Source organism: Arthrobacter sp. ISL-95, assembly GCF_018613695.1.
In the GTDB taxonomy this organism is placed as follows: domain Bacteria; phylum Actinomycetota; class Actinomycetes; order Actinomycetales; family Micrococcaceae; genus Arthrobacter.
Genome location: NZ_JAGGPR010000004.1, coordinates 1 through 57,671 on the forward strand (window position 1 = coordinate 1; position 57,671 = coordinate 57,671).

The window sequence follows — 57,671 nt, forward strand, 5'->3', positions numbered from 1 at the left end:
AGCTCCACCAAAGAGCCCAGGTCGGTGAGGTCCGCCGTCACCACGACATCACTCGGACCAATCGGCACTACCGGACGAACATCAGTGGACACCAACTCAACCTGCAACTCGACCAGCGCCGCCCGCAGAGCGGATCCGATCGTCCCAGCAGCACCTGTGATAACCCAGCGACTCCCCGCAACATCAACCATCCTCCAACCGTACTGCGCCCTCATCCTCACCCCGACCAAACGTCCCGCCAACTGCCCAAGCACTGGCAACGTCCCGTCCCACTTCCTTGGAAGTGGGACGCTGTTTCCTTCAGGTTCTATTGGTTGCCGATGCCACCGTTCCCTGCTAGGTTTCCCCTAATCGTTGGGGGAACAATGACTAACCGGGGCCGTCTCGTTCTAGGCGCTCTAATTCTCTGTGTCGGAACACTATCTATTCCTGCTTGCGCGCAACCAGGTGAACCAGCTTGTGAAGCGCCTACTCCGGCCCCTTCCGCATACTCTCAGTCAGCCGTCGACGTGCCCGCACTGTCGACTGCTTCGCCGAGCCCTTCACCTTCTGACACGTGCAACGACCACACACTAATAACTAGATAGAAACTGATATTGGAAACCCGGAACTCATTATTCCGGCATGCCCGTAAGCCGATCCTCCAACGGACGCATGGACCCGCTGTTAGTGGGCCTGCCCCGAAATTCCGCAGCAACGGCACTGGCCGTAAAGAAGCGGCCGGGGAATCCCTGGGTCCGCTACGCTCCGGTGTATGCCTTCCTCTTGGACCGTCCTGATCTCTGTGCACGCAATAGCCGCCAGCTATGCACTCATCTTCGGAGCCGTTAACCTTTTGCGGCGGACCAAAGGCGGCAGCCTTCATAAGGTTGTAGGCCGAATCTGGGTTGCTTCCATGTACATCGTGGTGCTGACCTCTTTCGGAATCCGAACCATAGATGGCGGGTTCAACTGGCTCCATGCACTCTCAGTTCTGACGTTTTGCACGCTGACGGCAGGACTATGGACTGTCCGAAAAGGGAACATCCGCGCCCACCGAAGCTTCATGACCGGTAGCTACTTCGGTCTGATCGGCGCCTTTGTGGGTGTGCTGGCAGTGCCCTCGCGTCGAATCCCCCAGCTCGCCATCCATGAGCTTCCCTTGCTGGGGCTACTAATTCTTGTTCTGCTGGGCACAGCAGCCCTGACGATTCTGGGCCTCACCCAGCTACGCCAAGAGCGAAGACCTCTCAGCGTCCGGTGAGGGATCCCTTACCGGGGACTCCGCGGGCGGTGATTCGGTCGAGCCGCGACACGCAAAAGCACTGCTACCGCAGGTGCTACGGGGCGACTAGAAGTTTGCGGACGTGGTCACGGAGATCTGCGAGAACTTGGTTGTCGGGATTGCTTCGCGCGAGGGCTGCCATGCCGCGGCAGGCAAGTCCAGCGTCGGTAAGTTCTCCGCTGACAAGAAAATCCATTAGTTCTGAAACAGGCAGAAGGCGCACATAGCCTGATTCAAATTCATCCCAGGTGGCTTCAAATTCTTCTGATGCGTTGGCCACGATGACAAGGTGTTTACGTCTCGACGAGTTCGCAGCCCACCACTCTGAGCCGGCGTAGAAGGCTGATTCTGAGTGATAGCCGGTTTCTTCTCGTAGCTCTCGAAGAGCGGCATCGACGGGCTGCTCGTTGCTATTGAGGTATCCTCCGGGGAGTTCGAGTAGTGCCTTCTCGGGTCCAACGCGGAACTGTTCGAAAAGGACGACATGACTTGCTGAAGGTGTGAACGCGAGGGTTGCTGCAGAATCACGGCCGGCAATCACGTCCCAGTCCGTCACGGTTCCATTTGGCTCTTCGTAGGTAACACGGTCGATCGTCACGAAACCCTTGTATGTGGTCGTCGTTCGGACCTTTTTCCACTTATCGGCAGCAGACACTGTGCTCCTTCTCTGGGTGGCTGGTGGTCCTCAGGTCAGCTAGAGTCTAGACACTCCGTGCTGACCTCGATCCAGGCTGCCCGTTAATGGATTCCCCACCGTACGCCGCGCGTCTAAGTTGCCTCGACGGTCTAGTTTGCTGGACCGGTGCGGCCTGTGTCTGCATGGCAGTTGGGCCTACTCATGGCGCCCTCAGTGGCGACGGTAGGGTGGCAGCTACCGGCTGCTGGGGAAGGCAGAAGTCATAGGGCGCGGTAAGGTCTTCGGGCAACCAACTGGAGGTCGGCTCTGGGAGTAAGGCCATGATTTCATCGCGGTTGAGGGGTTTATCTCCGTAGCTGTGAAACAGCGCCCCGTGCGCCTCCTCGACGTTGCCCGTCAGGTGAGGCCTGACGAGTCCCGAGTAGAGCGGACCGAAATGGCTCCACCAGACGGGGTGCGCAGGAAGGCCACGCCACATGCCTTGAGTCCATTGGTTCGAAGCCTCCTCCGTCTGCTTTACCTTTTCGGTCGTCACGTGGCTTCGCGTGATTTCGGCGCTTGCAAAGAAGGCCCCTAAGCGTTCTGCAAGTGCCAGGAAGAACGGTCTCAGCCTGGACACTGTGCCTGCATCCTCACTTCCATAGGATGACAGACTCAGAGAGATGGCTCCGACGTTCATCGGTGCCGAATCCACGTCATCGACCAGCTTTGAGAATCCGAGGTTCTGTACAAAGGCCGAGCCAGTAGCCCGCAGCCATGGCATCTTATTGGACTGCAGCGCCTCCAGAAATGAGGCGTCGTCGTCCGGGCGCTCCAAGGGCCTGCGCCCCAGGCTCCGTTGGTAATTCCCGGGCAGGGCCTGGGGAAGGTGCTCCCTACACACATCAAGGTACTTCTGTCCCAGCATGACTGGGTCCTCATCCTGAATGAAGTACCACTGCGCGGTGACAGATTTGATGAACTCCCCGGGGGACAGATGTTTGTAGTACTCCTCGTAAGCCGTGAGCGGGGGCGTCTTTGGCTCCGGCCACGTCCCGTCGGTCTGTGCATCTATGGCGACCCCGCTGACAGCCCTGGCCAGTTTCTTCGCGAAAGCCCAAGCATGGGGGATTTCCGTTGCAGGACCGCCGCCCTCGACGCTGATGTCGTACCGGTACTTGATGCCGGGGATGACAACGCTTGCTTGGCGTTCGTCAATGTCGTCCCCGCTGTCAGGATAAGGACCCTCGACAGTGAAGCTGTAATTTCGTTGAGTGCCACGATGGACCAGAAAGCCCCAAGCTTGTGCATCGGAGGGCCCGCTTTCAGCAGGGTCGAAGCTCAGCCCGCGAATGTTGTTGATGCGGGTTGCGAGGTCTTCCTGACTGAGCGCTTCTGAACCGTAAACAAAGAAATCGTAGGACACCGGCTCAGCCTAGCGTGCTGCACGTTGGAGGTCTGGCTGTCCCACATCCTTGGAAGTGGGACCTCATTGACAGGCACACTCCTCCATCGCGCATTTGATTGTCAGCCAAGGCTTCTCTGCTACCGTTCGATGCCGCGCGGGAGCCCGTAAGGGGATCCCTTACCGGGCATCTTGATGGAGCACTTGTACTGAATTCAGGGGCTATCCGTTGCGGACATCGCCGCTTCGATGACGGCCTGGAATTCAGGGCTGACGTGGATGGATAGGTTGCCGTCCTCAGCGAGCTGTGTCAATTGCTCGTAGCCTGTCCCGTTCCACCAATAGACATGAGGACTCACCGGACCAGGGGCATCGCCGTATCCCAAGGCCGTAAACCGGACCATGCCATCGAGCGCTGCAATTACGCTTTCGCCTTCGATGAAGTGCCACACCAGCTGATGGCGGTTTGGAACGCTCATCAGCCAACCAAGGTCCTTGCTTGGGTATTGTCCCGTGAGTTCGGCAGCAAGCCCGGGCAGCAGAATGGCCTTCCCCGCCGTGTACACGGAATCGCCTAGCAACGCTGTGAACGAGCCGTCACCCTGCGTTGGAACAGTATGGATCTGCTCGTCGTTGAGGGCACGAAGGTTCGCAATGCCCTGTGCGCGGAGGGTCTCCCAGCCGCCGAACGTGGTCGCATGATCCCGATTGAATACAGCCACTGTATCCGGAAGGTCGAGTGCCAGCATTTCGACAACACCTGGAGCGAACTGGCTGTGAGGATAGTGGTCGAGGTTTGGAATGCTTGCTTCGTCATAAAGACGCGCATACGTCCGGCGGGACACCTCATCCGGTGTGAACTCGTCAAAAGGGTCCGCCGCCTCGAAGCTCGCCAAAACCCGCTGAAGATGTAGGCGGATGATGTCGCGCCACTGAGACTCCGGTCCGTTGTGACACGACGCGGCAACATTCCAGAATCCATAGCCGCGTCCAGCAGCATCAGTGGCGTGGTCCGAGTGAATCTGCACCTCGTAACCCAGCTCGGCGAAGACTTCGCGCGCCATCGTCCGAAACTCTTGAGCTTCAGAGACTGTGAAGAAGGTCAGATCCTCATCGGCCACTTCTTGCCGGGAGGGTTTCTTTTTGAAGAGGCCCACAAAGTCTCGCTTTCGTCGTGGCAGATGGTGAGGTCATTCGTTGAGCTGGGACTCGTCCCCGGATTCTGGGAAGACTACTACAACAGAGAACCCGTTCTTCATTGGAATTCCAGCATTTCGCCGGTTGCCGAATGGAGCCACGCCGCAAAATTGGGAAAGGCTCTCCCTTTTGGGAGCCCCATCCCGGGCTGGCGAAGTCGTGCACTGGCCACCACCCCAGTCTCCAGGTCCCAGCAAGCTAGGTTGTCGCTGTCCTCATTGCGAGCGAACGGAACCAAGTGCCGTCAGGGTGACGATCTTTCAGGCCCTTTAGAGGATCCTTGAGCGGTCACTGGTTACTCTCACTGTATGGATACTCCGTATCAACCGAACGGGACGGGCCTCGATGCCTTGGACGAACTCAACCAGGTCGACTGGAACCGACTGGAACACGCCTACGGAAAAGGCGTCGTCCCCCTGGCTGCCGCCAACGTATCACTCGGCATCGCAGGCGACGTGGCGGGATCATTAGCTGCGCTCCGAGATGACCCTTTCTTCGCAATCGGTGACGGGCTCTATTCGAACATCTGCCATCAGGGCACGGTATATGAAGCAACGGCCCATGCGGTGCCCTTTATTGCTGCCGTTGCGGCCGGCAATGTTCCAGACGGGATCCGCGTACCGCTGCTGGCGCTCCTGGGTGACATCTCCATCGGAGGGAGCAACATAGCCCGCGACGCGTCGCACGCCGGCTCCTACGGAGACCAAGTTGACGTCCTCGTCACGGAATCGCTCGCCACTTCGATGACACGCCTGTCCACGGTCCGAACGCCTAGGCTTGTGGCGCTCATCCAAGCAATCCAGTCTCTTCTCGCTCATTCAACCGACGCGCGCCGCGACGCAGTCGAGTCCGCCATCGGCTCTGCACTTACGCCGCTCGCCAACTCCTAGAACCGGCGTCCGTTAGCCGATCGTTTACCGTGGCTACGAGACAATCTGTTCGTACTCCGCTTTCATCTTTGGTCCAAGGAGAAGAACAACGCCAGCTCCTGGCTCCGACGGCAAGGGGAGGTGTTCGATGAACGAGACCGCGATGACGTTATCAACGTCGTCCATTGCATCTCCGACGCCCGCGAAGTGAACCTCCAGCCACGACAAAAGTTGCAGAACCCGAAGCGGGTTAGAGTCCTGCTCCGCGAGTACCCACCGGCAAATATCGGCCATCAGCAAGTGCGGCAGAAGCTCCCCGTCGTTGTCCGCCAGATGCTCCTCATAGCTGGGTCGGAGATGCGGATGTTCTGTAATTAGCTTGAGCATGAGGTGCCGCGAATCTCGCTTGCTCATACTCGTTCATCACATCCCATCGGCTCACGGACAGAAGGAAACTTAAACCGTGCAAGGAACCGTATGATCCAGCTATGACGGCTACTGACCTTTCGTTCCTTGCCTGGGATCTTCAACGCGGAGCACGATGCGACCCAAACGGCGAAGTTAGTTGGCCGGCATTCCAGGCCTCGGCTGTGATCGAAGCACTAGCCAGGTCAGGCCGATTGATTCTTGGTCTGGATATTAGGGACTACCAAGCCGACGGCGTTATCGAGGTACCGTGGTGGTCGTATACGGGGTCGGATGTGCAAGAAGCCTGTGCCAGTGCGCTTGCAGTCCTAAGACGTGGAGGCCTTCCCGGCGACTGGGTCCTGATTACTTGGTGAGACGGATGCTTGAGCCGAAAGTACGTCCTGAACGTCCCAACCCCGTAGTGCGATAGAGGATCCTTTACCGGGCAGTGTCGCGATCAAGGGAGAACCTAGAAATTTTACTTGAAGTCGGGTACCGGACCCAAGAGAGGTTGCGCATCCGCTGGGTTGCGGTACGACGGCTCCCAGGGCAATCGTCCGGTGGAGTCACTCCAAATTGCTTGTAAGGCCTTTACTTCGCCGTACACTTCTGCCACCGCTGTCAGCCCTGCGATGTTTTCCACCGAGATGAAAGCGATGGGAGCTGGAGGTTCGGTGAGGTCGGTGGTGATACTTCCCGGGGCGAAGCGTTTACCTGCTTTTACGTCTTCACCCATGAGGTTCAGGAAGGCTTGAGCCACCTCGAACGGCAGGCCCTCCATGACAATCTCTGGATGCCCAAGTGCTGTTAGGCCAACGGTGTAGGAAAAGGCAGCCTCATCACCGGCGCCGACATGACGTACCGCCCGTGCTCTTGAATCAACGACAGCAGTTGATTGAAGACGGGTTCATTGCTGTCCTTAAGTTTCACGGACTCAATCTAACAACCAAGTGAACGCTCTGCCGCCAGTTGGCAGCGGTGTCCATTGTCTGCACGCCCGGATGGGGATGGATCAGCGTGCGCTAACCGTAGGTTTGTTGAGCCCAGGAAGGCCAAGATCCGGCGTCCGCGTCCAGATCGATACCTTGCAGGCGGATAAGACAAACGTCGCCCGGGGATCGCGTAGTTGCCCAGAGGCTGTACGATCGGCCTTTGGCTTGGGTGGGTATCCATTTGAGTACCTCGTGAAGGTCTGCTCCTGAAAGCTCCCACTCTTCTTTTGCTCCGCCATCGTCAGCCCAGAAGTACACCCTGTAGGTCGGATCATCGACCTGCGTGGTCTGATCCCGCGGATCAATGAGTTCTGTTCGCATCTACCGACCGTACTCCGAGACGCAGCACCTGGTGCCCCGCAAGCCGATCCTTTAACGGACGTCGTTTGCTGAGCTTCTGAACGTCAGAACCATGAAGCGGAACGTGAGGCGCGGGAGCTTTGTGGCCGGCGGGTAGACTTCCTGATGGCAACGCGGGGGTGCCCGCCACATGCGAGAGGGCACGCCACAATGGGCAAAGAGCAGCAGTCACAGACCGGTCATTCCGATTCAACGGTGCAAGACGACACTCAGACATTGCCAGCTGATGGGACGGCCGCCTATGTCCCTGACGGTGCGACAAGGTTCAGGCGCTATTGTCTAGGATTTTTTTACCTCATGTCGGGATCGGCCGTTGCCTGGATTACGATCATGAACACGGTAGCGGTGAATGGGCAATTTCTGGATTATCAGGCTGCTGGCACACCCGTACCGGCTGGTTGGCTTGCCCCAGTCGTTGCTGTGATCGTGGACTTCGCCGTGGTGTCCCTCGCCAGCCTCTTTGTGGGAATCTGGAATCTACTTTCTTTGAAAACCATGATCCCGTCCCCACTGATCGCAGGGATTTTCTGCTCTGCAGCGTCCGTTGTGATGTTGATGCTGTTTTTTGACGACTCATCCAAGTTTGCTTGGGCCTTCATACACGCCTTTGTCATTTTTATGACGATCAGAATGCTACGGCAGGAAGGCTGGCGCTCCCTCAGAGCCGTCCGACGCCACAAATACCCCGAAGATGCCCGGTAGAGCATCCTTCACCGGACGCGTCCCAGAGGTCGGCAGCGGCGCGGTGTGAAGTGAGGATCGTGCCGTTCGAGGATAAAAGAGGTGGCTGGTTCTTACTCGCCCAGGAGCTTGGTGAGCTTGTTTTCGACAGAGCCAGCGCCCATGAGCCTGTCGGGTATGCCCCCTACTATTTCTGTAGGGGGAACTTGGACTTCCTCCAGCAGAAGATTCGGGTCGGCATCATCGTAGCGAAGCCGAAACGAGCGACCCATAATGGGCTCAGTACGAACGAACTCCGGCATGGGCCACAGTTCTTGGCTCCAGTCTGGTATTGGTCCAATGATCGGCCACTTGCCTTGCTTCAAATGCAGGTCGCCAAAACGGCCAACGAGGACTGCATCCTGTCCGCTCAGTTGCTCCACCTGGCTGACTTCAGGTGGCTGCGTCCTTATTGGGCCGAAGAAATATCCAAACAAGACTCCTTGCGGGTTGGCTCGCGCTATTAAACCAAGACCGTAGCCACCACCGTTCAGGGGGACGGCAAAAAGAACTCCAGGCCCGTAATTCAGCTTCCCCACACTAACCTCCCGGCCGGCTTAGGGAGTCCACGGCCGCTTGCCTGTATCTCGGTCCCTGCATTTTATGCTTCACGAGTAGTCCTCGGGCATAAGGGCTAAGGGGATCCGAAGTGTATCTAGTTCGAAATGTGGTTCTCCTTTGAATAGCAAGGAGAAGACAACTTCATTTCCCTCGACGCTATAACCGTGTGTGAGGACCGTGATTTGCGAGCCGTTACGTAGATCAACAGTCCACAGCTCGGGTTCCATCGCAAGCTCCAGAGCATTGCGAACGACTCGCACGCTAGAAGATAAGTCTTCGAACTTCACTCCAATCCCAGATGCTCCCTCAGAGATCCTTCTGAGGTCGTTGTCCTCGACGAACTTATCTGGATACGCGGCACCCATCGTCGTCAAGAAAGCATGGGTCGAGGCCATCCCGGCAATACGCAGGTCATTGATGAATCCCGACAACACCGTCTTTGCCATAGAGGAGCTTGAGAAAGCCCTGCATGAACTCGAATTTGTTCAGTTCCAGCAACGGCACAGCGACGTACTGGACGGACTCGTAGGCCGTGCGCTGACCACGACAGATTCCAAGGAGTTGGCGTACTCCGCCCGTATGTTGGCCCGAACCAACCGTACAGAAATTATCCCCGCGCTAGAGCGCGGACGTCGCTCAGGCACGTCCCTTGAGCGACGTGACATGACAAAGGCCTTGAAGCAACTGCGGACCGAGCAGGCCAACTAAGCCCAAAGGGTCGACCGACGAAGCCGTCATGCAGCACTGACCGGAAGACTGTTCTTGGTGTCCGGTAAGGGATCCTTCACCGGACGCGTGCTAGAGGTCAGCAGCGGCGCCGTGCGAAGTGAGGATCGTGCCGTCCGAGATCAGTGCCACGCGGATGGATGCAGCGTGGAGGTCGATTTTGCCGACGTCGCCTTCAACGGTGTAGTGGTCTCCCTCGATGATGAGTGAGTCGATATTGCCGTAGTCAACTGAGCCGCCAGGGTCACGCGAAGGCCGGCAGCTGAGCTGACCCGTCCAGGTCAAATCCGTTACACCATCGAACACCAGCACCCCCTTGCGGTAGCCGTATTGCTCTCCGGGGCGTGCCGGGGCATAAGAGGGGTGTTCCTCGGTCAGTACGAACTCCGCGGTGATGACAAGCTGCCCTCGGCTTGCATTGATGTCCAATATCCAGCTGTCTTCCAGGTAGAAGCCCCTAAGAACTTCATGCTCAAAGTACTTTCCCAACGTCGACCTCCCCACCTGCCATGTCCGATGAACCGCGCGGTCCGGTCAACTGTAGCGCTGGGTGCAAAGCAGAGCACACGTAAAGCGATCCCTTAGCGGACACTTGCTGGTTCCTGAAATGGTTGGGTACTGTCCGGCGTGTAGGCTGAGATTTTTGACTTGGGGACCTGTGATTCGAACGTCTTAGACCCGTCTTTGTTTCTTGGACTGAGGTCGGTCTACTGCTCCTGGGGTTTGTCTTGCTGACCGTGAGCATTGTCAAGACACTGCGCAGGCGGTCTGAGGGAACGCCGCGATCACACTTACAGATAGGACGTTTCCGATGCCTCGTCAGCGTGTAGGTTGTTTTGGGGTTCTCACTCTTGGGATCATCTTGATCGCGTGGATCGGTTCCATTGCCTGGACCGCGATAGATGAAAGTGCGGTTCCTTCCGACTCGGCTTTCCGGGCTATCCCTTTGCCCAGCGAAGCGGGAGAGATCTCCACGGAGTGCGGATCGGGAGGCTGTTCGCGAATAATGTCTGTAGACATCAGGCCCCCTCACACACCGCCGGCCCTGGCAGAAGAGATGGGGCTGACAAAAGAACGGTGCGAGCCCATGAATTTGTGGACTTTGCGAAAGACCTGCACCGGGGTCTCTAGTAACGTCGGGGGACTTAAGATCTACGTGAACTACTCCTACTCCCACATATTTTCCTAGAACTAACGGAGGAACGCTGCTGACGAGCCACTTTCCACTGCACGCGGGTCTGGCTCGGCACTCTAGGCCCGTAAACCGGTGCCTCATCGGGCGTTTCTGCGTCCGGTGGAGGACCGGCTTACGGACTCTTTGAAAACGGCCGGGTCGCAGCAGTTTGGGCGATACTTGACTCTGACACCGGGTCACAAATCACGGTCCTCACATCATTCCCTAGTACAGATGGAACACGTTTTCCAGACTCCACATAATAAAAAATGCAATCGCAAATGGGGGCAGAAGATAGAGCACGAACATACTGCCGCCACCTCTGCCAGGAGGCCTGTACCGCTTTGTCATTTCATTCCTTCTCATCCGCGCAAGTTTTTGCGAACGCCCTATCCCGATGTGGGGAACTTTACCCGACCGCTTCAGGCCTCAGGACTGGCGAATTGAGCCATTTCCAAAGTTCACCAGGCCGTAGCAGAGGGCGGCCAACGGTCCGGAGATTCCGTCCTGAACCACTTGAGTCACCTGGGGATGCGGTCAGTCGGGACGCGAGGCCATAACGTCTCAAGATAGAGTCGGGCTGCCGGCGCGCGAATCGAATTCTCAGAGCTAGTCAAGATCCGACAGAGCCACCAAACCGAGAAAGGTAGATCATCAAGACTATCCGGGCGATCAAACGGCTATTCACCGAGCTGCCTCAACCAGCCAGGACCTTCCAGAGGTGCTTCATCGGTTTTTTCCTGGGAACTTTCCTTCTCCTGGTGATAACCCGGGTGAACTGGTTTGCCCTCGGCATGAGTGTGTCTGGCGTCTTCGTTTTCCTCTTTGGGCTCCACGTCTTCCGGGACCTCAATGGAACCGCCAGCACATGGTCGAAGATCTATAAAGAGAGCCACGGTATCAGGCCAGAAGGCTTTACGTTCGCCGACGTACCCACGATAAAGGGCATGGGATTCATGTAGATGCTCATGGGCGTGGGTCTCACGGCCATGAGCATAGCGCTGTCCGTATCCCCACTTTGAACACTTCACGCCAGCCGAGGATGAGCGGTCATGACGCAATGTTCGGTTGAGGATCCCTTACCGGGGACTCCGCGGGCGGTGATTCGGTCGAGCCGCGACACGCAAAAGCACTGCTACCGCAGGTGCTACGGGGCGACTAGAAGTTTGCGGACGTGGTCACGGAGATCTGCGAGAACTTGGTTGTCGGGATTGCTGCGCGCGAGGGCTGCCATGCCGCGGCAGGCAAGTCCAGCGTCGGTAAGTTCTCCGCTGACAAGAAAATCCATTAGTTCTGAAACGGGCAGAAGGCGCACATAGCCTGATTCAAATTCATCCCAGGTGGCTTCAAATTCTTCTGATGCGTTGGCCACGATGACAAGGTGTTTACGTCTCGACGAGTTCGCAGCCCACCACTCTGTGCCGGCGTAGAAGGCTGATTCTGAGTGATAGCCGGTTTCTTCTCGTAGCTCTCGAAGAGCGGCATCGACGGGCTGCTCGTTGCTATTGAGGTATCCTCCGGGGAGTTCGAGTAGTGCCTTCTCGGGTCCAACGCGGAACTGTTCGAAAAGGACGACATGACTTGCTGAAGGTGTGAACGCGAGGGTTGCTGCAGAATCACGGCCGGCAATCACGTCCCAGTCCGTCACGGTTCCATTTGGCTCTTCGTAGGTAACACGGTCGATCGTCACGAAACCCTTGTATGTGGTCGTAGTTCGGACCTTTTTCCACTTATCGGCAGCAGACACTGTGCTCCTTCTCTGGGTGGCTGGCGGTCCTCAGGTAACGGTCAGCTAGAGTCTAGACACTCCGTGCTGACCTCGATCCAGACTGCCCGTTAATGGATCCCCATACGAACACGTCGCCTAGTGCAAATTTTTCTGAAAGTCAGTGTTGGTATGTCGGCTAACTTTCTCCGCGTTGCGCCAACCCAATCGGGTCACAGAAACCCGTGGGATACGGTTTTAGCCCGTATCCCACGGGCGTCTCACGTACGGCTGTATTACGCTGGTTTCGGCAGTGATTCCCCAGTGGGAGCCACAGATACAAAATGCCGATACCGAGTGAACGGCAAAGATCGCGCCTCGTTAGGCTGGAAAGCACAGACTCTCAACCAGTCGAGACTCAGGCTAATCTGGCAGCCCAATACTTGCCCTGCTCCGAGACTGCGGATAGAACCCGAGGGGGCGAAACCGACTCTGGCCAAAGCTGGACTAGGTAATGCTCCACAACAGTCGCAGTGACAAGGTCAGGAGCCCTATCGCGACCCGCAGCTGACACCCGGATTCTGTAATCTCCGGATTCGTCGTCTTCGATTGCTCCCAAAGCAGTCAATTCCTCCATTGGGCCACCAGCCGCTGCTCGCCCTGCGGGAAGAGAGGCTGAGACTTCATGAACATCTTCCCACTCTTCCAAAGCAGGTTCAGGAGGGGCGTCCAGGACATTCACGGTCATGCTGATCGGCCCAGAGCTGATACCGGTGTGGAACAACGTGGTCCGGAACGGTTGCTGAGTCCCCCCGGCCCTACTGGCCTGTAACGCCACCACCGGGTCCGCGGCCGGGACGGGTTCCACCACGAGTTCCACTGCCTGTTCGGCTGCGCGTGGAGCGTAAACGCCTGAGATGATCATCGAAGCCTTATGAGATGTGCACGTTGAAAGCGTCTCCGTTGATGACACGCTTGGGAACGAAGAGCGCGCTATTCAGCACACTTCCTGCAGCAGAGTTGGTGTTCGCATCTATCATGCAGACAGAGTAGCCGGTGGGCCCGGTAGACGGTGTTCCCTGCAAAGCTACTTGGCACCAGGGCAGGGTTCTGGCCGTTCCTCCACCGGTGTAGGCTCCCTCGATCGTGGAAGCAAACGGGTACTCATCGCATGAGTACCCTGCCGGCCGGGGAAGGCTTGTCGGGCACGCTTTGGCACGGTTTGCATCCCTGAGGGCGGTGTCGGTCAGTCGGTGCAGGGGAAGCCCGCCGAGAGCGCCCGGGAGTCCCGAGAGCTGGGCCGCTTTGACGTGGGCACCAAATCCGCCCCACGTTGCGCCGTCGTAGTTGATGTACGGCGTGATGCCAGGAACGACGCAGCCTGTGCTGGAGATTCCAGGTACCGCCGTGTCACAGCGCACTGCGGCAGAAACTGATGTCAACGTACTGGCCGCTGAGGAAGTGGGAGCCTTCAAGGTCAGGTTCCACGTACTGCCTGTGGCTCCCACACTTCCCGCCGCCGTGGCAGTGGTGTTGTAGAAAAATTCTCCTGAGGCTGCCTGCCCCGTCTGCAAGACTTGAGTCCCGAAGCTCGTCGTGCCATTCGTGCAGTTAGTCGAACAGGATGCCGTCCCTACAGCGGTCGTTCCGACTGCGGTACCGGTCATGCTGCTGGGAATGATTGTGACCTGATGAGCAACCGTGGGCAGGTTCTGGCTGCCGTAGTGAAATCCGGTCACCGTGAATTCCATAACTCCCGTTACGGTGGTGACGCCGTTTTGGGTCTGCGTGACTCGAAGGGTGTATTCCCAGTTCCCGCACGCTTCGAATCTGCTGGCCATGTACTGGTTCGGGGCCATCACGCCCGCTTGCCGACACCATTCAGGGACCGGCTGGACCGTCATAAGTGTCGGTACCTGGGGATTCTTCTTTAGGTGCGTGGGCGGGTTCTTCGTCGGGGTGATACAGACAGCGCTTTCGCCTTCAGATGGCGGGAGACATGCGGCAGTTGGTGCTTTCATCAAGAACGGCTCCTGGGCGCCGATCAATTGCTTCTCATCTGGGGCTGAAACGCCCGGTGGTGTCGGATTCTCTGTCATGGCAGTAGCCGGACTTGCCGGGCTGATGAACGTTGCTGCGAGCAGCAATAGGCTGCTCGCGGCAAGACTGACCATACGAGTATTCAAAGTTCCCCCAAAGGATTGGAATGCCCGTGGGGATCACGTCGCCCCCACGACGAGGTCAGCCTCACAGAAGCTCCCGATGTTTGCAAGTCACACAGGCCTAGTCAGATCCGACATCCCCCTCCCCCTTCAGCCCCCGGCAACTCGCTAGAGCCGCGCAAAATGGACTGCAGGCCGAGAACGGCTGGTAGGTCCCAGAAAGTACATAACGTTCCAGGATGCCAACGAAGTGCCCATCAAATTCAACGCATAATGCGGACGGAGGACTATCTTGAGCGGCTCTATGTGTTGACGCACGCTCAGGGATCCTTCACCGGACGTCCCAGTTCGAAGAACTAAGTGGACTATTGGCCGGCATCTGCAACGCGGTTCCGCGCTTGCGCGAGCAGCTCGGTGTAATTTGCTTCGAAGGGCGCGACAAGAACTGACTCAAGGTCAGATTGAATGTCCCAAAGGACCCGTTGCTCGGCCTGATGAGTAACCACAGGGGCCTTACCGTCGTTCAAATGACATAGCCAATCGAACAACACCAGTGCTTGATCCTCGTCGAGTTCGATTTTCACCTGCTCCGGCATACCCACGTCTTCCCTTTCCCGACAGAACCTCGGTCCGTTAGTTTATCGCTGCTGTTGGCCCACCGCCGGGAGTAAATCCGCTAGAGGATCCATACTCGGGGTTCACAGAGACCGGTGGACGGTCTCTGTTTACGGCCGCAACCACGCGCCAATCACGGCATTGACTAAGACTGCCTTTATGCTGGCGCCATAGTTGAAATGAAGAGGTGCCAACATGGCGAGAGCACCGTATGTGCCCAACGAATTACTTTCGCGGCTGGTGTGCGACCGGATGTATTCGGTCGAGTTTGTTCTGAACGACTACGTGCAGTTGCGATTCGACGGCACGTCTGGCGGCGGTCCCGTCATCCTTAACTGCTACGTATGGCCTATCGTCCAGGCAGCTGGCCGTTCGTGGCACGAGCAAGACCTCGGCTACGCGGATGCACTACGTCGCTTGACCCCCGGCACAGTGATCTCGACAAGCGAAGCCACAGGTAGTGGCATACGCGTCGAGCTTGATACTGGAACGATAGTGATACATCCGGCGAGGGAAGATGTCTACGTCGAGATAGCTCACCTCATGGGATTCTCCGATCAAGCGTGGATGGTCTGGCGCCCAGGCGAGGAGAGCTTTGAGGACTTAGCCTGACTTTTTCTCATAGGATCCTCCACCGGACGCTGTGCAAATCGGTGTCATGGGTCCACCAAATGATAGGAACTTACATGGAAGATGCCATCCGTGAGTCTCGCTTTTTACAAGCAATGACCGACGTCGCAAACAAGGTACTAGAGGCCAAACGTGAGCAAATCTACGACCTGGTCATGGAGGAGGCCGAGCAGTTCATTCGCGAGCTCCTAGGGTCCTCCCACGATGGTGGCGCGTATTCCCTCTGGATGGAAATCAGCGACCTATACGACAGTCCAGCCGGTCCGGGGTCGGAGGAAGCCTGCGAGGAGATCGGACGCAAGGCAGCTGCAGAATGGTTGTCCGTCGATAAATCATCTCCTGACGAGATCGACAAGTTCTTCGCTCGATGGCAAACGCCGGAACCATGGCAGATCTCGTGACAAGCGTACGGTTGAGGATCCCTTACCGGACGTCCCCATGCCTAGTTGGCGTCATGGCCCATGCACCACCAATCAGATTTGCCGGACTTTAGGGTGAGAGAGCGAAGATGCGGCACACTCGGCATCCATACCTCATGTGTTACCGCCGTTTTAGTCAGTTGGACTCGTCGGCTACTCGCCGACGTACACGTTCTGATGAATGCGTCTCAAGCCTTCAGACTCCAACTGGGCGGTGTCGGCGTTGTCGCGCACCAGGGCTACGGGTCGTCTATCTGTCCCGCTCACGGTCACGATCTTATTGCTGGAACTGCCGGCCGCAACTGCGCATCCCGCGTAATCGGTAATGTGCTGATCCACATGGAATACCGCCAGACAGGCCTGGGCGCCGTCAGTACTTTGCGCTGCAAAGTACTGACGACCGTCATCTTCGACCAGGAAACGGAGAGTAGTTGCATCAACCTGTTCGAGAAATGGAAGGTTCACCCCATCAGGGGCTACATCTTTCGGTCCTGCAGGGGCTTTCAGCGCAGCTATGCCGTACCCATTGCTGGCGCAGCCTCCGAGCAGTAGCGGAACTGTCAGCAATGCAATCGTTGCCGTGAGTTTGAGCTTCGTCATCTGTTTCCCCAGTCGCGTCTTCCGTGCCAACGACGCTACCGCACTGCTCTCGGTGGGTCTTGTCACATGAATGAAGGCCCAGGCGCCCCAAGGATTTTTGCTCGACAAGCATAGGAGCATCCAACCATTACGGTGCATCCGAAAGGGCGCTGCCAGCCCGTAAGACGATCCCTCACCGGTCCTCTGATATCGCCCAAGACTTCCTACGGCCGTGACACGATGAGAGTTGGGGACTGACTAGGTGGAAGCATTGGGTACTTCGGATCATTTGATATGGAGCTGCGACTTGGTAAATACGGGATCCCGTAGTGGTTTGATCGCTGGTAGAACTGCTTTTGAAGTTACCCGGTGGCGCTATCGTGTAACGGGATTTATTGCCGCAGATGGATTGCTATGTCTCTTTTTGAACAACTCCGGGGTCCCTCAGTCGTTTTTTACTAATCTGGTCCTAGGTCAACTACTCGCTTCAGCACTTTTTCTAATCGTTCTAATCCACTGGTCGAGTGCTAGGGAAAGTGCCGAGAAAAAGGCTGGCTACACGACCGTTCGCCTTGGCAACAGGAAGTTGATGCAGCGCGATCCTTACATGGGTCGCATCATCCGACTAGCCGGCGCAGACTACCTCGACCGCCAATATTTCGCCGAGATCCTGAAGAAAACCGAAGCCGAAGCGAACAAGCCGTGGGTCCCCTAGGACAACGCCCGTAAGCCGGTCCCTCACCGGACAATTCGGTCAACGCGCGGCTTAGCGAAGGAGTCAACAGAATCGGGGGCAGTCCCTTACGACGTTTGCGAATATCGCTGCAGTGGCGGTTAGTATCACTCCGATAAGGGGGATTGGTGCACTTGGAGATTTTTATAGCCGCAGTCGTGGTCCTGGGCGTACCGCTAGCTATTGCCGTTCGCATTGTCTGGAGAATTTTTCGTCCAATAGCCAGAGAACAGCCCCCGGCTCACCGGGGAACGTTCCAGTCTCAGCGTGGCAGGGTTTACCGGAAGGGCGGAAACAGCCACAACGCGGCGCCTAGTGACGGTACCGGCGGCAGCCTCTAGCTGAGGCGTCCAAAGCGCTCTGCTGCCTGTCCACCTTCTGGTCAAGCACCGTACGGAACCGCCGGGACAGTCAAAAACGACCATTTCTGACCTGCCTGTGACTTTCGGCGATAATTGGCGGCTTTTTCACTGCGCTATTTGGCGCTTGGTGCAGCCCGCAAGGGGATCCCTTACCGGACGCCGTCCGAGCTCAGGACTCGTTCCAAATCATGGCGGCAAACCAGTCTGCCGTCATTGACCGCACCTCGATGTCGCCCTCCGGTTCGAGGACGCAAAGCAGAGCACGGGCAGTTCTCCCTTCCCGGCTTTCCAGATCAGTGCCTCTGGGGAACGAGTGTAAGTAGTGCCAAGTTTCGACCTTAGCCGACTCTAAATCCTCAGCGCTGACGGTGCCGTCGCAGTTCCAATATGCCTCAGCGGTCCGCAGAGAGGATTGGATCTCCTGCGGAATGGGGAGAGCCGACAGATGCTGAAGCAGCAGCTTCATCAGCCCATGCCATTCATCAATGCCTTCCGTACGTGATATTGCTTCAGCAGCTGCTAGAAGCTCCACGTTTTTCAATATCGCACTCCAAACTCGTCGAGGACAGTGCTAAGTCCAGGGCATAACGCGGGCACAGTAAATTGACAACGCAGGCGTTAGAACATCGGAGCGTCAGGCCCACGCTCAGAGTCCCAGAAAGGCACGAGTCGTTTTTCCCAGTGGGCCATCAGTGCATCCATCCCGTGTCGACGCTTGTACAGCAGTTCGGATTCGTGCAACGGAAGAGCTTGGAGAAAGTGGACGTGCGACCCATCCGATAGTTGGACAGTCGGAATTATCGCTTCCTGTTCACGGATCAAGAACGCCATCATTTCTGTTCCAGGCCAGAGCGGACCGTCCGATGGAACGGTATGTCCGTCCCCCACTATGACACCGCTCCGCCGCCCGTAAAGCCCTAAAGCTGCGAAGGGACTGGCCACTGCGTCTTGCCCCGGCCGCAGACCCAACAGGAACTCCGCACGATGATCTGCTGCGGCCGGGCCGTTGGCCGGGGCACCGCTGGCGGCACCTATGGTCACGTAAACGTCGACTCCTTCTCCTGTGTCCTCCGCATCCCATTTCCACACCTGGATGGAAAGTCCTGCGACCTCGAACTTGATTCGCCCTGCGGGGTCACCCCAACGGGAGAGCAGATAGGCTCCGACTGATTCATACATAATTGTTGACCTCCATGGGCCACCGTATGTCAGAAGTCGTCTGCACTGCGGTTGTGTGTTCGTAAGCGGATCCTCCATCGGGCGCTGCCACATTCTGCCCACGCCCGATAGGGTCCGACGCCGGTTAGTCTGCTTGTATGAAGCCTCCCGGAACTCTTATCGCTGTTCTAGTGCTGGTGATTATCGTAATTGCAGTAATTGTGACTTGGGCAAGTTTCGGTGACCGCCCAGGGCCCATGACCACTGCGGCGCTCAGCAGCGTCTTCGGGAATGGATACGGAGCACTAACTTGGTAAGCGATTTTCCAGAGCGTCAGCTCCTGTCTGGCGTGACGGCCTATGAGCTTCTATTGTGGCGATATCGATGCACAACGGCAGGGTTGGTCGTGCTCGCAATAACGTTTGTCTGCAGCGTGTCAGGTGTACCGCAGTCGTGGTTTACGACATCTCTGATGGTTGCAATCGGGCTAACGTTGCTTCCGCTAATCGTTCTCATCGGTAGCGTGGCCAAGCGGGAAAGAGCTGAACGTCAAGCTGGCTACACAACGCAAAGACTCGGGAACAAAAAACTGGAACAGCGGGACCCTTACCTAGGGCGCGTCATCCGGCGTCCTGGCGAACCGTACCTTTCCCGAGACGAGTTCCTTCAGATAGTAAAGAACGCAAAGACTACGGCGGAACGGCTGGAATCACGATTCTAGAGGCGCGACGCGTGTGTGGCGGGTAAAGCAATAGTTCGGGTCTCGGGAGAGCCCCAAGTTTCAGGGCTTTCATGGCCAGGTTATTCATGTCGGCCCGCCCGCAAGCCGGTCGTCCACCGGCCGCCCCGAGGCTGCCCTTCGGTCTTCTCCATATCCGTGTGTTTCCGCCATTGCCGGATTCCCGTATACCCTGCCCGAATTATTGCCCGGTGAAGGTGCCTTGTACGCTACAGTCCGGAGCATGCTCATCGGCTACGCCCGGGGTCAACGGTGCCATCGGTTTCCAGCAGCTGATTCGACGCGTTCAGCGTCGCGGGCTTGAGGATGCTGCCGAACGTGATGACAGTGTCACCGCCAACAGCCTTCATCGCCTCAAGCTTGTCGATGTTGGTTTGGTGCGTCTTGGACGCGTAGATGAAGAATCCGCTGATCGGGTAGTTGTTCGGCGTCTCCGCCTGCGCCGGTGCTGCGCCGAGTGCGGCTATACCGGTCAATGCCGCGGCGATGGCTGCAAGAGCCCTGAATCTTCTTCTCATGAAGTTTGTTTTCCCCATTTTCCTATTGGCTGCATTCTGAGCGGTGCAGACGGCAACGGATGCTACATGTCAGGTATGACAGGAACGGCCCCTGGCGATCGTCCGGCTGCACAGCGGTTCACGTCCCCCAAACCTTGTTGTATGGAACGGTACAGCGGCGGTTGGCTGAACAGGCTTGTCCTTTAAGTACTGTTGGGTGGCCTTGCAGAGCATGGATCTGCAAGGCCACCCATCATTGACTCGGGATGTTATGGCATGGTGGAGCGGAAGATGGTCAACGGGCCCCATCCCCAACCGACGGTGACGGGAGCCTTCCAGCTTGAGTCATCCAGGATCTGGTAGTAGCGAAGATCCCCGGTTGTTGTACGGGCGAGCATGCCTCGGGTGCCCTCGCCATTGAAACCGGATGTCGGCGATATCGCCGTGATGACGTCCCAGCCGATACCCACGGTGGTGGCCGTTCCGGAGAGGAAGCCACCGGTGCCATTGCCGCGGTAGAGCTTCAGCTCACCGCCTGCGTTCTTCGCGACGATGTCGGTTTTGAGGTCCTTATCGAAATCCATTTGGACGAATTCGAGGCCTGCCCAGCCGCCGCCGATCTGTGTGGATCCGCCGATGGCGAGGCCTACAGGGTTGGTGTAGTGGCGCATGATGCCCGCTGAATCGGTAGCGACGATGGAGGGGAACCGGTCTGCTTCTTTCCATTTTCCGACGCTGATTTTGAAGCCTTGCCAGCCCTGCCCGATAACGGTGTATCCGCCGAAGGGCTGGGTGGTGCCTGCGTAGAGGCGCAGCTTGCCGTCGCTCCACTGGACCAGGAGGTCCTGGAATCCGTCGCCGTTCCAGTCGGTGACGAATCCGGCGCTCAGGTCTTTCCAGCCGGTTCCCATTTGGGTTCCGTTGAGCAGGCCGGGCACGCCGGTTGCTTCGTACTGGTACAGGTTGTAGGCGACGCCATCAGGGCTGACTGCAACAACATCGGAGGCGCTCAGGTCAAAGTAGTCCCCGGAGCCCATGACCCATTTGAGGTTTTCGCTGAGAGCAACGCCTTGCTTGGTGTTCTTCGTGTCGGCGGATGCCTCGAACTGGGCGTACCGGCCGTTGCTGACGTTCTTCAACGCAGTGGTGCCGTCCAGTTGGCGTTCGAGGGTCCAGTGCGTCAGCGCGGCGGCCGGGTCACACGTGACGACCGGCATCTGGGTAGTTGTGGCGGGGTCCGAGGTGCCGGCGAGGCATTTTGATGTGGCGACGTTCGTGATGGTGAACGTGTCAACGGCGCCGCTCACGGCGGTGAACTGCCATTTGCGTGCGTCGGTGGCCAGCGTCGAACACTTCGCGGTCTGCGTTTTGTCTGTGGCTACCGAAAGGCAGTTGCCGTTCTTGCCGGTTGCCCGGATCTGCGCGGTTGACCCGTTGGCGACGTTGAAGGTGATGAGGTTGTTCATCCAGGTGCTGGCGTCGTCGACTCGACTGGCCTTGGCACCGAGGCCGTTGGGGCTCTTCACCAAAATGCAGCCGTTCTCCCAGCTTCGGGAGTTGATGGCGACAAGTTCCGGACCGGTGGCCGTTTCGCGGACGCCGGGAGCGCCGCTGTCCCCTGCGCACAATCCGGTGGCATCCGTGGGTGGTACTACATCCATGGAGGAGCCTGTCACAGCTGCAACGCTGAACGTGGCGGAGGAGGGCTTAAGAGGGACCCAATCGACAGCGTCCCGGCCATGGCCAGCGAAGCTCAAAACCTCGTCCAGCACGGGCTCGGTAGTAGCGATCCTCAACGTTGCGGCGTTGGTGACGGGCCGGGCGAGCCTGAGCATGGCGACGTCCCGGCCGCCGGCCAGATCGGTGGGCGTTTCGACGTGGACAACACCGATGCCGTGGTTTTTGCGGTTCGGCGCGTCGGTTCCGGTGAGAACCTTGATCTTCTTGGGCAGTACGGGGACACCGCTCTTGACGGCGGCGAACTGTGCCGGGTCGGAGGCCAGGCAACTGGCCGATGTTGCAACCCAGTAGGGGTCAACGAGGCTGCCGGTGCAGGTGAAGGTACCGGTGTCGACTTTGACGAGGTACTTCTTCTCCCCGTCCGGAACAGGAGTGCCGCTGACTGCGTGGGCAGGGCCCTGGATTAGGCCGCCCACGGCCAGGGCTGTCACCGCTATCAGCGCAGCGGTTGTTGTCTTTTTCATGTGTATGTCCTTGGTGGATGCAGGTGAGGCGGAGTTGGCTCTAGAAGGTGCGGATTTCCACCGTCGTCCAATGCTCGTTGGCTGCGGAGATGGCCCTGTTGGTTTCCGGAGCGAGCGTCACCTCGGTGGTGGTGGTGTTCTGCACAGCCTTGACATATGTGCTCTGGTCCCCCGCCTTGATGCCAAAGGATCCTGGTATTTCCACGCTGAGCCAGCCGGGGCCAGCCGCGGACTTGAAGCAGATCCAGCCGTTGCGTTCCTCTCCAAGGTCGCCTCCATAAGTCAGGTGCGACTCGATGCGGATCAGGTCTTTTTGGCTGTCGATGGGGCATTCGACGTAGACAATGTTGCCGTCACCGTTTTTGAGTTTTAAACCTCGTTCAGCCTCCAGCCGGGCAGCTTCGGGGTGGTTGTAGTCCTCTACCCCAAACTTCGGTTCCGTACCGGGGGCCGGTGTTTCCGCCAGGACCGGCAGCGCAATCGCGCCGCTTAGCCCCAGAGTGCCTGCCAAAGCGCAGGCAAGGACAACTGACTGTCGTCTTTTCAAGGTATTCCCCTAGGTGATGCTGCGAGCCGGATGGCGCTGGTCAGAGCCTTGCTACGGCTGGTTCGCGGAGTAGTGACACGGTGCGTCGTACCCGCTGATTTCCCTCAGCGTGCATCTCGCCTGCGCATCATGAGAATAAACAAAAGCGGGAACTATATCAAAGTGGTGTACAAATAACCTGAACGTTTTCTTTTTTTCTCCTTGGAACTTCGTCGGCAAATCCCTCGTGCACCAGCACGGTCGACCCCGTGCCCAAGCACCGATTTGGGGGATCCTTTGATCAAGTGTCTTCGACGCGTCACGCGTCGGTCCTTTGCCATGCTGCTGACTGCAATGACGCTGTGCGCTGCGCTCACCGTTGGTCTCCTGACCTTCAGTACAACCGAATCCGCCGTAGCCGTTGAGGCAGCCCCCACACCCGTGGCGGTCGAGCGCGCCACCGACGCAGCAGGTGTTGTGCGTTTGTGGAACACCGCCGGTGAAACCACCAGGGAAGCCGCACGGACAGCGTTGCTTGGTGGCCCTGCCAGCGTCCAAGCGTTCATTGATCAGGGTCAAAACCAGTCTTTGGCCGTGGACTACGAACTCATGGTCCTGAAGCTGACTCTGGTCGGCGGACCCAAGGTTCGGGCAAAGGCCCACGAGGCGCTGGAAGCGAACACCCTGACGGCGCTGGAGAACTTCATCGGCACAGGTTGGAAGGATGCCTGGTTTAGCGATGACCGCCAAAAGGCGTACAACCTCTTGGAAACAGGGACCCCTGAAGTGAAAAAGAGGGCACAGCTTGCCCTCGAGAGTCCTGACGCATCAGCAGTACAGGACTTCCTCTACAAAGGTCATAAAGCTGCAGTCTTCGTGGACAACCGCATGGCTGCCTACAAACTGCTCGCCACCGGCTCCCCCGCCGTGCAAGCAGCTGCACAAGCTGCGCTTAGGACAGACTCCAACGAAGTAGTTGAAAAGTTCCTTCGATACGGTCAGTACGTTGCGGCCGCCAGGGACGGTGAATCCGCGACCCTGAGTCAACTCAGCGATCAGGCACGGTCCGCCAGCAATTATGCCAGCGCCCAGAAGGACCTCGCTTTAGAAGCCAAAACCCAGGCTGAGCAAGCGCTGGCGTCAGCCAAGGCGGCAACCGATCGTGCGCGCCTTGCCGCTCAGCAAGCCGGGACCTCCGTTGAGATAGCCAAAACCGCGGCTCTTAAGGCCGCATCCTTGGCTGATCAGGCAGCGATGGCAGCTGATATAGCCATCAACGCCGCGCAGGCTGCCCATGAAGCGATGCTTGCTGCCGCAAACGCTGCTTCCAACGCAGCTGCCGCGACGGCCCGCGCAAATCAGGCAGCCACAAACGCACAAAGCGCTGCAGCCGCTGCTTTCGCCGACAAGAACGCCGCGGGTGCTGCCCGGGACGCGGCCGTAAGGGCACGCGACGCGGCAGCTGACGCGAAACGAGCCGAAGAAGCAGCAATTGCCGCCAAGGAATCCGTCGCTCAATCCGCCGCAGCCATGACTGCTGCGGCCAGTGCCGGGTCAAACGCAGCTCTGGCCGCCCAATGGGCAAGGGACGCGAGCCAGGCGGCAGGCGGTTCAGGCGCCGAAGCAGCCGCTGCCCAGGCCGCCGCCAAACGTGCTGACGACGCCGCAGCCAGATCCCAAGCAGCAGCCGACCGCGTCTCCCTCCTTGCTAAGCAAGCTGTGGAAGAAGCGGACAAGGCCGCCAAAGCAGCCGGCGACGCCGTCCGTTACGCAACCGCAGCAGCGGTTGCCGCCGAAGAGGCAGCTCAACACGCACTCACTGCCACTCAAGCAGCCACCAAAGCAGCAACGGCAGCCCAAGCCGCTCGGTCTGCTGCGACGGCGGCGGAGAAGGCACTCTCCGATGCTCTCCTGGTCAGGAATATTGCAACAGAAGCGAACAAACAGCGTCTCGCCGTCGAAAAGGACTACAACAGTCAGCGAGCAGCCTCATCGGCAGAGATGGAGGGCGTGCGTGAACAAGCCAAGCTGACTAGCAAGACTCAGGCCAAAGCCGCGGCAGCCGAGACAGACCAAATCCTTGCCAAACTAAACGCACCCGGCGCGGATCGATCCGCTCTGATGCCCGAGGTTCGCCGTGCAACCGTCGGTCTCGCCCAGATCGGCACCCCATGGGTGAAAGCCGCTGCCCAGGCAGCGCTTTCCAGCGGTAAAGACGAGAACCTACTCGAATTTATTAGGCGTAGTTGGTCGGTTGCAGTAGACCAAGACCAGTGGGACGAAACCCACCACTACACCGAAGCAGGCTCGCCAGAGGTTCGGGAAGCCGCTGAAACGGCGATCGAAACCGGTCCCGATGCCATCTCTGCTTTCGTCACCACAGGCCGCCACTCCCTGGAATTCGAAAGCAACCGCCAAAAGGTCTACAAGATCCTCGCCACCGCCGGCACAAAAGTGACAGCAGCAGCCCAGAAAGCACTTGAAACTCCTGATTCAGGAGAGGCTGTGGGAAACTTCCTCGCTGAAGGTTACGACGCGGCACTATTCAGTGACGAACGCCAGGAAGTCTACAGAATCCTCAGTACCGCGGTGCCTAATGGTGAACTCGAAGCAGCGGCTTCGGTTGTTCTCGGAGGTTCGCGTGAAATGGTTCGCCAGTTCCTTGCAGTGGGCCAGTTCGATGCCCTGCGCAGGGACCTGGAAGCAGCCGCACACGACAAGGCCATGAACGCCATGGTCGAAATCATTAGTCGGGACGCGAAAAACGCCCGTGCTGACGCCTTCACAGCCGAGAAAGCCGCGCAAGCGGCTCAGGGTTTCGCCATCGAGGCGCAAAAACAAGCTCAGGAAGCCGACCGGTATCGAGTACAAGCCGCCGCAGCTGCAACTACGGCGGTTGATTGGGCAAGGCAAGCCGGCGTCTCCGCGGACAGCGCCATCCAGTCCGCTGACCGTGCACACGAGGCCGCGGCCCAAGCCACCAACGACGCCAGGGCAGCCAACGCCAGCGCTACCCAGGCCATAAACTCCGCACAGCAAGCCAACCGCGCAGCCCAGGCAGCAACCTCAGCAGCGACCGAGGCAGCCAACTCAGCCGCGATCGCGGGACAATCGGCCAATGAAGCAGCAGCCGCCGCCACTGAAGCACTAGGAATTGCCGCCGAAAAGCAACGTCAAGAGACGGAGGACGCGAAGCTGCGGGCTGCGCAAGCAGACTCAGGGGAAATGGACTCAGCCTCCCACGCGGCGGCCCTCTCAGAAGGGGAAGCGGACCAACTTCGCGAAGCAAAAGAATTCCTCAAGAACGGCGACCTAACAGACTTCCTCATCAAGGAAGGCGGCGGTCTGCTGCTGGAGTTCTTTGGCATCAACGACATTATGGACTGCATCACCAAGGGCGACTTCATGGCCTGCGGCATGGCCCTCGTCGGATTCCTGCCCATCGGCAAAATCTTCAAAGCAGCCGAAGTACTTGGCCTCATAGGTAAGCTCCTTCCCAAAGCCTTTGAGTTCTTCGGCAAACGAGAAGGATTCCTCAAGATTGTCGACAAGTTTGCCGGAAGGGCACCTTCGTGCCCCGTTCCGGGAGCGGCTCTCTCCAGCTTGGGGAAGAGCCAAGACGGCCCCCAGATACGAAACGCGACCTTCGGCTCAAGAACGTCTGGTGGAACAGTCCTCGCAGCCCAAAGGGTCAGTGCCACAAAGCCCTGCTCGAACGTTCGCCAAGCAGCCCTTGACATCATCAAGGACCCCGCAAAAACCCAAGCAGCCAAGCAAGCAGAACTCCGGCCCGTTATTACCGCCAACCCTGGGGCCCATAGGATGCTTTCTGATATTTACGCAGAGAAACATTATTCGCCACGCCCAGCCAACGGAAACGACTATCTGGATAAGGAAGTTAGCAAGCAGCCTAAAATTGGAAAGGACCCCGACCAAGCAGACTGGCTGCACAATGAAATGCAGCGACTCAAGCTGCTCGGGGCTGAGAACATTCGGATCAACCAGAAGCAGGTTGACTATCTATCACAAAATGTGGTGGGGAATAACCGGCCAGATCTTCAGTTCGATCTGGGCGGGAAGCATCACGTGGTGGAGTTGGACAAGCCACTTAACGACCTCAGCGATGCAACTGATCGTGGGATGGACCACTTCCTGCGGATACTGGCCAATGACCCATCCCTTGGAGCCACAGAGCTACGCATTTTGACTGTGGGGGAGCCAATGGTTAAGTGGTGGCAATGATTCTGAGCTGTTCAATAGGAAGTAAGGACTGGTCGTGACACCACGTACGAACACGGGAGATCAGCTTGCATCCCAGCTGCTGCTGGGGAACGCGTGGGCCCCTGTCACGAACACACTATCGTTCATCAATGCCCCCTTGGAAGTAGCCTCTGACATATGGAAGGAGTGGGAGAAATCCCCGGTCTTGGAGCGAAACCTAGACGTGAAAAAGACGCACCATCATGGCGGTCTCCACGAACTGCTTGAAACGTTGCTTCCACTCGGTGATGGAACGCGAAAGCTATTCTTGGAGACTTCGAACAAAGATTGGACTGGGGTTGTATCTAACTCCGTCGGCGGATCGGACCTGAACTCCGTACTGGAGGTTCAGTATGGGCAAAGACAAAAGATCAGATCCGTAATAGTGACTGAGATTCCCCACACACTGGACAAGAAGAACTATGAGCAGCACAGAGGCCGATACGGTGTCCGGTCCTTCACGGTGAGGGGACCAGGCGGATTCGTCCGAAGTGTCCGTCTGGTAAATGAGGACAAATGGGTCTTTTATACCACCGGAAGCGAGCCGTTCGACTTCGAGAACACAGAGGCTTACAGAAAGTCCCGAAAGACAGAACGGTTCACTCACGAGATGTTGCTGGACTACTGCCACCACCTGGGAATTGAACCGTTTAATGCCGACTTCTACGTTCCGAATGGACTGGGAATCCTTGTCGAATCCATAGTCAGTTATCCCGTAGTCGAGCGTACTCTCGCTGAGGCCCGAGCGGGCAACGAGGATAGAAGTGTTCCCCGACCGAAGCGGACGACGCATTAAGAGGGCAAAGATTAGCACGGCTCGAAGCCCAAACGGTTTCTCTTGATTCAAAGCAAAGCTCAATGACCCCGTTCCTGGCGGACGTCCTCCGGCTGTTCCTCGTATTCTGACCGGTAAATACTACTGAATAGTCGCTTATGACAATCCATCCGGAAGTGAGGACGCCCGCCATGCCGGTTCGTGTAACTGAAGGTGACATGTTGGCCGAAGACTTGCTCCTCAGGAATACTTGGGCGCCTGTAACGAGCACCATCTCCTTCATCAAAGCACCATTGGAGGACTCCGCGCAGATATCGCAGGAGCGGGAAGAGACCCAACCTTCAGAGGTCAGGACATCCGTGACCATGACCCGGCCGACAGGATCCTTTGAGGAACTCCTGACATCACTGCTGCCCCTTGGCTACGGACACCGTGCACTGTTCATGGGGACAGCGAATCCAGAATGGACAGCTGTGTTCGATAATTCAGCCCAAGGCCAGAACCTCACCTCCGCGCTGTCCGGTCAGTACGCCAAAAAGCACAACATCAGCACGGTAGTGATCACAGAAGTTCCGCACACCCTGGACAAAAAAAGCTACACACAGCACCGGGGACGGTACGGCAACAGGAAGTTTCGTGTTGCCGGGCCGGGAGACGTCTTTCGCTCCGTTAGCCTGGTCAACTATGACAAATGGAAGTTTCAAGCCGTTGGCGACCCATTTGATTTCGAGCACGCAGCCACCTACGACGCGCCCCGTAAAACAGACCGGTTCACTCACGAAATGCTCGTCGATTACTCCCGAGAACTGGGCCTCGCACCGTTTGAGGAGTCCTTCTACGCACCCCAAGGCCACGGGATTTTAGTCGAAACCCACGTGAACTTTGAAGTCCCCAAGCTCACCCTGGCAGAAGCCCGCGCAGGCAGGGAGAACAGGGACGTTCCCTGGACCAGCTGATGACTAATCTCCAGTCCGCCGGATCCGCGAACGGGTCCTAGGCTTAGGCTCGTCACCTTGCAGCTGGGTCTGGGCCGTCCGCCGGTGTAAGAAACCGACCGCGGGCCAAGATACGCGATGGGTTAGTCCCACCACAGTTCCACGATAGGGCTGCTGTTCGGACCGGTAGTGACTATAGTGACTTCATCGCAGGCCTGTTCCAGCTCGTCTTCGATGCGGGGCAGATCCGGGACGGCCAGGACCATGGTGGCGTTATCCGTATCCGAGAGGTACAACGGCACAGCACCTGCAATCCGGTTCCACCGGCGCAGGAGCACTGCAAGTTCCGTGCGCGTACCCAGGTTATCCGCTCCCTCCCATTCGACGGCGTGAACAACGTCGCCGGGGCTCCCGACTTCGACAGCAACCAGATTACCCACACCAGTGCTGATCACCGGCGCGTCCGCTGGCAGCAGCACTGACTGGGATGCACTTTGAAGACCCTCGCCAGCGTCCGCGTCGACCGTGAATTCGTGCAGTGCCTGCTTCTCGGCCTCAGCGTCAAAAAGGGGCGGGAGGTCTTCGGACTCAGGACCTTGCTCATCCCACGCCTCGGCAAGCTCCTCGGGATCCGACGGTTCCACACCATAGGAAAAAACGTGCCAGCCCCGTAGTTTCCCAGTCAGCTCTGCTTGGACCTGCCACAACTGGGCGCTAGTCAATTCTGGCCCCCAGATGAGAGCCTGCGCCCCTGAAGGGGTCACTGCAGGTAGCGCCGAGGGGAAGCCTAGACCAGCAAGGATCTCCTGCACATCATCGGAAGTAGTCAAATTGTTGGTTCCTTTCACAGAGAGCCCACCTGACCGTCACCACCGGGGTGCTGCCAAAGCATCAAGCCTACACAGAACCTCGGGAAGGAACGTACGGAGAATCCGCTTGTTGCGGCCGACTATGGGACGCGTTTAGTCAAGTTATCACCGGAACAATTAGGGCACACTCACAGCGACGTTCCTCCTGTGCTGGCACCATCGGTTATTGGGCTGTAATCACTTCATGTGGGCTTAGAGAGCAGCTGAACCGGTCCTGAAACAATCTGCCATCTTCAGCGCCGAGCAGCAGCCTCTACCCGCAGAGTGGCCTTGGACTCCTCGAAGGCAACACCTAGTAGATCTTGAAGTGGCTAACTACCTGACCGGCGAGAGTCGTGATGAATTCGCCGCCCTCACCTCTCACCCACCGCTTCTGAACAGCATCCAATGGGTAAACAAAGAAGTTCGTTCTCTCCGAATGAACTGCCAGCTCCCGCCCCGTTGAATCCTCCGCAACCACCCAACGAAGCGGCGTTGTTCTCACTAAGTGTTCCCCAAAAGCGACACCCGCCGCGTTGATATACGGCTCGGGATCTGTGGTCCCGTCAGGGCTGGACTGCCATGCGCCCAACAAAAGATCATAGAACTCCGCCACGCTCCCCGGATCTTCCAGATCCACCCCAGCACCGTCCGCGAGCCCAAGACAACCTGCAATGAATTCGCGATGCTCGCCGTTCAACTCCGAGAGCATCGGTTGGTCGAATTCCTCAACGTTGCTCTTTGTCTTCTTCCAACTGAACAATCCCATCCCCTTAGACAACCACCATCACGCCAAGAGGTGTAAATGCAGCCCACGAACAGCCCCTGAGCCTCACACATAGACAAAGGCCAACTACGAAACGGGAAGGGGTCGCCCCCTTTCCTTAGAATGGGCTCTCCCCCACCGGCCGTTCCGTGGCATCCCGGGAAACATGGACGTCCCTGGCCGGTGATGGCAGTCGCTGACTTCAAGGCTCCATCGACAAGTAGCGGTAAACCGTCGCCCGGCTTGCCCCGATTATCTTTCCTATGTCGGCTGGCTTGAGTCCTCGGGCCTTCAGCTCGTGCGCACGCTTTACCTTCTCGTGTTCAGTGGTAACCTCCCGCCGCCCTGCCTTGCGCCCGCTGGCAGCTGCGATGGCCATGCCCGCCTTGGTGCGTTCGGAGAGCTGATCCCTTTCGAGCTGGGCGAACGCGGAAATGATGGTCACCATTGCTTGGGCCATCGCTCCCCCGACTTCACTGGCCGGATCCGTGGCAATTCCATCCCGAAGGGAACGAAACTTGATGCCTTGGGATTTGAAGTCATCCAAGAGCTCGAGCAAGTGGCGAGTGTTTCGTCCCAACCGATCCAACTTCCAAACGACGACTTCATCCCCTGGGCCGAGACGGTCCAGCATCCGATCCAGCTCCGGACGGCTTACCCGCGTCCCGCTGATCCCTTGGTCTTTGTAGATTCGCTCGCACCCGGCTGCTTCCAGTTCTCGGATCTGTAAATCGGTTTTTTGGTCCGTCAGGCTGACCCGGGCGTATCCAAGGCGTGCCATCACTTCTCCGTCTTGTTAAAGGACAAATACGAATGATGTTGAGAATAGCTGAGTGAGACACATTGCTGGGACACACGACATGCCGGAATTCCGCGAGCCTGAATCGTCAACTAGTCCCAGCCCCCGGCTCCCGTCAAAGGATCCACTATTCCTTCGTGACGCCGCGCCGACTACACGGACATGACCAGCTCGACTCGGTCAGCCGCAGCCACTGAACTCCCATGGCGGAGTGCCCCACGAGATGGGGTGCGACCTAGTCGGCATCATGGCGCTAGGGCAACTCGCAGGCGATGAATAGGTGTTGGGCGAAGGAGGCGCAGGCCAATGGTTGCGATCAGGCTCAATAAAGAGGATTCAAGTGTGGACAATGTCCACACCCCTTTGGCCTGACAAACTCTCCCCAGTCAGGCCTCGCAACTCTGGCAACGAGCCCAAAACCAAGAACTTAGACGCAGGATCTAAAAGTCACTTTGCGCTCAGTGCCTCTACCCATGAAGGGGTGTAGGACAACAACGTCCTACCGGACGAACCAAGAAGGGCCCCCCTAGCCCCAGTACAGAGCCAGCGGTGGGCCGGCCAGCCACGACCCTGAACCCGCTCCCCACAACCAAACAGGCGACTCGCGGCGCCAGGCACACCTCGCGACTAGTGCCAGAGGGACCTGGCCAAGCAGAATGTACACACGTTGAAGCAAAAACCCCCTCTAATGAGGGGGTATGCTGTGCCCGAGGTTGGACTCGAACGGGATTCCAAGCCTTGAAAACACTGGGAAGCGGCGGAAACATGCAGAATCCGGGGCAGTCCGGCGGCTGTGCGGGCCAGCCCGGGGCGAAAGGTGTGGACGTTGTCCACACCTTCTTTTTGCTTGATCGAACACCGAAAAACGGGGACTTGTCTTCTCCCTGCGCGCTCACGGCCTGCGCCGGGCAATCGGCGCTGCCGCCACTGCAGATTGCCTGCTGGATGATGGCACCGCTAAGTCCGCGTGAAGCATCCGTCAGGCTGAGCCACCGACCTCCTAGGCATGACTCCCGCGGGCCGCTAGAACAACCCAAAACCTGACCGCAGTCTACCGGCCAGAACGATGAATAACTCGACGCAGTGGGAGCACCTCCTTCATCAAGTAAATGGCCGAGAAAGCACCCAAGAACATGACCAAGCCGTTCCGGCCATCCCGACGACAGAACGTCCATTTTCGGCGCTAGCGGGTCACGAAGACTCAGTCTTCTGGCTCTGCGCCGGGGCCGCCCATTCGAGCGCGGCCACAACGCGGGTAGACGGGCTACTTAATAACGACCGGGTTGACCGGCGCACCCGAACCGCCCACAATCTTCATAGGAGCGGCGGTGTAGAGGAAAGTCCATTGCCCGTCAGAGGAGCAATCGTCGGCAAGTTTATCCAAGGCGATGATTTCCGAAAATGCGATGCCGAGGTTACGCATGAGCGCATTGTGCAGCGGAAGGTCAACTCCGCTGACCGGGTCGCGGGTGACCTCGTTGCCGATGGTATCAGTGACTAGGTTGGGTATTTCCATATCTCGGAACCACTCCACTAGCTGCGGGGAGTAGGTCAGCCCAGGTTCTAAGAAGTCACGGTAGAACTCCGTTTCCTCTGTTTTGTAATAGGAGCCGATCCAGCCTGTGCGAATAAGTAGTATGTCGCGTTTCTGGATGGTGACACCCTGCGCTGATGCAGCAGCCATCAGGTCCTCGTAAGAGAAGGTTTCGCCTCTTTCCAAAGCCGGTTTGCCCCGAAAGCGTGCCATGTCGACGAGGATGCCCCTTCCCACGATTCCGCGTTCTGCAATCGGGAAAATGCTGGCCTTCTTCAGGCTCCCGATTGTTGTCTCTGCGGCATACCCATTGTAAATTTTTTCGCCGTACCACATATGCCCCAACGCGTCGTACTGACTGGTTCCCTGAAGATACATGGTGATCACATCATCGGCATACTCAAGGTCGCCATTGAAGCTGGGGCCTGTCCCACAGAGAAAATTGCCCCGATCCATGACATTAGTCCGTACCGCGGTCTTTCGGCCCGGCCAGATAGGGTCACCTCCTGGATTGCCAATCGGAATGGCCAGAGTAAAGCTCTTCCCGGAGCGGATTTCCGCCGCACCGCGCCGCGCTTCTTCGACAGTAAGGTAATTCAATGAGCCGACTTCATCGTAGGGTCCCCACTTCCCCCAATTCTTCGGCGAATCACGTAGTAGTTCCTGCATTGTGGGCGTGCCCGGGGTTTCCTGGATCTCAGTCATCACTAGCTCCTTCGGTTCTCGGGACTGCAGCACCTATTGCTGAAGAGATTCTTGTTTATCTGCGAGCTGAGCACATGACGACTCAGCCCCGGCTGTGATCGGTGTCGCTTCCGTTGATCGCTGCGACCTCAGCGGGGGTGCCGGTGGCGCACACTAGGGCGGAATGATGACCGACGCTCGCGACCTGGACATCCCTGCTGGCTATAGCGCCATTCGTAGGTAGTCCAGCCATTAGGCAGCCCAAACCGCGCCGCCGGTTTACCGGGGCGCTTCAGTCAACTTGAAAATCGTTGAGCTGTCGCCATCAAAGGTCATCTTGCGGCCGTACCCGTCGATCCATAACCAGAAATAGGAGGCATCATCACCTATATCGTCGACGGTGGCGTTTTGGAGCGGAGACCCAGGGACCTGGACGAGCACCCTGTCCCCCTCGTCGAGATGCACCCAATCGTCATAGCCCAATTTGCAAACGTGGTAGTCCCCCGTTGAGTGCACATCCGGGAATTTAATGTTGGTTTCCATGAACTTCGATCCGATTTCCGTCGCGGCCGCTGGCTCGTCTGACTGTCGGTTCGTACTGATCAGTCAGGATTGAAGCTGCCTGACGGCCATCTCTCGAGCAAATTACATCAGTGGGCAGGCCCCACGACCTGGCCCACTGATGTGTTTAGGACCAGCTTTTGATGAACTCAAGAACTGCCGAGTCAACCTCTGCGGGCTTTGAAGCACTCAGGAAGTGATGACCGCCTTCGATGACCTCCAGCCGGACCTCCGGCGCACCAGTGAACATGAGTATTTCTTTTTCTGCGTTGGCCACGGAATAGACCTTGTCCTCTGAGCCGTGCAACCACAGCACGGGTGAATTAATGTCGCGCAGTCGTCCATGAAGCCCGTCGCGGTCCCTGAGGTTAATGGTGCTGAGCAACAGCCGTCGGCGACCGCCGTCTCCGGAGTAGTTGGTACGGTAGGTAGCTAGCCAGAATTCGCGTTGGTCAGGTGAGAGTCCGCCCAGGGCCGCGTCAAAGGTGTCGTCGACAAACTGCTCCGGTACCACCCATTCGTCCGGTACCGGGTCTGCGAAGGCCTCGATGAAGGGCGTGCAGAATTCTGGGGCATCCCAGCATCCAAGCTGCCGGCTTCGCAGGGTCTCTGAATCCATGGACGAGCCCAACGGTATGATTCCTCGGACCACTTCCGGCGCTATCAACGCCATGCGGGCGGCTATCCACCCACCCTGTGATGTACCCAAAACAAAAGCCTTGTTAATACCCAACGCGGCAAGGGCCTGCAAGTTGGCGACGGCGCTGTCCCAGTACGTGAAATGCTGGTACGACGCTCTTGTACGGCCGTGACCGTACGGTTCAAGTGCCAGAAGGTTTACGGCCGATGTCAGGGCGGTGTTGGCGAACTGGGGCCTATAGAGTTCAGCCGATGTGGTGTAGGAATTGATCAGCACCAATGTGGGGAGATCCGGGTTGTATTGACCGCTCAGCGTGTATCCAACCACTGAACCGCCAAGGTGCGGGATGCGTACGGTCTGTTCGATCTTGCTCATGTGCTTATTACTTTCTTTCCTATTGTCAGACCCGTTGGCCAGAGGCAGTTCCTCGAGCCTTACACGGGAGGTCATGCTGGTTCTTGGCTGGGTACTGATTTCGCATCCGTCGACACAGAAGCGTCCTCCAGCATTTCGGTACGGACTCGGGCGGCACGAAAGAGGCCGTCTACTCTGGCCAGCTCGGCGTCGCTACTTCTACGGATGAAACTGACCAAGATGTAGACAATCAGATTGACGATCAACCCGACCAAGCCGGCTCCAAACCCACCGAGCCATGGAACTGCGCCGCCCGTGTCCATGTACGGAATGGTCAGCACCAGGGCTATCACTGTGCCGATAAGAAGCCCAGCAATTGCCCCATCCTTGTTGCCTCGGCGCCAGATCAGTCCACCGAAGATCGGGACGGCCAGCTGGATGATCGCCTGGTAGGCAAGCTGGGCCACTCCGGCCAGGTTTGACCACCCGTAAATTTGATTTGCGATGACTGCTGCAATGATGGCGGCGCCAGCCATGGATCCTTTGGCCAGATACAGTTCCTGCTTATCGCTCAGAGGCCGAATCACGCCGACTATGTCGTTGGCAACCTGCGTCCCAAGAGACTGTGTGACCCCGTCAACAAATCCCATGCTGGCCGCAAAAACGATGAGCAACGCAAAGGCAAGGAGCCAGGTTCCACCAGCGTCTTGCGTGAGAGCGAAGAATGCCGACAACGGATCCGCCGACGCAAGAGACATGGGCGCGGCGCAAAGTGCGACAGCCATAAGCAATACAAAGAAAACAAATCCGATCACCATGGCTTGGAGGGAGCCCTTCTTGACTTCCCGCACACTCCCGGCTGTATAAATCCGTGTGAAAATCATGGGCCAGCACAAGCTGCCGATGATCCCGGAAGCGACAATTCCGAAATAGAACCATTCGCCGCTTTCTGAACCATAGCCTGGGAGGCTTAGTTGCGCGGTGGTGAGCTGTTCAAGATTCGAGAAGCCGCCGAAGTAAAAGATCAGCAGTCCCAAGCACAAAACGGCAGAACCGATGTATGCCACAATCCCCTGAACCATATCGGTGACGATCAGTCCACGCATGCCCATTTGCACAGTCCAGAACTGGCGAACCACGAGCACTGCGATACCGATCAGAATCGAGACCTCGAAGGAGAGGTTTCCCAAAGAAGCCCATTGGATGACCGCACCCATGGCAATGAGTCCGAGGATGAGCCAGGGAAGTAACGCCACAACGCTGATAGCGCTGCTAAGCAGTTTCAGGCCAGGGCTGTTATAGCGCAGCGACAGCAGGTCTGACTGGGTGCGCAGGTCGAACTGTTTGCCCCATTTCCACACTGGTCGAGCTATGAAGTACATGGCGAGAACGCCCAAGGTGGAGTAGACAAGGAAATAGAGTCCAATGACACCACTGATGACGGCAAAGCCGAAGACTGCCGTGAACGTGGAGCCGGGCCACCACGAATTGGTGTAAGCCATTGACACGAACCAGCTAGAGAACGATCTTTCGCCCACCGCGTAGCTGCTGAAGCTTGAGACGCTGCGGCCATGTTTGGTCTTATGGAGCACGAGGACGATAAGCATAAAGAACGCGGCGAGGACTCCGAAAGTGATAAGCATCAGTCCAACTCCCCCCGTCGTCCCTCAAAGCGCCACAGGCCGTAAGCCACCAAGATGGGTGCGGCTGAAATTAAGAGGAGATACCAGATGGAGCCGGGGACACCGGCAACCAACGCGTGTTCTTCAGAAAGTGCAATGTACAGCGGTGGCGCCAAGGCCAGCACGAAAATCAGGGTGAACAGCGGGCCGAAAAGAAGATTAATACGGGACCGCCGATGAATCTCTGCGCGTTCCATGATGCCTCACTTAGGACTATGTTTGGGGGTGTCATCGTTGACAAATCCCAGCCTAAGGAAGCCTCATCCTAAGTGATATCGGTCACTTGACGTATCTTTTCCTCCTGAGGAGGAGCCACCGTCCTTGGCTAAGCTCTCTGTTACGTGACGGGCAAACGCCTGGGGGCTGCTTGAATGAGTCGCAGACCCTCGCGGCTAACAAGAGCGGCCGCTTCAGCACGGGATGAGACCCCAAGCTTTGCAAGGATGTGTTCGACGTGAGTTGAGACCGTTCGCCGGCTAACTACCAGGTGATCGGCTATCTCAGGGTTGCTGATCCCATCAGCAAGAAGCGTGACGATCTGAAGCTCTCTGGGAGTTAGCCCATAGGGCGGTAGCACTTCTCGTTCCGCCACAAGGGCAGCGTTCTGTATACATCGTGTGATGCTGATTCTGTGGTAAATCCCCTGGTCTCCAATCCAGATGTAGCTGCTGTCTCCGCGGGGGGCGAGCGGCAGAAGTAGTGGCCACAAGGGTCCGTCCGATCGCAGGGTCATGCCTACTTCACGGCCAGCAATGGCTTGGTCAAGACCTGCAGCCATCACCGCTACGTTTGCGTCGCCATGCAATTCTTCGGCCAAGACCCGGTGCGGTTGCGATGGGTCACAGGCGGAGGCAAGCACCGGAAGGAACTGTTCGACGATTCTCTTGGTTTCTTCTGTAGCAGACCGCGCCGTCCCCCAGTTCATATGGATGGCTCCCACGTGGTGCCCTCCGGGCAACCAAAGGCTCGCAGATATGCCTTCGTTAAAGCCTGCCGGTCGAAGATAATCTTCGGCCAGGGATGTGAATGCAAAGTGGACGTCCCAGTCACGATCGAGGTCTGCCCATCGAAGAGCCTGACGGACTCGGTTTCGCACGACTCCGAATCCTGGATTCTTGGTTTCCGGGATGAAGTTCTCAAGCAGTTGTGACACCGCGTCCTCCGAATAGCCGTCCGAGGCCAGTTGCTGGTGCTGGGGTCGTTCTCCGGAAGGATTCGACGCCGACAGCAAGACAGCTTCGCACCTCACCAAGTCGCGAAGGAGCTTGGTAACTTGCTCTGCGCGCTCTAGGACGACCGGCGTTGCTGCCATAGGAGCTTCTAATGTGGGATAGGCGCGCATTTAGCTATTCCTGACATGAAGAAGTGTTGATTCCCGGATGACCAACTCCGGAGCCAAGCGCTCAGAAGACGGATTCTGTCCACGAAGAACTGACACGAGCAACTCCAGCGCCCGGGTACCCATCGTATGCAGTGGTGAGCGCACGCTGGTCAAGGGCAACGGCAACTCGGCTGCGAGCTGAGTGTCGTTGTAGCCCGCAACGGCGATGTCCCTGCCGGGACGCAGTCCCGCATCGCGCACTGCGCCCAGAACACCGATAGCGGCAAAGTCATTGACAGCAAAAATGGCCGTCAAATTAGGGGCTTGTTTGATGAGGTATTCCGCTGCCTCATGGCCGCCTCTCGCATCGAAGGCGGAATTCACTGTTAACACTTCAATACCCGCTTTCCGGTACGTATCGACAAAGCCACTGCTCCGGTCCACGCCTGTACTGGCGAAAGACTCGCCAGCGACTACGCCGACCTTCACGTGCCCAAGGTCCAGAAAGTGCTCGGCAACAAGGCTGCCTCCCAGATAGTCATCACATGTCACGGATGGATACTTGGACGCGTACCGGCTCACGAGAACGAAAGGCACCCCGCGCGCCGCCACTTCATCCAGCACAACTGCGTCCCGGTGCGCGTCGCCGAGTATGAGGCCATCGACGTGACGGGACAAAGCCAAATCAATCCTGGCGCGCTGTTCGGCGGGGCGGTCATAAGTGTTCATTACAAACGTGGCCAGTCCATTGCGGGCACCCGCGTCCTCCACCCCCTCGTAGATAGTGGCGAGCACCATGTCAGACAAGCGGGGAACCAGCACTCCAATCAGATTGCTTCGTGCCGTTCTCAGGCTCTTTGCGTGTGGGTTGGGGTGATAACCGAGCCGTTGAGCCCAATCACGCACTGCTGCTGCCGTAGCCGGTGATGCCGCACGCGAAACCTCATCAGGAGTTCCGCTGAGAACCCTCGACACTGTCGAGACGTCGAGTCCCGCCGCCTGCGCAATCGTTTTCAGCGTGACCGAGCTGCTTTTATATCTACCTGGCATCGTTGAAACTCCCTCTAAGGTTTGAGTACAAATCTTACCAAACGATTGTCCCAAACGTTTGGGTATGGTTACATGCAGTTGACCACCATCAACTGCGAAGAGGGACGTATGCGATCGCCCGAAGCACAACTGAAGAAACCTTCTGGAGCGGGGTTTTTCTCCAGCGTTGGTGTTTCCGAGCTCGCCGCCATGATGCGGAGTGGGCTTATCACGCCAGCGGACCTTGTAAACATTGCATTGCAGGAGGCCCACCGGTGGCAGCCTTCAATCAACGCGTTCGTCTCGTTCGATGAGAACGGCGCCTATGCGGCGGCGGCGAGGGCTCGCACTGAGCTGGCCTCCGGAATTGATCGGGGGCCGCTACACGGCATTCCTGTTGCCGTTAAGGACGTCATCGATGTACGAGGAATGCCCACAACTGCAGGTTCACGCCACCGAAAAGACCACCTTGCTCGTGAGAACGCCGAATGCGTTGAACGGCTCGTCCAGGCAGGTGCAATCATTATCGGGAAGACCACGACCCACGAATTTGCGAACGGGCCTACCGGAGATCGCTCTGCCACCGGTCCTACGCGCAACCCACACGATACCGACCATATGGCTGGTGGTTCGAGCAGTGGGTCCGCTGCCGCGGTTGCCGCTGGCATCATCCCATTGGCGCTTGGTACTGACACCGGCGGATCCGCTCGTATTCCAGCGGCTTGCTGTGGCGTTGTAGGGCTCAAACCCACCCATGGAGCTTTGCCCACCGGCGGGATGGTGCCTTTGTCACCAACTCTGGACACCATAGGCTTGCTGGCCCGCACCGCGGCCGACTGTCTCCTGCTGTGGACCGCGTTGAGGGGCACCCAGACTGTAGCTCTCCCCCCTGGTATCGGATGGATCAAATCGAATTCGATATATCCCACGCAACCCTCGGTCACTTCCACTGTCCGCGACATGATCGATGATTTCCTGACAGGTGAAGCCGAAGTTCTGGAGGCTGGTGATCTGAGGGAAACATATAGGATCATTCAAGGCAGCGAGGCATACGCTCAGCACACAGAGCTCATGTCCGGTGCGCCCGAACTTTACGATCCCGAAGTCCTCGCCAGGCTCCGTTCCGGAGGAGAGATTCTTGGGTGGGAGTACGTTAAAGCGATAAAGCTTAGGCACAGCGCCCGCCAAAGTATCCAGCCTCTACTGAGAAGGTACGGGCTTCTGGCGCTTCCGACGATACCCCTGGCCCCTCCCAAGCTGAGCAGCCGTACGGAAATCATAAACGGAAGCAGCGTCGAGACCCGGAAGGCTCTTCTCTCCCTTACAAGCCCATGGAGCGTTTTAGGACTCCCGGCCATCTCCATTCCAGCGGGCACGACCGAGGGGCTGCCGATTGGACTACAGCTGGTAGGTCCCCCCGGAGCCGAATCCCAACTTTTGAGGGTGGCTGCGCAAATTGAAGAGACCCAGCACCCGACGAAAGGAAATTGATGCGGACCCTTAGCTTCAACCGTGACGGGACGACTCTGACTGCCGAGCTACGAGAAGGCAGCGGATCGCCCGTCGTGATAGTTCCAGGCGTGATGTCCGATGCGTATACCTGGCGCCCAGTCGCCAATGCATTGAACTTGAATAACCCGATAATGGTCATTAACCGCCGCGGGCGGCTGCCCAGCGGCCCGACAGGTCGTGGCTACTCGGTCCGGACTGAAATTGACGATTTGCACCACATCCTCGACACCCTCGAGGAGGACATCCACCTGTTCGGCTGGAGCTATGGCGGACTGATTGCTTTGGAAACGGCGACAGAGCGACGCAACCTGCGCTCTGTTATCGCGTATGAGCCCGTCTCCAGCCCGTTCGGATCGAACGCCCTTGAACCCCTACGTCTTGCTCTCGGGAGGGGCGACTTGGACAGCGCCGTCGAGGTGGTCAAGCGGGTCATGGCGGGTTACTCCGCCGAATATATGGCAGCGCTGCGCGCGGACCCTATTTGGCCTGTCCTCCGTCTTCTTGTTCACCCCTTGGCTGATGAGCTGACTGCTATAAATGACCATGTTGCAGCGCTTTCCCGATACAGCGAAATCACGGCTCCAGTCACCCTGATGCTTGGCGAACGCAACGAGGAGAAGCCGCCATACGGTGTCGCTTTCACCGCCTTCTCTCAAGCCCTCCCCCAAGCCGAGGTCGTTCGCCTGGCAAATCAGGGTCACCTGGCCCACAGCGAAGCACCCGGCCTTCTGGCTGAGCACCTTACGCAAGCAGTCTTGAAGCACAACGAATACCAACATTCCAGTTAGTGCGCTATTGCGCTAACGAGAACTTCAGAACGAGCCTCCAACAGGCCCATTCTCATCCGTCCATTGGATCATCGCATCACCTTCGCATTCTCTACTTGCCGGACGGATGCACCGCCAGGCAAGTCCAATCGTGATCCTGCTCCTGCGCAGACCGTTTGGCATGCACGGTGGGAGAAAAGGCGAGGACCTTCATGTTCCAGCCCGGAACGTGAAGGCCCTCGCTTTCAGTCAGTTTCAGTGGCCATAGACGAGCCCCGAGAGATCGGTTCAGGGACATCCATCAGCGGGGAATAAGGGTGTATTTGGTTGAGAGGAACTCGCTGATGCCCTCAAAACCGCCTTCCCGGCCGATACCGGACTGCTTAATACCGCCAAAGGGTGCTGCGGCGTTGGAGATGAGACCGGTGTTCAAGCCCATCATTCCCGTCTGGAGCTTTTCAATCATGCGCTGGCCGCAGTGAACGTTCTCCGTGAACACATAGCTGACCAGCCCATAGTCTGTGTCATTGGCGATTTTGACTGCTTCCTCCTCATTGGAGAATCGGATGATGCCAAGGACCGGTCCAAAGATCTCTTCGGACATCAGAGCCGAGTTGGGACTGAGCCGATCCAGAACTGTTGGCTCGAAGTAGCTGCCAGGACCTTCAATGGACTTACCTCCAGTGAGAACCGTTGCGCCGGTCGCTACGGCGTCAGCCACCAGGCGCTCAGCCTTTGCGACCGCACGTCCGTCGACCAAAGCGCCGATGTCAGTACTTTCCTCAGCTCCCCTGCCGATCTTCATTTGGGCCACCCGGTCGCTCACGCGTTGAGCAAAAGCATCTGCGATTGATTCATGGACAATGATGCGGTTCGCCGCAGTGCATGCCTGGCCGATATTACGGAACTTCGCCAGCAGGACACCCTCCACGGCTCGATCCAAATCTGCATCCTCGAAGACGATGAACGGGGCGTTACCCCCCAACTCCATAGAAGTTCGCAGGACATTCTGGGCTGCGGCTTCAAGGAGCTTTACACCGACAGGGGTCGAACCGGTGAAGCTGAGCTTTTTGAGGCGGGAGTCCTTTAAGAGCGCGCTGGACTGCTCGGCCGGCGAGGTGGTAGGAACCACATTTACAACTCCTGCTGGCAGGCCCGCTTCTTCAAGCAGTTGTACCAAGAAGATGGTCGTCAGCGGAGTCAGTTCGGCGGGTTTGATGACAACCGTGCAGCCGGCCGCCAAGGCTGGGGCTATCTTGCGGGTTGCCATAGCCAAGGGGAAATTCCACGGCGTGATGAAATAGGTGGGCCCGACCGGAAGGTGCGATACGACAATGTTGCCAGCACCCTCAGGAGTAGGACGATAGTCGCCGCGGACACGTACAGCCTCCTCCGAGAACCAGCGCAGGAACTCGCCTCCATAGGTCACTTCGGCGCGGGCCTCGGAGATCGGCTTGCCCATTTCGATGCTAATGAGCAGTGCAAAGTCCTCGTGGCGATCCATGAGAAGTTCGAAAGCTCGGCGCAGGATGTTTGAGCGTCCGCGCGTAGAGGTCTCAGCCCACACCTCCTGCGCCGTCACGGCAGCTTCGAGCGCCCTAAGGGCATCGTCGACGGTCGCATCGGCGATCGTTTTGATGACTTCCCCGGTTGCCGGGTCTTGCACGTCGAATGTCGCACCGGCCGAAGAGGGCTGCCACGCCCCTCCGATGCCGAGACCGGTTTGCACCTGGTTGATCAGTTCTTGCTCGTGGGGTTTTAAAGTCATCGCTGTCCTTCTAAATACGTGTAGTTGGGTTGCTGTGGTTTAGGCATTTGCTTTGAAAGCGTCCGCCACGACCTGAAGGCCCTCGCGCAACAAGTCATCTGATATGGACAACGGCGGCAGGAACCGGAGCACATTGCCATACGTGCCGCATGTAAGTACCAGCACGCCGTCCTGGCCTGCCTTCCTCGCGATCGCAGAAGTCAGCGCAGCAGCCGGTCTCAGGCTGCCCGTTTCAACGAACTCGATGCCGATCATGGCACCGCGGCCGCGGATATCGCCGACACGGTCATCCTCCGCCGCTAGACCGGCGAAGAAATCGGTGATGATGGCACCGATTGCCCGTGCACGTTCCGTCAGGTTTTCCTTCTCATAAATTTCAATAGTTGCCAGAGCGGCAGCACAGGCGATGGGGTTGCCTGCATAGGTACCCCCGAGTCCTCCCCCCACAGCGGAGTTCATGATGTCCTTACGGCCAGTAACTGCCGAAAGAGGAAGCCCACCGGCCAGTCCCTTGCCGAACGTCATCAGGTCCGGAACTATACCCTCATGGTTGGCAGCGAACATGTCACCAGTACGGGCAAAGCCGGTCTGCACCTCGTCCAGTATGAAAATCACCCCGTTCTGGGATGTCCATTCCTGTAGCGCCGGTAGAAAACCGTTGGCAGGGGCGATGAAGCCGCCTTCACCCTGAATGGGTTCGATGATGACGGCAGCGACATTTTCGGCACCGATCTGCTTCTCGATTTGAAGTATCGATCGTGCAGCTGCCTCAGGGCCTGTGAGTCCGTCTCGGTAACTATAGGAAGCGGGGACCCGGTAGATCTCGGGGGCGAAAGGGCCAAACCCGTTCTTATAGGGCATGTTCTTTGCGGTCATTCCCATAGTGAGGTTGGTTCGCCCATGAAACGCGTGGTCAAAGACAACCACGGCCTGCCTGCCGGTGTAGTGGCGAGCGATCTTGACCGCATTCTCCAGAGCTTCAGCACCGGTGCTGAAGAGGGCCGAGCGTTTTTCGTGCTCACCAGGGGTGATGGCGTTGAGCTTCTCGGCAACTTTGACGTAGCCCTCATAGGGGGCGATGGTGAAACAGCTGTGTGTGAACTGCTCAACCTGCTGCCGCACCGCCTGCACCACAGCGGGGGCTGAATTACCGACGCCGGTGACGGCGATGCCGGAACCGAGGTCAATAAGGGAGTTGCCATCGGCGTCGATCAGCACCCCGCCTCCGGCGGCTACTACTGAAATTGGGAGCACTCCGCCGGTACCTGTTGCGACGGCCGCGTCCTTGCGTGCCAGCAGTTCCTGCGATTTCGGCCCGGGGATTGTGCTCACGAGCTTCCGCGCCTGGGGGAGAGTGGGGCCGCCAGTTATTGGTGGAGCTGACACGGTTGACCTCTTCTTTCAAGAGTTGTTGAGGAGATTTTTCTGGTGACCAGTGCGTGGGGCATCTGCGGAATTTCCGGGAGGACGAGGCAGATGCTTCAGCCAATGAGCACCGAATACCCGCACGTGCGGTGTTCTTGGTCGGAGATCGCCTTGGTTGGGCTTCTTCGGCAGCGGCGATTAGATCCAGCGGTGCGCCGCCGGCGCGGGGCCGATCTCACGTCCATCCGCATTGATCACCACGACGCCATCGTGACCACGTCCGGTGGCCCAGGCCAGGAGGTTTGTAAGTGTGCCGGAGATTGACAGAATTTCGCCGCCTGCCGGTACGGTTTGTCCTTCACCGCCAGGCTGAAAGTCCGTGTGGGCGTCTGTTGGGACAGCGCGCACGTAATGGCCGTCCCGGCCCTCCCAAGTAGTCAACACATCCTGCAGGATGCGGGCTGCGGTTGGCTGGGGAATGTCCTGGACGGTTGCCCCGTTGTTGAGGTCAATGGCATGCAACCATAGTTCGCGGGCCCGCATCCAAATAGTCTCGGAAATGGGAATCATGCGCCCCTGTGCGTTCTTTACCTTGTGAGTCCAGCGATCGTCGGGAAGATTCGTCCAGGCTTCTTCGAGCTGTGCGGCCTCCTGCGATGAGAGCCGGGTCAGACTCGTGTGGGAGAGTGTCGACCCGAGGTCGATCTCATCCGCCCGTGACTCAGGCGATTCGTACATCGAATTCTCGATCCCTGTCTGCGCCCACTGGACCAACCGGGCAAGTGCTCGGGCGTTGTAGGCGATGTGCGCGATGACGTGCGCCCGGGTCCATCCGGGCAGGAGCGATTCGCCCTGAAGGTCCTCGGGGTCCAGTTCGCTGATCAGCCGGTCAAAGCTTGCCTGTCCGTCGCGCGCGAGGGCGAGATCCAATGCGATCGTTGTTGCCGGTTCGTCGGCTGGGTCTGCATCCGATAGCGAACGTGTTGAACTTTTTACTTCGTGCACCGTTAGATCCTCCTTGTTGTGTGCGTTTGGGTTGGGATATCCGGTCGTCAGTTGGTGACCGAATGGAGCTGCAATTGAGGTGTCGGACTCTTAAGTGCTTTCCGGGCGTCATAGCTCAGCCGGCCGCCAAGAATCGTGGCCACGACGTCGATCTCGGCGATGTTGCGGGCCGTCAGTGGCGATTCAGAAAACACCGTGAAATCGGCGAGTTTGCCGCGTTCCAGTGTGCCCTTGTCCCGGAATTGACCGGTGGCGCGGGCACCCCACTCTGTGTGCGTTCTAAGTGCTTCCTCAGGTGTGATGGCCTCCCCTGCGGCGAAAGGCAGGCCTTTGTTCGTTCGCCGGTCAACGGCTGATTGCATGCCCCTGCGAAGGTTGTTATCTGCTACCGGCAGGTCGGAAGACCCTGCGAGAAGGGCTCCCGCGTCGATAACGGACCGGCCCCTGTACAGCCAGGATTCTCGGTCGGGCCCAACCAGAGTCACAATCTGATCGCCTAAGGGACCAATGAATCCTGCTTGGGGGGCCACTGCGATGCCGAGGACACCGGCGCGAACGACTTGGTCCGGCCGGGCCATGCCGAAATGCTCGATGCGGCAGGGTGCTTCGCCGCGACCGTAACTGTCCTGCGCCTCCTCGATGAGGTCCATCGCCAGGTCGATGGCTACATCGCCAATGGCGTGCAGCGCCAGGGGCCACCCGGCACGGTAGGCACTCAAGGCGCGCTCCCGGTAGGTGCCTGGTTCGTCCAAAAGGTAGCCGGTCTTGTGATCGTGTCCGCAGAAGGATTCGGTTACTGCAGCGGTTGCTCCCAGGAGGGAGCCGTCCAGGAAGACTTTGACGTGTCCGAACCGCACGTAATCGTCTCCGAAGCCGTAACGAAGTCCCAAGCCCAGTCCAAGACCTACTCCTTGATGGTGGAAATCGGCAGGATGCCCCGTTATGGGTTGCAGCGCGTCCATGGCGGGCATCAGCTGGGCGCGGGCATGAAGATGACCGGTTTCGGCGGCGGTCTGGTACGCAGCAACCTCGACAGGGCTGTGGCCGATCCACCCGCCGCCGATGCCGGCTTCGGTGAAGCTGGTTATCCCTTGCGCCGCGTACCGCTCTGTCGCAGAGTCCAATGCCCGGACGATTCTTTCGGTTGAGTATGGCAGTAGCAGTGCCTGCACCAATCCCTGTGCAGCTTCTTCCATGACACCGGTAGGTTTTCCTTCGGGGTCCCGCACCACGATTCCTCCTGCCGGGTCCTGGAAGGTGGGATGTAAAGCCCCGATCAGATCCAGCGTGGCGCTGTTAGTGATTGATGAATGTCCGGAAGCGTGCCGAAGGTACAGCGGGCGATTACCAGTTATGTCATCAATACGCCCGATGTCCGGGAAGCGCCCCCCATGGTGGGCTTGGTTGAATCCGGTACCGTGCACCCAGGCTTCGTCATCGCCGGACAGGCGCTGTACTTCGGCCTCGATCTTGACATAAACGTCCTCGAGTCCCCTGCACCCGCTTAAATCCACCGAATCGAGGCCCAGACCCCACCACGTTGTGTGGCAGTGGGCATCGATAAGGCCCGGGGTAATGCACGCATCACCGAAGTCAAGGCTGCGCTCCGCCTCCATGCTTGCGATTTCGTCATCAAAGCCCACGATACGTTCGCCGATGACTCCGACAGCCGTCGCAATGGGCCGGTCGGGGTCCATGGTGAGAATCTCGTTCGCCCGGACAAGAAGGTCGAGCTTCATGGTGAAGTTCCTTTCTGGGGACCAATCACATCTTTACTGTGATGAGAGTGACCGTTCTTTAGACGAGTGCCGGCTGACTTGTCAGCATTGGGCGGCCCTATCGGCAGCTAGCCAAGTGGGTTCCTGCGGGACGACCGGGCCCGGTCTGAGGTGGCAATCGAGGCGACTGCCCAGGCCGTTCTTGTTAGTGCTTGAAGCCGGGCAGATTCACGCTGAAACGGGGTGCGATCGCACCAGCCGAAGCGGTAATGATCGAGATGAGTACAAGCATCACGGCGGCGGGCCACCAGTGATTCCCGGCGGCTGCAACTACACCCGTGACAACCAAGGGGACAAAGCCCGCCACCATCGCTGAAGTGTTGTTTGCAACAGCCACACCCGTAAAGCGGGTCTTGGCTTCAAACAGGCCCGTCAAAACCGCGCCGGTGCCGGCGTAGGGGAAGGAGAGAGTCGACACTGCAAGGACCATGGCGATGACGACAAGAACAGGATTACCTGAGGTGAGCAGCAGGAACGCAGGAACGGCTACCACTGCGGAGGCAATACCGCCCCACAGTATGACCCGGCTTGAGCCATATTTAGCGCCGAGGCGTCCGCTCCAGACAATGACAAAGATCTCTACTACTGCGGCAGCAATAGTGCCAAGCAACATCAGGGTTGACGGGTACTTGAGGACGTTGACTCCGTACCAGACGCAGAACGTGGTGACCAGATAGAAGCCGCCCATGCCGAGTAGGCAGGAAGCCATACCGATCAAGAGCTGTCGCCAAGAATGCTTAAAGGTGGTGCGGACAGGGGTCTGCTCAATTTCGCCGGCTTCTTCGATTTGGCGGAACACTGGCGACTCTTCGAGCTTGCTGCGGATGTAAATGGCAATGAGCAGCAGGGGCAGGGAAATGAGGAACGGGATACGCCAGCCCCACGCGTCAAAGTTTTCTTTGGTGAAGAGGATCGTGACCAGGAAGAACCCTCCGGAAGAGAGTATCGTCCCGATGGGGGAACCAATCAGTGGAATCACGGCGTACCGGGCGCGAAGGTGCAACGGGGAGTTTTCCACCACCAAGGTCAGGGCCCCTGACCATTCTCCACCGACGAAGAGGCCCTGTACTACCCGCAACAACACGAGCAGAATTGGGGCGGCAATACCGATTGCGGCATAAGTCGGCAGCACCCCGATAAGACCAGTAATCATGCCAATGCCAATGATCGTGATCATCAGGGTCTTGCGGCGCCCGATCCGGTCGCCCATGCTACCGAAGATGATTCCGCCGAGGGGTCTGGCAGCAACGCCAACACCAAAGGTGGCGAACGAGGCCAAAGCCGCCGCGGTCGGGTTGCCGCTTGTGAAGTACTGAACGTTGAACACCAGTGCCGCTGCGGCACTGAAAAGGAAAAAGTCGTAGTACTCAAGTGCGGAGCCGATCAATGCGCCCAACGCGACCTTGTTCGCGTCTTTCCTACTCAGCTCTTTGACGGCATGTTGCTCAAAATTCGCCGCCTGTAGTGTCTCACTCATTGTCATCTCCGTAGATGCGTGATCCGGTTTACGTTTACGTGAATCTTCCGCAAACATCTTGTTCAATGAGGTTCTCAGGAGTTACAGCCATTTTCGCACAGCATTCACCTCGATTTTCTTGGTAAAAAAAGTGCATATGCACATATTGTGGAAAGCATGGACATGAACCAACCCCGGCTTAGCGGCGGTCCGGAGCCCCACGATTCCATGCGCTGGCAGGAGCTGCTGGACCAGCTCGACATTGAGGAGCTCACCGAGGCGTTTCTTTCTCGAATTACCGCGATCCCCGGTTACAACCCTGCCCCCATCCCCCTTTCCGAGATACGGCGGACGGGGCGCCTGGCCTTCGAAGCCATGGTTACCGGCCTACGTGAAGGTGGGCTCCATGAGGCAGTCGCTGTAGCCGCTGAAGTCGGCGTATCCCGCGCCCGCGCAGGGATCCCCATCACCTCATTGATGTCAGCTATCCGCCTTGATTACAACGTCCTTTGGGAGGCCCTTACCAGGGTTGCAACACCGGAGGATGCAACGCTGGTGGTTCGCCACACCTGGATTGTGCTCGACACCGTCGACGAATACGCGGGCCAGACTCAGCGGGCATTCATCGCAGAACGGGAGCGTATGCAGGACGAAGCATTTTCCGTACGACAGGGCCTGTTGGCGGAACTCTTCCAGACACGCGAACTGACGGACGAACAGCTGCGCACCATCGCAGGTGAGCTTGAAATTGCCCCTACCGGCCCCCTGATAGTGGTAAGCGCCGAGCCCGATGAGATGCCAGCCCTGAGGGTCTTTATCGCCGAAGCCGAACGCGCAGGCAGAAACGTGTTCTCCCATCACCGCGGCGACGCACTCATTGCGTTCACCACGCAACTCGAAGGGACAGATCCCAAGCGCGATCTGTTCCGACGCAATTTGCTCACCATCAGAGTCGGACTTACCGATGCTGATGCGGGCCTCCGGGGTCTTCGTCAAGCAGCAAACATCGCCCGCGATCTCGCTCGGGTGTTCAGAAGCGGTGAGCACGGGGCAATGACCTGGAAGCGCGGCTGGGCCAGACTTGCCAACCGGAGCCTAATTCTGGCAGGGCACCCCGTACTGACAGACGTCACAGCAGCCCTTTCAAGCTGCACCAGAACGGAACGTAACCGGTTGGAAGAATCAGTCCGCAGCTACCTCCGTACAGGCAGTGCCGGAGACTCGGCAGCAGAGCTTTTTTGTCATCGGAATACGTTGACAAACCGCCTACGTCGTTTCGCGGAAATCACAGGGATCGATCCTACCGTCCCACAGGACGCTGCGCGCCTCGTCGTCGGGTGGGCATAAGGACCCTCTGCCGGGTGAAGCATGTCGTTGCATCTACCGTCAGGTCGGCAATCCTGGTTCTCTCGCCTGATCCGACGCACCTAAGGAATTCGCGAGGTACTCCCCCAAGCCTGACGGAAGGGCACTTGTCGGCAGCTTTGTCGGCTTCGATGTGCACGCCCCGACAAGCGTGTGAACTCCAAATGCTCGGCGACCTTGGAAGGGACCGCAATCCGTGCCGGGCACTCCCCCATTTGGTCGTAGTTGTGCGTCGACGACACCGAAGAGACCTCCCCAGAGCACCCGGTCGACCGTGGCGGCTGAACACTTACGTCGCGATGGCCCCGCAGATACTGCGCCTGCGAATGTGCGTCATGTCGCTCGCGCCACTTGAATGATGAGTAGGTGTAGGCCGAGGAAGGGAGAAGCCAATGACTGCCAACAATCACAGTAAAGAAGATTTAGGTGTGGACAATGTACACACCCCCTTTGACCTGACAAAGCTCTCCTGAGTCAAGCCTCTTAACTCCAGCAACGAGCCAAAACCAGGATCATTCACGAAGGATCTCGAAAGTCATGTCGTCTTCAGCACCCCTATCCATGAAGGGGTGTAGGCCAACCACAACCTGCCCGACGAACCAAGAAAGGAACCCATAGCCCCAGAACAGAGCCAGCGGTGGGCCCAACAGCCAAGACCTTGAACCCGCTTCCCCACAACTGAACAGGCCTGCGGCTAGGCACAAGCCGGCACCACACATCAGAGACTCGTGTCAACAATTGTCAACACGTTAAGGCAAAAACCCCCTCTGACGAGGGGGTATGCCGTGCCTGAGGTGGGACTCGAACGGCATTCCGGGGCTTGCAAACACTGGGAAGTGGCGGAAACATGCGGAATCCGGGGCAATTCGGCGGCTGTACGAGGCAGTCCGGGGTGGAAAGTGTGGACATTGTCCACATCTTGTTATTGCTTATACGGCTACCCTGCAGGACGAATTCCCGGGACCCATTGAGATTGTCGTGTGGCCACTCCTTGCCCAGGACCGCGGTCAGCACCGGATCCGGGCTGATCACACAGTACGGTGTCTGCCCGGTATCTTTGACTTGGAGTTCCAGAGGGCTGCCCCAAATGCCCCACTGCTCAATGGAGTTAGCCAAGTAACCGGTCTAGCGCTGATCCGCATTCTCAGATTCCCAGTAGATAGAGAATGCACGCTGCGGACCAGACGTCTTAGGTCAGCGATCCTCCGCCTGCGAGTTGAATGGGCAGAAGAGCCCTGATGGACGGCCCGACCTTGGGGATCTGCATCTTGGCCAGGACGGCACCGCGGCCTTACAGGCCCGACGTGATGTCCCTTGGCTGGATCGTCACCACCTGGAACAGGCCGGTTTCCTCGCCGGCGTCCGCCCGGGCCATGCTAACGACGACGGCGGGCATATCCGGCACCTGCAACCCGCTCGGCTGCAACAACTACGTCCAATCACTGAAGGGGTAAAGACCCGCCCGCTCAACTGCAGTCAGTCGAGTAGCGCTACGCCGAACTCGGCGACGACGGCCCGCAATTCCCTGAGGTAGTGCTGCGCTTGGTCGGTGAGCGGGATCGCGGCGTGGCCGATCCAGCCGATCTCTATGCGTTCGTCAACGTCGAGCGGGATGGCGACGATCTCCGGATCGAGCTGGCCGCTGATGATGCCCGTCGAGATGGTGTAGCCGTGGAGCCCGATCATGAGGTTGAAGATCGTGGCACGGTCAGAGACCCGGATCTCCTGCTTACTGGACATGGTGGAGAGAATCTCCTCGGCGAAGTAGAAGGAGTTGTTCGCACCTTGATCGAAGGTCAGCCGCGGCATCCCGGCGAGATCGTCGAGGGACGCACGCTCTTTTGAGGCGAGCGGGTTGTTCCGTGAAATGAAAATGTGAGGATCGGCGAGGAAAAGCGGAGTGAACGCGAGCCCGGATTCCCGGAGCAGCTTGTCGATGACCTTCCGGTTGAAATTGTTCCGGTAGAGGATGCCTATCTCGCTGCGGAGCGTCCGGACATCCTCAATGATGTCCCAGGTGCGGGACTCACGCAGTGAGAACTCGTATTCGGCCACATCAGTGGCCTTGACCATCCGGACGAAGGCGTCCACCGCGAACGAGTAGTGCTGCGTTGACACCCCGAGCAGACGTCGCCGCGGTGGCCTGCCAAGGTAGCGCTGCTCGAGGAGAGCAAACTGCTCCACGACCTGCCTCGCGTAGCCGAGGAACTCTACCCCGTCGGCGGTGAGGGTAGCCCCGCGGGCGGAGCGAACCAGGAGCGCACGGCCAACCCGGGCCTCAAGGTCCTTCATCGATGCGGACATTGTCGGCTGCGCTACGTAGAGAAGATCGGCAGCGGCGGAGATCGACCCCTCCGCTGCAACTTCTATGAAGTAGCGGAGCTGTTGCAGGGTCAATCCGCTCGAAAACTGGGCCATAGGAAAATTCTATATCAGTGCATAGCAACCACTAGTTACCTGATACCCCTCCCAAGGCTGCACCATGGATACATCCCCTTCGGAAAGGCCGTCTCCGGCCCATCAACGGAATGGCAGCACATGGCAGACGACTTCACCTTCAGCATCACCACGACCCCCTTCGACGAGGACTACTCCCCGTCGGAAGGCTCGCGGATCACCACGAATTTCGCCAACCTGGCACGGGGCGAGCACCGCCAGGAGAACCTCCGCAACGCCTTGACCATGATTCGGCGCCGCTTCAACGATCTCGCAAGCTGGGACAACCCGGACCGGGACCGTTACACGCTCGAGCTTGAGATCGTTTCCGTGCAGATAGAGTTCACTGCAGAAGGCACCGATCAGAAGTTCCCCCTGTTCGAGGTTCTTGACATCCAGATCGTCGACCAATTGAACGGGGTCCGCCACCAAGGGATCGTGGGGAACAACTTCTCCTCCTACGTCCGTGACTTCGACTTCAGCGTCGTACTGCCAGCGGCGGCAGCGGCGTCAGGCAAGCCCACGGTTCCCGAGGACTTCGGCGATCTTCACGGCAAACTGTTCCAGCAATTCCTCGATTCCCCGGCATGCCAGGAACGCTTCCCGCAGCCACCAGTGGTGTGCATCAGCGTCTCCACGAGCAAGACGTACCGCCGAACGGAAAACCATCACCCCGTCCTGGGCGTCGAGTACCAGCAGGACGAGTTCTCACTGACGGACGCCTACTTCGCAAAGATGGGACTGCAGGTTCGCTACTTCATGCCACGCGGCAGCGTTGCGCCACTGGCCTTCTATTTCCGCGGCGACCTGCTCAACGACTACTCCAACCTGCAACTCATCGGCACGATCAGCACCATGGAGACGTTCCAGAAGATCTACCGCCCGGAGGTCTACAACGCGAACTCAGCCGCCGCCGTCGTCTACCAACCGAGCCTGGGAGAGCAGGATTACTCGCGGACCCAGATCGCTTACGACCGCGTCGAGCGCAGTCAGCTCGCGATCACTCAGGCGAAGTACACGCAGGAACAATTCATCACGCCCCACAAGGATCTATTGGACCAGTGGACCGCCAAACACCCCGCTCTCGTCAACTGACCCACGGAGAATCGTCAATCATGAACACACTTTTGCCCACCACCGTCGTCGGAAGCCTGCCCAAACCATCGTGGCTCGCACAGCCGGAGACTCTGTGGTCCCCGTGGAAACTGGAGGGAGATGCGCTGCTCGAGGGCAAGCAGGATGCGTTGCGCATCGCCATCCACGAGCAGAGCCGACGCGGCATCGACATCGTCAGCGACGGCGAGCAAACCCGCCAGCACTTCGTCACCACCTTCATCGAGCATCTCAGCGGGGTCGACTTTGAACAGCGCAAGACCGTGCGCATCCGCGATCGCTACGACGCGAGCGTGCCGACCGTCGTCGGAGCGGTGCGCCGCGAGCGGCCGGTATTCGTCGATGACGCAAAGTTCCTCCGCGCCACCACCGACCGGCCGATCAAATGGACTCTTCCCGGTCCCATGACCATGGTGGACACACTCTACGACGACCACTACAAGAGCCGCGAGAAGCTGGCCTGGGAATTCGCCACGATCCTGAACCAGGAGGCGAAAGAACTGGAGGCGGCCGGCGTGGACATCATCCAGTTCGACGAGCCCGCGTTCAATGTCTTCCTCGATGAGGTCAAGGACTGGGGCGTGGCTGCGCTTGAGAGAGCGGCCGAGGGGCTGCGTGCGGAGACTGCCGTGCATATCTGCTACGGCTACGGGATCAAGGCGAATACTGACTGGAAGGCGACGCTCGGCTCACAGTGGCGGCAGTACGAGGAAACGTTCCCGCTGCTTCAGAGCTCCAGCATCGACATCATCTCGCTGGAATCCCAGAACTCCCACGTGCCCATGGACCTCATCGAGCTCCTCCGCGGCAAGAAAGTCATGCTCGGGGCAATCGACGTCGCAAGCGAGACCATCGAGACCCCGGAGGACGTCGCCGACACCCTCCGCAAGGCCCTGCAGTTCGTCGATGCGGACAAGCTCATCCCGAGCTCCAACTGCGGCATGGCACCGTTCCCCCGGGACGTCGCACTGGCCAAGCTGAGTGCTCTCAGCGCAGGGACGAACATCATTCGCGAGGAACTCGCCCGCTCCGCCCCCAGGGTGCCATAACGATGTTTCACGCCTACCCCCCAGACACTTGGCTCGAGGCTCCGAAGCAAAGCTTCCCGTCCTCCCTCTCGGCCGACGAATTCAAAGCACTGTTCCGTGGCCACCCGGGAGGTGTCGCCGTCATCACGGCGGATGCCGGCGAAGGACCGGTGGCACTGACGGTATCGTCGGTCGTGTCAGTGAGTGCGGAACCTCCGCTGCTGATTTTCTCGGTCTCGGCACTGTCCTCTGCGTCCGAAGTGCTTTCGCGCGCCGAAACCGTCGTCGTGCACCTGCTGGACGCGCACGACGTCGACTTGGCGAAGTTTGGAGCGACCCCCGGCGCCGACCGCTTTGACCAGACGCACCGCTGGTCGGCCCTTGCAACCGGCGAAGCGGTGTATGACGATGTCCGCGCCTGGGTGCGCTGCGCCATCATCAACCGCATGGAGGTAGGGACCTCCACAATCATCGCCGTTCACGCCCTGGAATCGCGCGTGATGCGTGACATCCAAACGGGAGAAGCCGGCGACGCTCTGGTCTACCACAACCGTTCATGGCACCGTGTGGGCGAGCATTCCAAGCTTGAAGGCTGAGCGCCGTGCCAACAATGCGAGGCAGGAAGCCGAACGGCTCACGACGGCGCAAGCATAACTCCCGCCGTCCGCGCTTCGTGGTTGGCGGCATGGACGCACAGACGGCCAACGACCACATCCTTGCCGAGGGCTGATTGACGATGACCCCCTTGTCCAGTTGGGCGAGACAACGTCACCATCCTGAACGGCAAGGGCCGGGACGACCTTGTCGGTCATTCCATGCTTGCACGGCGACGCTACGATGGGCGCCCTAGCCGCCAGCGCAGATCCCCGGAACGACGGCATCGTCGTAGTTGCCAGCCAGTGCATCTAAAACCACCAACAAGCATGTCCGAGGGGTGGTCACAAAGACCACCTCTCACGATGAAGGATCCCTAAACCATGACATCAGCCGTAGCCAGCTCAGGTACCAAAACCGCCCCTAACCCGCAAGAAAATGCGTCGTCTCCGGAAAAGTTCCGACTGATGCTCATGATGGCCCTCACGCTCGTTACAGGTGTGGTTGACGCGGTCGGCTACCTTGGACTTGATCACATCTTCACCGGAAACATGACCGGCAACGTGGTGATTCTTGCGATGGCGTTGGCCGGGGCGGCGAACCTGCCAACTTTGGGCCCACTGGTAGCACTGGGCGCCTTTCTCCTCGGCGCGGCGGTTGCCGGATATACGCTCCAATCAAGCCCGAAAGGCTGGAACCGCAGGGTCACGCTCCTTCTCACAGCGGGTTGTATCGCGTTGACGGGAACCGCCGCCATCTCTCTCATCGTGGGAGACGTCGGCCGGCAGTCCATTGGTGTCATTGTTGCCGCCGTTATCGCCATGCACATGGGCTCCCAGGCCCTGATTGCGCGGCATTTGGGCGTACGAGACATGACCACAGTGGTCATTACATCCACCATGACTTCCCTCGCCGGGGAGTCGCTTGTGGGCAAGCAACGGCCCCGGTTACTCAACCGACGGCTGGGCGCTGTCCTCGCTATGTTCGCCGGGGCCGCCATCGGAGTACTCCTGCTCCGGATCCATCTCAGCGTCCCGATCGGCCTCGGCATCGCCATCACCGCCGCTGTGACGGTCCTGGGGAGTCGCCGCTGGCATTGATGGGGTACATCCCACCGGCTATCCCGCACCACGGAGCGCGGACGATCGGGGAATCGATAACAGCTTCCCCGACATGTGTCCCGGTGGCCTGGCGCCGAACGCTTGTTGTCAAAAGCGCTGTTCTTCGGTCAGGTCCCGGTCTGATCCGACGCATCCAAAGCGGCCCTTTGGACTGGTTAAGACCGGACTCAACACCGAAGCCGGGCGGTCTTGGGTGTCGGCGAATCTACATCCATTCCGGTGATCTCATGCCTCAGTCCCCGCTGCCGCCGGAACGTGGTCTTTGCCTGGAATTCGGCATTGGCCGCATGAGAGCGCGGCGCGCCCTCAACGTGCTTGAGAATGCAGGGCTGGTGTACCACGAAGTCACGCGTGGGACCTTCGTGTACTCTGGGACCCCGCAAGCCCGTGGCAAGGCGGATCAAACGAGAACACCAATGGCATGCTCCGCCAGTACTTTCCTAAAGGAACAGACCTCGGCGTTCATAGCGCGAACACCTCAGTGTTATCGCCACCGAACTCAACAAGCGACCACGGGAAATCCTCGGATGGCAGACCGCCATGGAGCACCTCGTTAGACGGGCCTCACCACCGACCGAACCATAAAGGTAGCCAAAGCCCACGGAGCAGCTTTACGGAAGGGCCCTTATCGGCAGACCCGTCCGCTTAGCCGTGCTCAGCCGACGATCGCGTGAGCTGCAATGTTCCACAGCCTCCGCTGGGGAGCGGTCATCTGTGTCGGGCCCGCCTCCGATTGATTTCAAGGTGCGCGTCGAGGACACGGCCAAGACCAACTTGAAAGCACTCAGCCGACCGCCACTGAACCCCACCTCGGAATGACCCTACATATGTAGAGCGCGTCCTGATCGGCGTCATGTCGCTATAGGCACTCACATGCATGAGTAGATATAGGCCCAAGTGGGGAAGAGCACATGGCTGCAATCAGTCGCAATAAAGAAGACTTAAGTGTGGACACTGTCCACACCCCCGTTGGCCGGACAAAGCATCGGCAATGCAGGCTTCACGACGTCAACCGCGAGTTAAAACCAAGAATTTTGACGAAGCATCCCAAAGTCATGTCGCGCTCGGTCCCCCTACCCATGAAGAGGTGTAGGCCAACCACAACCTACCGGACGAACCAAGAGAGGAATATATAACCCCAGCTCACACCAAGCGAAGGGCCCGCCAGCCACGACCCTGAACCCGCTCCCCCCACAACCAAACAGGCGACCCGCAGCGCCAGGCACACCCCGCGGCCAGTGTCAGAGGGACCTGACCACCTAAGTTGTACACACGTTAAAGCAAAAACCCCCTCTGACGAGGGGGTATGCCGTGCCCGAGGTGGGACTCGAACGGGATTCCGAGCCTAGGAAACACTGGGAAGTGGCGGAAACATGCGGAATCCGGGCCAATCCGGCGGCTTTCCGAGGCAGTCCGAGGTGGAAAGTGTGGACATTGTTCACACTTCTTTGCGTCTATAAGGCGGCCATGGCCTCGTCCAGAAGCCGGCAGCAAGCGCTGCTTTTTGTGCATGGACGTGCAAACCTACGTGAGCTCGTCCATCGGTCCTGTCGC

52 protein-coding genes and 3 pseudogenes are annotated in these 57,671 nt (G+C 58.4%); 21 read left to right on the top strand and 34 right to left on the bottom strand.

The features are described 5' to 3' along the window. Positions 1-191, bottom strand: a 191-nt coding sequence (locus J7I86_RS05615) for an NAD-dependent epimerase/dehydratase family protein (RefSeq protein WP_214817029.1), incomplete at its 3' end; no start/stop codon positions are given. Positions 192-754: 563 nt separating this feature from the next. On the opposite strand from J7I86_RS05615, the gene J7I86_RS05620 reads away from it, so the two are divergent. After that, positions 755-1,243, top strand: a complete 489-nt coding sequence (locus tag J7I86_RS05620) for a DUF2306 domain-containing protein (RefSeq protein ID WP_214817032.1) — start codon at positions 755-757, stop codon at positions 1,241-1,243. Positions 1,244-1,319: 76 nt separating this feature from the next. Here the strand turns inward: J7I86_RS05620 and J7I86_RS05625 are convergent, their stop codons facing one another. From J7I86_RS05625 to J7I86_RS05635, 3 genes are all read right to left on the bottom strand, one after another. Further along, positions 1,320-1,919 (bottom strand): NUDIX hydrolase, encoded by a 600-nt coding sequence (locus J7I86_RS05625; RefSeq protein WP_214817034.1) that lies wholly within the window; start codon positions 1,917-1,919, stop codon positions 1,320-1,322. Positions 1,920-2,100: 181 nt separating this feature from the next. Continuing rightward, positions 2,101-3,306: a hypothetical protein gene (locus J7I86_RS05630; RefSeq protein WP_214817037.1), complete on the bottom strand. Its 1,206-nt coding sequence runs from the start codon at positions 3,304-3,306 to the stop codon at positions 2,101-2,103. A 194-nt stretch (positions 3,307-3,500) separates the two neighbouring features. After that, entirely contained in the window at positions 3,501-4,349 is an 849-nt protein-coding gene (locus tag J7I86_RS05635; RefSeq protein WP_214817040.1) for a hypothetical protein, read from the bottom strand. A 441-nt stretch (positions 4,350-4,790) separates the two neighbouring features. Between J7I86_RS05635 and J7I86_RS05640 the strand changes: the two genes are divergently transcribed. Then, entirely contained in the window at positions 4,791-5,372 is a 582-nt protein-coding gene (locus J7I86_RS05640; RefSeq protein ID WP_214817043.1) for a hypothetical protein, read from the top strand. 33 nt (positions 5,373-5,405) lie between these two features. Here J7I86_RS05640 and J7I86_RS05645 read toward each other — a convergent pair whose 3' ends face one another. The 3 genes and pseudogenes from J7I86_RS05645 to J7I86_RS05655 all read right to left on the bottom strand — a co-directional run bounded on the left by J7I86_RS05645 (position 5,406) and on the right by J7I86_RS05655 (position 7,072). Next, complete coding sequence (locus tag J7I86_RS05645) at positions 5,406-5,765, bottom strand: hypothetical protein (protein ID WP_214817047.1); 360 nt, start codon at positions 5,763-5,765, stop codon at positions 5,406-5,408. Between the two features lie 472 nt (positions 5,766-6,237). After that, positions 6,238-6,615: pseudogene (locus J7I86_RS05650) on the bottom strand (DUF4262 domain-containing protein); the annotation flags it as partial. A 166-nt stretch (positions 6,616-6,781) separates the two neighbouring features. Next, positions 6,782-7,072 carry a hypothetical protein gene (locus tag J7I86_RS05655; protein ID WP_214817049.1) on the bottom strand — a complete coding sequence of 97 codons (291 nt, stop codon included), beginning with the start codon at positions 7,070-7,072 and terminating at the stop codon, positions 6,782-6,784. Positions 7,073-7,261: 189 nt separating this feature from the next. Between J7I86_RS05655 and J7I86_RS05660 the strand changes: the two genes are divergently transcribed. Beyond that, positions 7,262-7,813, top strand: coding sequence for a hypothetical protein (locus J7I86_RS05660; RefSeq protein ID WP_214817052.1), 552 nt, complete (start codon positions 7,262-7,264; stop codon positions 7,811-7,813). Between the two features lie 92 nt (positions 7,814-7,905). Here the strand turns inward: J7I86_RS05660 and J7I86_RS05665 are convergent, their stop codons facing one another. Beyond that, a complete protein-coding gene (locus tag J7I86_RS05665; protein ID WP_214817055.1) occupies positions 7,906-8,370 on the bottom strand; it encodes an Imm26 family immunity protein in 465 nt (154 codons plus the stop codon). A gap of 439 nt (positions 8,371-8,809) precedes the next feature. Between J7I86_RS05665 and J7I86_RS05670 the strand changes: the two genes are divergently transcribed. Then, entirely contained in the window at positions 8,810-9,100 is a 291-nt protein-coding gene (locus J7I86_RS05670) for a hypothetical protein (RefSeq protein ID WP_214817058.1), read from the top strand. Between the two features lie 90 nt (positions 9,101-9,190). Here the strand turns inward: J7I86_RS05670 and J7I86_RS05675 are convergent, their stop codons facing one another. From J7I86_RS05675 to J7I86_RS05685, 3 genes are all read right to left on the bottom strand, one after another. After that, positions 9,191-9,607 carry a hypothetical protein gene (locus J7I86_RS05675; protein WP_214817061.1) on the bottom strand — a complete coding sequence of 139 codons (417 nt, stop codon included), beginning with the start codon at positions 9,605-9,607 and terminating at the stop codon, positions 9,191-9,193. 1,832 nt (positions 9,608-11,439) lie between these two features. Continuing rightward, positions 11,440-12,039 (bottom strand): NUDIX hydrolase, encoded by a 600-nt coding sequence (locus tag J7I86_RS05680; protein ID WP_214817064.1) that lies wholly within the window; start codon positions 12,037-12,039, stop codon positions 11,440-11,442. Between the two features lie 376 nt (positions 12,040-12,415). Next, positions 12,416-12,922 (bottom strand): hypothetical protein, encoded by a 507-nt coding sequence (locus tag J7I86_RS05685; protein WP_214817067.1) that lies wholly within the window; start codon positions 12,920-12,922, stop codon positions 12,416-12,418. Positions 12,923-13,404: 482 nt separating this feature from the next. Here J7I86_RS05685 and J7I86_RS22630 point away from each other — a divergent pair, with 482 nt between their 5' ends. Further along, on the top strand, positions 13,405-13,536 hold the full coding sequence (locus tag J7I86_RS22630; protein ID WP_286179393.1) for a hypothetical protein: 132 nt from the start codon (positions 13,405-13,407) through the stop codon (positions 13,534-13,536). A 988-nt stretch (positions 13,537-14,524) separates the two neighbouring features. On the opposite strand, the gene J7I86_RS05695 is transcribed toward J7I86_RS22630, so the two are convergent. Beyond that, positions 14,525-14,755, bottom strand: coding sequence for a hypothetical protein (locus J7I86_RS05695; protein WP_214817073.1), 231 nt, complete (start codon positions 14,753-14,755; stop codon positions 14,525-14,527). Positions 14,756-14,969: 214 nt separating this feature from the next. Between J7I86_RS05695 and J7I86_RS05700 the strand changes: the two genes are divergently transcribed. Continuing rightward, on the top strand, positions 14,970-15,386 hold the full coding sequence (locus tag J7I86_RS05700; protein ID WP_214817076.1) for a hypothetical protein: 417 nt from the start codon (positions 14,970-14,972) through the stop codon (positions 15,384-15,386). Positions 15,387-15,460: 74 nt separating this feature from the next. Beyond that, positions 15,461-15,805: a hypothetical protein gene (locus J7I86_RS05705; RefSeq protein WP_214817079.1), complete on the top strand. Its 345-nt coding sequence runs from the start codon at positions 15,461-15,463 to the stop codon at positions 15,803-15,805. Between the two features lie 171 nt (positions 15,806-15,976). Here J7I86_RS05705 and J7I86_RS05710 read toward each other — a convergent pair whose 3' ends face one another. Next, positions 15,977-16,423: a hypothetical protein gene (locus tag J7I86_RS05710; RefSeq protein ID WP_214817081.1), complete on the bottom strand. Its 447-nt coding sequence runs from the start codon at positions 16,421-16,423 to the stop codon at positions 15,977-15,979. 568 nt (positions 16,424-16,991) lie between these two features. Between J7I86_RS05710 and J7I86_RS22635 the strand changes: the two genes are divergently transcribed. Further along, positions 16,992-17,117, top strand: coding sequence for a hypothetical protein (locus tag J7I86_RS22635; protein WP_286179396.1), 126 nt, complete (start codon positions 16,992-16,994; stop codon positions 17,115-17,117). Between the two features lie 549 nt (positions 17,118-17,666). On the opposite strand, the gene J7I86_RS05715 is transcribed toward J7I86_RS22635, so the two are convergent. The 5 genes from J7I86_RS05715 to J7I86_RS05735 all read right to left on the bottom strand — a co-directional run bounded on the left by J7I86_RS05715 (position 17,667) and on the right by J7I86_RS05735 (position 22,642). After that, a complete protein-coding gene (locus J7I86_RS05715) occupies positions 17,667-18,038 on the bottom strand; it encodes a hypothetical protein (RefSeq protein WP_214817084.1) in 372 nt (123 codons plus the stop codon). Positions 18,039-18,115: 77 nt separating this feature from the next. Next, positions 18,116-18,676, bottom strand: coding sequence for a suppressor of fused domain protein (locus J7I86_RS05720; RefSeq protein WP_214817087.1), 561 nt, complete (start codon positions 18,674-18,676; stop codon positions 18,116-18,118). 945 nt (positions 18,677-19,621) lie between these two features. Further along, positions 19,622-19,912: a hypothetical protein gene (locus tag J7I86_RS05725; RefSeq protein WP_214817090.1), complete on the bottom strand. Its 291-nt coding sequence runs from the start codon at positions 19,910-19,912 to the stop codon at positions 19,622-19,624. Positions 19,913-20,160: 248 nt separating this feature from the next. After that, entirely contained in the window at positions 20,161-22,095 is a 1,935-nt protein-coding gene (locus J7I86_RS05730; protein WP_214817106.1) for a trypsin-like serine protease, read from the bottom strand. A gap of 40 nt (positions 22,096-22,135) precedes the next feature. Continuing rightward, complete coding sequence (locus J7I86_RS05735; protein ID WP_214817109.1) at positions 22,136-22,642, bottom strand: hypothetical protein; 507 nt, start codon at positions 22,640-22,642, stop codon at positions 22,136-22,138. Positions 22,643-22,960: 318 nt separating this feature from the next. Between J7I86_RS05735 and J7I86_RS05740 the strand changes: the two genes are divergently transcribed. The 3 genes from J7I86_RS05740 to J7I86_RS05750 all read left to right on the top strand — a co-directional run bounded on the left by J7I86_RS05740 (position 22,961) and on the right by J7I86_RS05750 (position 28,612). Next, the gene (locus tag J7I86_RS05740; protein WP_214817112.1) at positions 22,961-26,863 is read left to right on the top strand and encodes an ALF repeat-containing protein; all 3,903 of its coding nucleotides are present in this window, start codon (positions 22,961-22,963) and stop codon (positions 26,861-26,863) included. A gap of 34 nt (positions 26,864-26,897) precedes the next feature. Further along, complete coding sequence (locus J7I86_RS05745) at positions 26,898-27,677, top strand: hypothetical protein (RefSeq protein WP_214817116.1); 780 nt, start codon at positions 26,898-26,900, stop codon at positions 27,675-27,677. Between the two features lie 170 nt (positions 27,678-27,847). Further along, positions 27,848-28,612, top strand: a complete 765-nt coding sequence (locus J7I86_RS05750; RefSeq protein WP_214817119.1) for a hypothetical protein — start codon at positions 27,848-27,850, stop codon at positions 28,610-28,612. Between the two features lie 122 nt (positions 28,613-28,734). Here the strand turns inward: J7I86_RS05750 and J7I86_RS05755 are convergent, their stop codons facing one another. From J7I86_RS05755 to J7I86_RS05800, 10 genes are all read right to left on the bottom strand, one after another. Then, positions 28,735-29,421, bottom strand: a complete 687-nt coding sequence (locus J7I86_RS05755; protein ID WP_214817122.1) for a hypothetical protein — start codon at positions 29,419-29,421, stop codon at positions 28,735-28,737. A 331-nt stretch (positions 29,422-29,752) separates the two neighbouring features. Continuing rightward, on the bottom strand, positions 29,753-30,202 hold the full coding sequence (locus J7I86_RS05760; RefSeq protein ID WP_214817125.1) for a DUF3806 domain-containing protein: 450 nt from the start codon (positions 30,200-30,202) through the stop codon (positions 29,753-29,755). 205 nt (positions 30,203-30,407) lie between these two features. Further along, a complete protein-coding gene (locus J7I86_RS05765; RefSeq protein WP_214817128.1) occupies positions 30,408-30,986 on the bottom strand; it encodes a recombinase family protein in 579 nt (192 codons plus the stop codon). Positions 30,987-32,268: 1,282 nt separating this feature from the next. Continuing rightward, a complete protein-coding gene (locus tag J7I86_RS05770; protein ID WP_214817131.1) occupies positions 32,269-33,243 on the bottom strand; it encodes a cyclase family protein in 975 nt (324 codons plus the stop codon). 258 nt (positions 33,244-33,501) lie between these two features. Further along, positions 33,502-33,765, bottom strand: a complete 264-nt coding sequence (locus tag J7I86_RS05775) for a hypothetical protein (protein WP_214817134.1) — start codon at positions 33,763-33,765, stop codon at positions 33,502-33,504. A 145-nt stretch (positions 33,766-33,910) separates the two neighbouring features. Next, positions 33,911-34,798: an alpha/beta fold hydrolase gene (locus J7I86_RS05780; protein ID WP_214817136.1), complete on the bottom strand. Its 888-nt coding sequence runs from the start codon at positions 34,796-34,798 to the stop codon at positions 33,911-33,913. 71 nt (positions 34,799-34,869) lie between these two features. Then, positions 34,870-36,420, bottom strand: a complete 1,551-nt coding sequence (locus J7I86_RS05785; protein ID WP_214817138.1) for a sodium:solute symporter — start codon at positions 36,418-36,420, stop codon at positions 34,870-34,872. Next, positions 36,420-36,656, bottom strand: a complete 237-nt coding sequence (locus tag J7I86_RS05790) for a hypothetical protein (RefSeq protein WP_214817141.1) — start codon at positions 36,654-36,656, stop codon at positions 36,420-36,422. The genes J7I86_RS05785 and J7I86_RS05790 overlap by 1 nt, the downstream gene beginning before the upstream one ends. A 140-nt stretch (positions 36,657-36,796) precedes the next feature. Next, positions 36,797-37,771: a response regulator transcription factor gene (locus J7I86_RS05795; RefSeq protein ID WP_286179400.1), complete on the bottom strand. Its 975-nt coding sequence runs from the start codon at positions 37,769-37,771 to the stop codon at positions 36,797-36,799. A 30-nt stretch (positions 37,772-37,801) separates the two neighbouring features. Further along, positions 37,802-38,830, bottom strand: coding sequence for a LacI family DNA-binding transcriptional regulator (locus tag J7I86_RS05800; RefSeq protein WP_214817157.1), 1,029 nt, complete (start codon positions 38,828-38,830; stop codon positions 37,802-37,804). 78 nt (positions 38,831-38,908) lie between these two features. On the opposite strand from J7I86_RS05800, the gene J7I86_RS05805 reads away from it, so the two are divergent. Both J7I86_RS05805 and J7I86_RS05810 read left to right on the top strand, forming a co-directional pair. Further along, positions 38,909-40,300 (top strand): amidase, encoded by a 1,392-nt coding sequence (locus J7I86_RS05805; RefSeq protein ID WP_214817160.1) that lies wholly within the window; start codon positions 38,909-38,911, stop codon positions 40,298-40,300. After that, on the top strand, positions 40,300-41,109 hold the full coding sequence (locus J7I86_RS05810) for an alpha/beta fold hydrolase (RefSeq protein WP_214817162.1): 810 nt from the start codon (positions 40,300-40,302) through the stop codon (positions 41,107-41,109). The genes J7I86_RS05805 and J7I86_RS05810 overlap by 1 nt, the downstream gene beginning before the upstream one ends. A 280-nt stretch (positions 41,110-41,389) precedes the next feature. Here J7I86_RS05810 and J7I86_RS05815 read toward each other — a convergent pair whose 3' ends face one another. From J7I86_RS05815 to J7I86_RS05835, 5 genes are all read right to left on the bottom strand, one after another. Beyond that, positions 41,390-42,856, bottom strand: coding sequence for an NAD-dependent succinate-semialdehyde dehydrogenase (locus J7I86_RS05815; protein WP_214817166.1), 1,467 nt, complete (start codon positions 42,854-42,856; stop codon positions 41,390-41,392). A 39-nt stretch (positions 42,857-42,895) separates the two neighbouring features. Further along, positions 42,896-44,242, bottom strand: a complete 1,347-nt coding sequence (gabT, locus tag J7I86_RS05820) for a 4-aminobutyrate--2-oxoglutarate transaminase (RefSeq protein WP_214817170.1) — start codon at positions 44,240-44,242, stop codon at positions 42,896-42,898. A gap of 177 nt (positions 44,243-44,419) precedes the next feature. Beyond that, positions 44,420-45,226 carry a maleylpyruvate isomerase family mycothiol-dependent enzyme gene (locus J7I86_RS05825; protein WP_309476672.1) on the bottom strand — a complete coding sequence of 269 codons (807 nt, stop codon included), beginning with the start codon at positions 45,224-45,226 and terminating at the stop codon, positions 44,420-44,422. Between the two features lie 47 nt (positions 45,227-45,273). Continuing rightward, positions 45,274-46,965, bottom strand: coding sequence for an amidohydrolase (locus J7I86_RS05830; RefSeq protein ID WP_214817172.1), 1,692 nt, complete (start codon positions 46,963-46,965; stop codon positions 45,274-45,276). A 184-nt stretch (positions 46,966-47,149) separates the two neighbouring features. Then, the gene (locus tag J7I86_RS05835; RefSeq protein WP_286179404.1) at positions 47,150-48,481 is read right to left on the bottom strand and encodes an MFS transporter; all 1,332 of its coding nucleotides are present in this window, start codon (positions 48,479-48,481) and stop codon (positions 47,150-47,152) included. A 156-nt stretch (positions 48,482-48,637) separates the two neighbouring features. Here J7I86_RS05835 and J7I86_RS05840 point away from each other — a divergent pair, with 156 nt between their 5' ends. Then, a complete protein-coding gene (locus J7I86_RS05840; protein ID WP_214817178.1) occupies positions 48,638-49,807 on the top strand; it encodes a CdaR family transcriptional regulator in 1,170 nt (389 codons plus the stop codon). Between the two features lie 1,494 nt (positions 49,808-51,301). Here J7I86_RS05840 and J7I86_RS05845 read toward each other — a convergent pair. Beyond that, complete coding sequence (locus J7I86_RS05845; RefSeq protein ID WP_214817181.1) at positions 51,302-52,243, bottom strand: LysR family transcriptional regulator; 942 nt, start codon at positions 52,241-52,243, stop codon at positions 51,302-51,304. A gap of 120 nt (positions 52,244-52,363) precedes the next feature. On the opposite strand from J7I86_RS05845, the gene J7I86_RS05850 reads away from it, so the two are divergent. The 7 genes and pseudogenes from J7I86_RS05850 to J7I86_RS05875 all read left to right on the top strand — a co-directional run. Next, a complete protein-coding gene (locus J7I86_RS05850; RefSeq protein WP_214817184.1) occupies positions 52,364-53,356 on the top strand; it encodes a DUF1852 domain-containing protein in 993 nt (330 codons plus the stop codon). A gap of 20 nt (positions 53,357-53,376) precedes the next feature. Then, positions 53,377-54,423 carry a methionine synthase gene (locus J7I86_RS05855; RefSeq protein WP_214817198.1) on the top strand — a complete coding sequence of 349 codons (1,047 nt, stop codon included), beginning with the start codon at positions 53,377-53,379 and terminating at the stop codon, positions 54,421-54,423. Positions 54,424-54,425: 2 nt separating this feature from the next. Then, positions 54,426-54,998, top strand: a complete 573-nt coding sequence (locus J7I86_RS05860; protein ID WP_214817201.1) for a flavin reductase family protein — start codon at positions 54,426-54,428, stop codon at positions 54,996-54,998. A 5-nt stretch (positions 54,999-55,003) separates the two neighbouring features. Then, positions 55,004-55,132 carry a hypothetical protein gene (locus tag J7I86_RS22640; protein WP_286179409.1) on the top strand — a complete coding sequence of 43 codons (129 nt, stop codon included), beginning with the start codon at positions 55,004-55,006 and terminating at the stop codon, positions 55,130-55,132. 247 nt (positions 55,133-55,379) lie between these two features. Next, positions 55,380-56,096: a YoaK family protein gene (locus J7I86_RS05865; RefSeq protein WP_286179411.1), complete on the top strand. Its 717-nt coding sequence runs from the start codon at positions 55,380-55,382 to the stop codon at positions 56,094-56,096. Beyond that, positions 56,096-56,470, top strand: a pseudogene (locus J7I86_RS23240) (GntR family transcriptional regulator); the annotation flags it as partial. The gene J7I86_RS05865 and the pseudogene J7I86_RS23240, both read left to right, overlap by 1 nt. A gap of 20 nt (positions 56,471-56,490) precedes the next feature. Next, positions 56,491-56,702: pseudogene (locus tag J7I86_RS05875) on the top strand (transposase); the annotation flags it as partial. Between the last annotated feature and the right edge of the window lie 969 nt (positions 56,703-57,671).

Excerpts from the sequence above, each read along its gene's own strand:
- J7I86_RS05620 (WP_214817032.1), top strand. The coding sequence starts at position 755 with ATGCCTTCCTCTTGGACCGTCCTGATCTCTGTGCACGCAATAGCCGCC.
- J7I86_RS05635 (WP_214817040.1), bottom strand. The coding sequence starts at position 4,349 with ATGGCGCGCGAAGTCTTCGCCGAGCTGGGTTACGAGGTGCAGATTCAC.
- J7I86_RS05640 (WP_214817043.1), top strand. The coding sequence starts at position 4,791 with ATGGATACTCCGTATCAACCGAACGGGACGGGCCTCGATGCCTTGGAC.
- J7I86_RS05645 (WP_214817047.1), bottom strand. The coding sequence starts at position 5,765 with ATGAGCAAGCGAGATTCGCGGCACCTCATGCTCAAGCTAATTACAGAA.
- J7I86_RS05655 (WP_214817049.1), bottom strand. The coding sequence starts at position 7,072 with ATGCGAACAGAACTCATTGATCCGCGGGATCAGACCACGCAGGTCGAT.
- J7I86_RS05660 (WP_214817052.1), top strand. The coding sequence starts at position 7,262 with ATGGGCAAAGAGCAGCAGTCACAGACCGGTCATTCCGATTCAACGGTG.
- J7I86_RS05670 (WP_214817058.1), top strand. The coding sequence starts at position 8,810 with ATGAATCCCGACAACACCGTCTTTGCCATAGAGGAGCTTGAGAAAGCC.
- J7I86_RS05685 (WP_214817067.1), bottom strand. The coding sequence starts at position 12,922 with ATGATCATCTCAGGCGTTTACGCTCCACGCGCAGCCGAACAGGCAGTG.
- J7I86_RS05695 (WP_214817073.1), bottom strand. The coding sequence starts at position 14,755 with ATGCCGGAGCAGGTGAAAATCGAACTCGACGAGGATCAAGCACTGGTG.
- J7I86_RS05700 (WP_214817076.1), top strand. The coding sequence starts at position 14,970 with ATGGCGAGAGCACCGTATGTGCCCAACGAATTACTTTCGCGGCTGGTG.
- J7I86_RS05705 (WP_214817079.1), top strand. The coding sequence starts at position 15,461 with ATGGAAGATGCCATCCGTGAGTCTCGCTTTTTACAAGCAATGACCGAC.
- J7I86_RS05710 (WP_214817081.1), bottom strand. The coding sequence starts at position 16,423 with ATGACGAAGCTCAAACTCACGGCAACGATTGCATTGCTGACAGTTCCG.
- J7I86_RS22635 (WP_286179396.1), top strand. The coding sequence starts at position 16,992 with ATGCAGCGCGATCCTTACATGGGTCGCATCATCCGACTAGCCGGCGCA.
- J7I86_RS05720 (WP_214817087.1), bottom strand. The coding sequence starts at position 18,676 with ATGTATGAATCAGTCGGAGCCTATCTGCTCTCCCGTTGGGGTGACCCC.
- J7I86_RS05725 (WP_214817090.1), bottom strand. The coding sequence starts at position 19,912 with ATGAGAAGAAGATTCAGGGCTCTTGCAGCCATCGCCGCGGCATTGACC.
- J7I86_RS05730 (WP_214817106.1), bottom strand. The coding sequence starts at position 22,095 with ATGAAAAAGACAACAACCGCTGCGCTGATAGCGGTGACAGCCCTGGCC.
- J7I86_RS05740 (WP_214817112.1), top strand. The coding sequence starts at position 22,961 with ATGCTGCTGACTGCAATGACGCTGTGCGCTGCGCTCACCGTTGGTCTC.
- J7I86_RS05750 (WP_214817119.1), top strand. The coding sequence starts at position 27,848 with ATGCCGGTTCGTGTAACTGAAGGTGACATGTTGGCCGAAGACTTGCTC.
- J7I86_RS05765 (WP_214817128.1), bottom strand. The coding sequence starts at position 30,986 with ATGGCACGCCTTGGATACGCCCGGGTCAGCCTGACGGACCAAAAAACC.
- J7I86_RS05770 (WP_214817131.1), bottom strand. The coding sequence starts at position 33,243 with ATGACTGAGATCCAGGAAACCCCGGGCACGCCCACAATGCAGGAACTA.
- J7I86_RS05775 (WP_214817134.1), bottom strand. The coding sequence starts at position 33,765 with ATGGAAACCAACATTAAATTCCCGGATGTGCACTCAACGGGGGACTAC.
- J7I86_RS05780 (WP_214817136.1), bottom strand. The coding sequence starts at position 34,798 with ATGAGCAAGATCGAACAGACCGTACGCATCCCGCACCTTGGCGGTTCA.
- J7I86_RS05785 (WP_214817138.1), bottom strand. The coding sequence starts at position 36,420 with ATGCTTATCACTTTCGGAGTCCTCGCCGCGTTCTTTATGCTTATCGTC.
- J7I86_RS05790 (WP_214817141.1), bottom strand. The coding sequence starts at position 36,656 with ATGGAACGCGCAGAGATTCATCGGCGGTCCCGTATTAATCTTCTTTTC.
- J7I86_RS05795 (WP_286179400.1), bottom strand. The coding sequence starts at position 37,771 with ATGGCAGCAACGCCGGTCGTCCTAGAGCGCGCAGAGCAAGTTACCAAG.
- J7I86_RS05800 (WP_214817157.1), bottom strand. The coding sequence starts at position 38,830 with ATGCCAGGTAGATATAAAAGCAGCTCGGTCACGCTGAAAACGATTGCG.
- J7I86_RS05810 (WP_214817162.1), top strand. The coding sequence starts at position 40,300 with ATGCGGACCCTTAGCTTCAACCGTGACGGGACGACTCTGACTGCCGAG.
- J7I86_RS05815 (WP_214817166.1), bottom strand. The coding sequence starts at position 42,856 with ATGACTTTAAAACCCCACGAGCAAGAACTGATCAACCAGGTGCAAACC.
- J7I86_RS05830 (WP_214817172.1), bottom strand. The coding sequence starts at position 46,965 with ATGAAGCTCGACCTTCTTGTCCGGGCGAACGAGATTCTCACCATGGAC.
- J7I86_RS05835 (WP_286179404.1), bottom strand. The coding sequence starts at position 48,481 with ATGAGTGAGACACTACAGGCGGCGAATTTTGAGCAACATGCCGTCAAA.
- J7I86_RS05840 (WP_214817178.1), top strand. The coding sequence starts at position 48,638 with ATGGACATGAACCAACCCCGGCTTAGCGGCGGTCCGGAGCCCCACGAT.
- J7I86_RS05845 (WP_214817181.1), bottom strand. The coding sequence starts at position 52,243 with ATGGCCCAGTTTTCGAGCGGATTGACCCTGCAACAGCTCCGCTACTTC.
- J7I86_RS05850 (WP_214817184.1), top strand. The coding sequence starts at position 52,364 with ATGGCAGACGACTTCACCTTCAGCATCACCACGACCCCCTTCGACGAG.
- J7I86_RS05855 (WP_214817198.1), top strand. The coding sequence starts at position 53,377 with ATGAACACACTTTTGCCCACCACCGTCGTCGGAAGCCTGCCCAAACCA.
- J7I86_RS05860 (WP_214817201.1), top strand. The coding sequence starts at position 54,426 with ATGTTTCACGCCTACCCCCCAGACACTTGGCTCGAGGCTCCGAAGCAA.
- J7I86_RS05865 (WP_286179411.1), top strand. The coding sequence starts at position 55,380 with ATGACATCAGCCGTAGCCAGCTCAGGTACCAAAACCGCCCCTAACCCG.